This is a genomic window from Rhodococcus sp. OK611 (assembly GCF_003050885.1).
Lineage (GTDB): Bacteria > Actinomycetota > Actinomycetes > Mycobacteriales > Mycobacteriaceae > Rhodococcus_G > Rhodococcus_G oryzae.
On record NZ_QAOZ01000023.1, the window covers coordinates 1 to 55,497 of the forward strand.

Here is a 55,497-nt window from a genome sequence, read left to right on the forward strand (position 1 = left end):
ACGCCCGGACCCATTCCGAACCCGGAAGCTAAGCCCTCCAGCGCCGATGGTACTGCACTCGACAGGGTGTGGGAGAGTAGGACACCGCCGAACATAAATTGCGAATGCCTCGCATCACAGACTCGAAAGAGACTGCGATGCGAGGCATTTCGCATATCCGGGGTCTGTTGAGCACAACTAGGATCGTGTTGTGGGTGACGACCTGGTGGAAGCGATGGATCTCAATCTTGCGTCTCATGCGGCGCACCTGCATCCGACGGTCGCCGGCGCGACGGTATACGAATCCGGTGACATCCTGATCGCGGACAGCGGACTGGACGATGACACCTTCAACATCGTGTGCCGGGCGCGCTTGGCACCGCACACGGCGCAGGCACGGCTCGAGGAGATTCTGGCCACGGTGCGCGCGGCCGGTCGTCCGTTCTCGTGGTGGGTGGCACCGACCTCGACGCCCTCGAACCTGGGAGAGATGCTGCGAGCGCGGGGCGTTCGGCCGTCGGAGACCGAGCTGGCGATGACCGCGCTGATGACGGAGATCCCGTCGCCCGCGCCAAGTGCGGTCCTGACAGTCGTGACTGTGACCAATCGCGAGCAGTTGCGTGACTACGCGGACCTGATGGCCAGGAACTGGACGCCGCCCTCATCGGCGGTGTTCGACTACTTCGACGCCGCGGGGTCGGCGATCCTGAGTGGCGAATGCGCCAGCACCTTCGTCGTCGGTTATAGCGCTGGAGAACCGGTGGCGGGGGCGGAGATTCATCTGGCAGCCGGTGTTGCCGGCCTCTACGGCGTGGTGACCCTCGAGGACCATCGCAGGCGGGGATATGGCACGGCGGTGACCCTTGCGGCGATCGACCACGCGAGGACGGAAGGCGTGGATCGCGTCGTGTTGCAGGCATCCGTAGACGGTGCCCCCGTTTATGAGCGGATCGGATTCACCCCCGTCGGCACGTATACCGAATACGCGCTGCGACGGGGGTGAACCGAGTGTCGGGCCGGTGTCTCAGGCCCGGATCCGTTCGGTGAGCGCGCGCCGGGCGTAGGCGCGCACGTCGGCGTCCGAGTCGTCGATCGCGATGCGCAGCACCTGTTGTGCCGCAGGGTCTTCCGTCCAGGTGGTGAGGGTGAGCACGGCGGCCTTTCGGACGTCGAGGTGTACGTCGCCGAGGGCCGTCTCGAGTGCGGGCACCGCGTTCTCAGGGAGTGCGCCGGCGAGGGCACGGGCCGCGCCCTGCCGGATCTGCCAGGCCGACTCCGTCAGCCCGGCGACGGCCAGCGCCACATCGTTCCCGGTGGGGCGAAGCGAGGCGAAGGCCGCAAGCGCGGCCGCCCGGACGAGGGGGTCCCGGTCGACAGCGAGGGTGCGGACCGCCTCGAGACCCCCGAGGCTGATGGTCGCGAGGCCCTGGGCGCAGGCGATCCGCACCTCACGATTCTCGTCCGCGGATGCGGTCGCCACCGTCTCCCAATCGTTCAGGGCTACCAGAGCGCGCACCGCCTCGATGCGGACCCGATGGTCGACGTCGGCGAGTGCCGCCCGGTATTGCGCGGCCGTCCCGGTGCGCAACGCCCGCAGGAGGTCGACCACGGTGGACCGGACGACAGGGTCGCCGGAGCCCAGGTGGAGCGCCAGCCCCTCCGCCGAGGGCAGCACCTCGACCAGTTCGCGGAGTCCCTCCGCGGCCACCCGGCGCACGGACGCGTCCTCGTCGCCGAGCGCTGCGACAAGCAGGGCGTCGAAGCCGTCGGGGGTGGCCTCGGTCAGCGTGGCGATGGCAGTGGAGCGCACCTGCGGGTCCGCATCGATCAGATAAGGGCGCAACTGCGCCGCGGTCGGACTGTCGAGTCCGAGGATCTCCACGATCCGGGGGGAGCGGGGCTGGACCTCTGAGGGGGTGGCGCTCACCCGAGAGGGGGACTCGACCGGCGCGCGCCCGCCCACCAGCGGCGGCTGCGTCACCGGCACGACCCGCTGATCACGCGGGGGAAGATCGTCCAGTCCCGGCACCGATACGAAGTACGGTGCCACCGGTCGCTTGAGGAACTCCATCCCGCCCCCGGCGCCCTTGCGCAGGTTCAGGTGGTACCCCCACTCGGAGTCGTTCTGGCCGGGCAGGTCCGCCCGCTCGTGGTACAGGCCCCACCGGCTCTCGGTGCGGGTGAGCGAGCTGCGCGACGCCATTTCCGCGCAGTCCCGGATGAACGACACCTCCGCGCACCGCATCAGCTCGTGCGGGCTGGTCGCCCCCATTCCCTGGATCTCCGCGGTCATCCGCTCGAAGGTCTCGACCGCGATGGACAGCTTGGTGGCGGTCTTCGGGGGCGCCACATAGTCATTGACGAACCGCCGCAGCTTGTACTCGACCTGCGGTTGCGGCGGTCCGTCCGGGTGCAGGAGCGGCCGGTAGATCAGCTCGTGCGCCTCGCGCAGCTGATCGGCGGGCAGGTCGGTCGGCGCGTCCACGGCAGGCAGGGTGCCGGTGGCGTGGGTCCCCGCCAGGTCCCCGTACACGAAGGCGCCGATCATGTAGTTGTGCGGCACGCACGCCAGGTCGCCCGCCGCATACAGCCCGGGCACGGTCGTCGCGCCGTGCTCGTCCACCCACACGCCCGACGCCGAATGCCCACTGCACAGACCGATCTCGGAGATGTGCATCTCGATGTCGTGGGTGCGGTAGTCGTGGCCACGATTCACGTGAAACGTTCCGCGCGTGGGCCGTTCGGTGGTGTGCAGGATGGACTCGAGCGTGTCCAGGGTCTCGGTCGGCAGGTGACTGACCTTGAGATAGATGGGGCCGCGTGCGGATTCGATCTCCTGTTTGACCTCGCTCATCATCTGTCCGGACCAGTAGTCGGAATCGACGAAGCGTTCGCCCTGCGCGTTGACCTGGTAGCCGCCGAACGGGTTCGCGACGTACGCGCAGGCCGGCCCGTTGTAGTCCTTGATCAGCGGGTTGATCTGGAAGCATTCGATGCCGCTGAGCTCGGCCCCCGCGTGGTACGCCATCGAATAGCCGTCGCCGGCGTTGGTCGGGTTCTCGTAGGTGCCGTACAGGTATCCCGACGCGGGCAGCCCGAGCCGTCCGCACGGGCCGGTCGCCAGGATGACCGCCTTCGCCCCGACCGCGACGAACTCCCCGGTCCTGGTGTTCAGTGCCGCCGCACCGACCGCCCGCCCCCGATCCGTCAGGACCCGCACCGGCATCAGGCGGTTCTCGATCCGGATCTTCTCGCGCATCTTCCGCTGCCTCAGCACCCGGTACAGCGCCTTTTTCACGTCCTTGCCCTCGGGCATCGGCAGCACGTAGGAACCGGAGCGGTGCACCCGGCGGACCGCGTACTCGCCGTACTCGTCCTTCTCGAACTTGACGCCGTACTTCTCGAGCCTTTGCACCATCGCGAAGCCGCGGGTCGCGGTCTGGTAGACCGTGCGCTGGTTCACGATTCCGTCGTTGGCGCGGGTGATCTCCGCGACGTAGTCCTCCGGCTCGGCCTTGCCGGGGATGACGGCGTTGTTGACGCCGTCCATTCCCATGGCCAGCGCGCCGGAATGCCGGACGTGTGCCTTCTCGAGCAGCAGCACGTCGGCGCCGTTCTCGGCGGCGGTCAGCGCGGCCATCGTGCCCGCGGTGCCGCCGCCGATGACCAGTACGTCGCAATCGAGGCGGATGGTGTCGGCCAGGTCTGGGATGTCCATCAGTTCTCCGGGGTGTTCGTCGGGCCGACGCTCGGGTGGCCCAGCGCGGCCAGGACTTTCGCGCGGGCGGCTCGGGTGTCGGGGTGGTCGAGGGCGTCGCGGTCCCGCGGCCGCGGCACGTCGACGATGGTGCGCAGCGGGGCGCCCGCGCGCCCGAGTACCGCGACCCGGTCGCCGAGCAGGACCGCCTCGTCGACGTCGTGGGTCACGAAGACCACCGTCGTCGGGTGCGTGCGCCAGGTCTCGACGAGCAGGCGTTGCATGGTCGCGCGGGTCTGGGTGTCGAGTGCCCCGAACGGTTCGTCCATCATCACGGCCCGGGGCGCACCGGCAAGGCCGCGCGCCAACTGCACCCGCTGACGCATACCGCCGGAGAGGTTCTTGGGCAGGAAGTCCGCGAAGCCGGCGAGCCCGACCTCCTCGATCCACCGCTCCGCGTCGCGCCTGCGCCCCGATCTCGGCTGTCCGCGAAGCGCAAGCGCGAGTTCGATATTGGACCGGACCGTGCGCCACGGCAGGAGCGCGTTGTCCTGGAACACCACGGCGCGATCCCGCGAGGTGGTGGTGACGGCGGCTCCATCGGCGAGGATGTGGCCGGAGTCCGGCGCCAGCAGGCCCGCCAGGGCGCGGAGCACCGTCGACTTCCCGCAGCCCGAGGGCCCGGTCAGGACCAGGATCTCGCCGGGCAGGGCGGTCAGGGACAGGGAACGGACGACGGGGGTGCCGGTGTAGGACAGCGTGACGTCGTCCAGGGCCAGCGACATGCCCGCCGCGACCTTCTCTTCGCTTGTTGCCGTGGTCATCTGGTGTTCTCCCCTCGGGGCAGCCACCGGGTGACGCGGCGGCCGAGCAGTTCGACCGCCGCGGATGTCGAGAACCCGAGGATGCCGATGGTGATCATGCCGACGAACACGCCCGGGTAGTCGACGATCGTGTATGCCTGCCAGGTGCGGTAGCCGACCCCGAGTCGGCCCGAGATCATCTCGGCGGAGATCACGCAGATCCACGCGACCCCGATGCCGACCGACAGCCCGCCGAACACCCCGGGCAGGATCCCGGGGATCACCACGCGGCCGAGGACGTCCCAGCGGCTGCCGCCAAGGGTGCGCACGGAGTCCTCCCAGATGGTCGGGAGCGCCCGCACCGCGTGCCGGGTGCTGACCATGATCGGGAAGAAGGCGGCGATGAAGGTGATGAAGACGATGCCTGCCTCGTCGCTGGGGAACAGCAGGATCGCCACCGGCACGATGGCGATCGCCGGGATGGGCCGCGCCAGTTCGGCCAGTGGGCCGACGGTGTCGGCGAACAGGCGGGAGCGTCCGAGCGCGACACCGACGGCCACCCCCGCCAGCGTGGCGAGGCCGAACCCGGACACGATCCGGATCAGCGACTGACCGAGGTCCAGGTAGAAGAGGTCGGTCCGCAGCTGTTCGCCGTACGCCGTCACGATCTCGGTCACGGTCGGCAACGTGTCGAACCGCAGCCACAGCCGAACGCCGTTGGCCGTCAGCAACTGCCAGGCCAGCACCGCGGCGATCACCGACGTGATCCGGATGGCCCGGGACCGCCACCGGGCGGGCCAGTCGGTCCGGTTCACTGCGCCGGGGTCAGGCGTCGCGTCCTCCGCAGGCACGACCGACTCCCGCGCGGACGCGCGCGTGCCGGGGGCGGTCACGGACGCGGTCACTGCCGGACCTCCTCGACGGCGCGGTCGTAGGTGATCGGGGCGCTCGCGGGGTTCTTGTGCAGGTAGTGCTCCGCCGCGGCGGCCGTGGTGAAGGGCAGGAAGCGAGCCCCGTCGCGCACCCACACCGCCTTGTCCGCGAACCAGCGGGTGCCCAGTTCCGCGTCGGGCACGTAGGCGGCCCGGATGCCCCTGCCCTCGGCGCGCGCCTTCTTGACCGAGCGCAGGAGGCAGGTGGGGTCGGCCGCGGGCTGCGTCTGCGTCGCGCCGTCGAACCACAGCTCGCTCGCCTGCGCGGGATCGGCGACGGGGACTCCGCACGCGGGGTCGGTGCCGGTCAGGGCCGTGGGGTTGGCGGTGACGGCGACCGCGGCGTCGTAGGACTCGATGCCCTCGGTCGCGTAGGCGGCACGCAGCGGCGCGTCGTCGACGAATCCGTCGATGTTCAGGTCGGCGAAGTCGCCGATCGACTTCAGGTAGGGCACATCGGTTTTCAGGGCGTCGACCAGGCGGGGCTTGAGCGTCGGGTCGAACGAGGTGCCGCCGGGGCCGTTGTAGAGGTAGACCACCTCCTGTGGCAGTCCGCTCTGCTCGGCGACGATCCGTGACGCCTCGAGGGGCTCGCCGCGGATGAATCGGGTGGCGTCGAGCTGCGCGAGCAGGAAGGCGTCGAGCACCTCGGGGTGCTGCTCGGCGTACGACTCGCGCACCACCACCCCGTGCAGGGTCGGCTGGTTCAGCTCCGCGCCGTCGTAGAGGAGTTTCGCCTTGTCCTGGAACACCAGCAGGCCAGGCCACGCCACGAACTGCGACAGCGCGGCCACCTGCCCGGACTCGAGCGCGGACGAGCCGACCTGTGGCTGCTGGTTGAGCACCTCGACTCCGGTGGCGGGGTCGAGTCCGGCGCGGTCGAGGGCCTGCACGAGGGTGCCGTGGCCTGCGGAGCCGACGCTCGCGGACACCTTCTGTCCGGCCAGGTCGGCGAGACCGGTCGCAGGCGAATCCGGAGGCACCACAACCATGTTCAGCGCGCCCTTGGGGTTGTAGCCGGTGACCGAGACGATCTCGGTCTTCGCGCGCGGGTTGGCCTGGGTTCGGGACCCATTGATGAGCATCGGATAGTCGCCCATCGAACCGATGTCGATCTTCTCGGCGACCATCTGGGCGGTGATGGGTGCGCCGGTGTCATAGTCCTGCCATTGCACGGAGTACGCGGTGCCGGTCCGCTCGGTCACTGCGGCCAGGCGCTTCTCGAGGTAGCCCTGTGCCTTGAGGAGGGTGCCTGCGGTGACCGTGTTGATCGTCTTGGACTGGTAGCCGATGACGACGGGCACGGCATCCGTGCCGCCTGCGCCGCCGCCGGAGTCGCTGTCGAGGGAGCAGCCGGCGAGCACGGCCGTGGTGAGGGCAGCGGCCATCGCCGCCGCGGGGATGCGGCGTTTCATGTTCGGGTCCTTGGTGGTCGGGTTGTCCGGTGCCTGGCGGCTAGCGGAGCAGGAAGGGCATGTTGACGGTGACTGCGCCGGTGGGACAGCGGGCCGCGCATGGGCCGCAGTACCAGCACTCGTCGACGTGCATGAAGGCCTTGCCGTTGTCCGGGTTGATCGCCAGCGAGTCCAGCGGGCAGATCTCGACGCAGAGGGTGCACCCCTCGATGCAGAGCGACTCATCGATGGTGACGGGGACGTCGGCGCGTTGGTTGACCAGTGCCATCAGGTCAGCTCCCATGGTTGGTTCGTGCGGAAGAGGTTGCCCCGCATGGTGATGCGGTCACCTCGTATGCGGATGTACTCGAGGTCGACGGGCCTGCCGTCGTCGAGGGTGGTGAGTCGTTCGAGGAGCAGCAGCGCGGCGCCCTCGGGGGCCTGCAGTGCGGCCGCGGTGTGTGCGTCGGCGTTGACGGATTCGATGGCCAGCTCGGCCGATCCGAGTGGCCTGCCGGAGACCTCCTCGATCAGGGCGAAGATGTCGTTGCCCGCGAGGTCGCGGCGCAGCAGTTCCTCGCCGAGGTCCGGGACGAGGTAGGTCAGGTCCAGGCTGAGCGGCAGGTCGCCGAGGTAGCGGAGCCGCTCGATGTAGACCGCGGGCTCGCCCCGGTCCAGCTCGAGGCGGCGCGCGACGGCGGGCGGAGGCACGAGGCGCAGGGCCGCGCGTACCTCGTTGCGCACCTCGCCGTGCTCGCGGAGCGTCTCCTTCAGGCCGAGCAGGGTGTCGATGCCGTGGTCGAACTTGCGTCCCGACACCTGGGTGCCGACGCGCGGCGCGCGCTCGATCAGGCCCTCGTCCTTGAGCAGCGAAAGGGCCGCCCGCACGGTGTTCCTGGAGACCGCGAATTCGACGGCGAGGGCGTGCTCCGGCGGCAGGGTGCCCGCGAACGCGCCGGCCAGGGTCTGCTGGCGCAGCACGTCCGCTACCTGGCGGGCCCGATCGGCGCGGGAGCGGCGGCTCGGCGGCGGCTCGGTGGCTGCGCTCATCTGCTTCCCTCCTTCGGGGCCGGTGACCTGGACGAATGCCGACAGTAGCGGCGGTTTAGCGGGTCCCCGGCCGCTCACTTCGCGGCCGCCGGGGTGGTGAGGCGATTGCGCCACCCGCGGTGCGGGCGTACCTGGGCAAACGACGGGCCGGCGGACGATTGCGCCGCCGCGAGGGGGCACGGCGGAGTTCGGATCACGCTGATCCGAATGTTCGGATTCGCCGGCCGGGCCCGGGCCCGAGTCGGACGGCGTCTTGGCGGGTTTATAGTTGCGTTGTGCAACAACGATCGACCGCGGCCGTCGCCCAGGTACACGAGGAGCTCGTGCACCTGGTCCGCCAGCTGATGACGGGGGAGCGTCCCGCCGAGGGGCTGCCCACCTTCGCCCAGCACTCGGTGCTCTCCTATGTCGAGCGCAATCCGGGATGCCGGGCGACGGAGATCTCCGAGGCGTTCGGGGTGCACCGGTCGACCGTGTCGCGGCAGCTGCGCGGATGCGTCGACGCCGGGTGGGTCCAGGCCGAGCCCGGACCGATCCGCAGCGGGCATCCGCTCAGCCTCACGGATGCCGGCCGCGACGTCCTCACCGGCGCCGACCGGCGCCGCCGTGACGAGGTGGGGGAGCGGGTCCGGGACTGGTCGGCCGCGGACATCGCCGACCTCGCCCGCATGCTGCACCGGTTCCGCACCAGTACCGCAGACCATGACACCGACCAGAGCATCGGAGCAGACCCCCGTGCGTGAATTCACCACCACCGCCCAGTTCACCATCGCGGACGACGACGCCCTCGTCCGTTCCGTCTACCGGCACGCGCAGGAAGCGCCCGAGCGGGTGTTGTTCAGCCGACCGATCGGCGGCGACTGGGTCGACGTCACCGCGGCGGAGTTCGCCGATCTGGTGGTCGGTGTCGCGAAGGGCCTGATCGCGGGCGGGGTGGCCCGCGGTGATCGGGTGATCCTGCTGTCCGCCACCCGGTTCGAATGGACGCTGTTCGACTTCGCGATCTGGGCGGCGGGCGCCGCGTCGGTGCCGATCTACGACTCGTCGTCACCCGACCAGATCCGTTGGATCGCAGAGGATTCGGGAGCGGTGACGGCGATCGTCGAATCCGATCGGCACGCGTCGGCCTTCGACGGTTCCGGACTGGGTGTCCGCCAGATCGACGACAACGCGGTGGGCGCGTTGATCGCGGCGGGCGAGCACCTCGACGATGCCGAGGTGCACGACCGGGTCGCGGCGATCCGGGCCGACGACCTGGCGTCGCTCGTGTACACCTCCGGCACCACGGGCAGGCCCAAGGGCTGCATCCTGACCCACCGCAACTTCCTGTCCGAGGTTCGCGGCATCCTCAGCGCCAGCGTCGGCGAGGTGGCCAAGCCCGGCAACCGGATGCTCACCTTCCTGCCGCTTGCCCATGTCCTGGCCCGCGCCGTGTCACTGGCGATGTTCGAAGCCGGTGGAGCGCAAGCGCATTGGTCGAACTTCAGCACCGTCGTCGGGCAGTTCGCCCGGTACCAGCCGCACACCATCCTCGGCGTGCCGCGGGTGTTCGAGAAGGTCCGCGACTCGGCCGCGCACAGCGCCGCGCAGGGCGGCGCCGTCAAGAAGGCGATCTTCGGCTTCGCCGAGAAGACCGCCGTCCGCTACAGCGAGGCGCTCGATGCGGGTGGTCCGTCCCCGGTGCTCCGCGCGCAGCACTGGGTCGCGGATCGGCTCGTCTACTCGAAGCTCCGGGCCGCGCTCGGCGGGGAGTGCTGGTGGGCCATCTCCGGTGGCGGCGCGCTGATGCCCAGCCTCGGGCACTTCTTCCGTGGTGTCGGCGTGCCGATCTACGAGGGCTACGGACTCACCGAGACCACCGCGGCGCACTGCGTCAACGTCCCGGGTGCACACAAGATGGGCACCGTCGGACAGCCGATGGGTGGCAACGGCGTTCGCATCGCGGCCGACGGGGAGATCGAACTGTGCGGCGGGGTGGTGTTCGGCGGGTACTGGCACAACGAGCAGGCCACCGCCGACACCTTCGACGAGGGCTGGCTGCGGACCGGCGACCTCGGCGAGCTGGACGGGGACGGCTTCCTCACCATCACCGGACGGAAGAAGGACCTCCTGATCACTGCGGGCGGCAAGAACGTCTCGCCGGGACCGCTCGAGGACCGGATGCGCTCGCACGCCCTGATCTCGCAGGCCGTGGTCGTCGGGGACGCACGCCCCTTCATCGCCGCGCTGCTCACCGTGGACCCGGACGTGTTCGCGCTGTGGAAGACCGAGAACGGCAAGCCCGCCTCGGCGTCCGTCGCGGACCTGAGCGAGGACCGGGACCTGCAGGCCGCGTTGCAGCTGGTGGTCGACGACGCGAACAGCACCGTCTCGCATTCCGAGGCGATCAAGAAGTTCGCGATCCTGCACCGCGACCTCACCGAGGCGGACGGCGAGATGACCGCGACCCTGAAGATCAAGCGCAAGGTGGTCACCGAGCGCTTCGCCGACGAGATCGACGCGCTGTACCGCTGACCCGGTCGCGCTTCACTGAGAACATCCCTCTATCGGTCGGTGCTGGTGTCCTGGCGAACCGTAGTTGCCGGGCACCGCCCGTGGGGAAGCTACGTTTTCGGAAATCGAGCAGGTCCTCCCGGCGGGTCGCCCTTGCGCCAGGGCCCGGTCGGGTGCAGTGTCGAGACCGGCACTCGCATCCGGGAGGACACATGACCAGCCCCGACCTCGGTTCCATTCTGCTTGCGAGCCCGGACCCCGATCGCCTTCGGGACTGGTATTGCCGGGCGTTCGACGCCACACCTACCCCGGACGGCGACGTCCGATTCGGCGGCGTCAGCGTCCTGTTCGACCAGCGCGACGATGTCGCGGAGAAGAACCCCGAGCCCGGCCGCACGATCCTCAACTTCCATGTCGACGATGCGGCAGCGGTCGCGGCCCGCCTGGACGAGATGGATGCAGACTGGCTGGTGCCGCTCGAGGAACGCTCCGAGGGGATGCTCTTCGGGACGCTGATCGACCCGGACGGGAACTACTTCCAGATCATCGAGCTCGGTGCGCGATACCTGGCCGCCCGGGTACCCGCCCCGTCGGCCACGCTGAACTCGGCGCCGTACAGCGGCTTCGCGGTCGACGACCTCGAGGCGGCCGCGGCCTTCTACCGCGACACCCTCGGCCTGACCGTCACCGAGCAGTTCGGCCTGCTCGCGCTGCAGGTCGGCGGGGGTAAGACGGTGCTGGTGTACCCGAAGCAGGCCCACATCCCGGCGACGTACACCATCCTGAACTTCCCGGTCGAGGACATCGATGCGGCGGTCGACGCACTGCGCGAGCGGGGCGTGACCTTCGAGCGGTACCCGGGGATGGAGGCCGACGAGCGGGGCATCTTCCGGGGCGGTGGACCCTACATCGCATGGTTCACCGATCCGGCAGGCAACATCCTCTCGGTGCTGCAAGAACGGTGATCTCCCGTGCTGTGGGTCACGGCGCGTCCACATGCACGTAAGGTGGAGGTCAGAGACCGAGTCGTGTCCGCGTCGCCCGTCGCCCCACTGCTCTCACATTTGCACGGGCTGAGCGGCACGGACGGATACCATGGAGAACACTGCCAGCCTGGGCATTCAGGCATTCATCTCGGAGGTCGCCCAGCGCGGTGGCCGCGCGGTCCGCCTCACCCACTCGCGGCGCAACCCGGTTCAGGTGTGGGGCGTCGGCGACGACAGTTGCGTGGTCCGGGTGCGAACCAAGCTCGACGGCGACTGGCAGGCACGCAAGCAGGACGGTGCGCTGGACACCGATGACACCGGATCCCAGTTCTGGGTGTTCGTCGACCTGGCCACCTCCCCGGAGGAGTACTTCGTCGTCCCGTCCGAGGAGGTCGCCGCCGACATCCACAGCGAGGTCGATCTGTGGGTGAAGGAGGTTCCGGGGCGCACCCGGACCGGTAGCCACGCCATCGCCGTCGAACGGGTGGAGCACGGCCGCGCGCGTTGGGACCTCCTCGGGCTGTCCGACGTCAAGGACCCCAGTCGCAAGCCCGTCGGTGCGGTGGCCGAGCCGAGCCGGCCGAAGCTGGTGCCGATCACCCGCACGAAGAAGTCCGCGGTCGTCGAGGAGGTCGTCGACCTGAGGCTGCAGGTGGTCGCGGACTTCGAGGGCTACCGGCTCGTCGGCATGTACGACGAGCAGACGGGTCGGCTCGAGATCACCCGCGGGCCGATGGAGGGCCGCCGCTTCGACAATCCGACGGTCGCGGCCAATGCCGTCGCCAGTCACATCAGCGGCGACGTCGAGACCAGGGACGGGTGGACGTTCTGGCAGATCGAGGGCGCCGACCGCGCGCCGCTGGGGTCCCGCCGCGCCGGATAGCCGTCGCGGACCGTCCCAGCCGCCGCGGACGCCGAATGTGCACCTGCCGGCGGTCGCTCTCGGGCGATGCCCCGGCAGGTGCACACTCGGCGATGCAGCGCTGGTGCCCCGGGTGGGTCGATCAGTTCCAGTTGTCGATCTTGACGTCGTGCGGATCCGGCGCGCCCGTCCCGGTTTCGATCAGCGACTTCAGGCTCATCAGGAAGAGCGCCCACTTGGTGCTGCAGTGGTGCATGAACTCCACCGGCTCCTTCCAACCCTGGTGGTTGAAGAGGATGACAGTGTAGTCGTCGACCTGATCGAGGTCCCAGATCACATGGGTGCCGACCCATTCCTCCGGTCCGTCGATCACTTCCCACTGGACGCGCTTGCCGGGAACGAGTTCGTCGACCTTCATGTCGAATCCGCCTGCTCCGAAACGAAATTGGAGCACACCGCCGACGTCGTTGCCTTCGCCCTTGGTGTCGGTCGTCCACCAGGCGGCGAGCCGCTCGGCTGTGGTCAAGGCCGCGTAGACCTCGGCCGTCGATGCCTTGATACCGACCCTGTGCAGGATGTCTACCATTTTCGGTCCCTCTTTCCGGTGTTGGTTTTCGAATGACCTGTCGGAATTCAGTGCTGTGTGTCGCGCTGGTCTTTCGTGCGCTGAATCGCCTCGGCGATGCGCTTGATCCGCTGGAGCCTGGCGTCCCACGCCGCCCCGACCGAGGACAACTGCGCGACCGCGCGAGCGAGTTGCGCCTCGTCCACCCGATACCTCCTCTCTCGCCCGGCGGGCGTGGCGTGCACCAGGCCCACCCGGTCGAGCACACCGAGATGTTTCGCGATGGCCTGCCGTGTCACGGGCAGCTGCTCGCTGAGGCTGGTGGCCGTGCCGTCGCCGGCCGCCAGGAGCAGGTCGAGCATCCGCCGACGGGTCGGATCCCCGACCGCGGACCACAGGTCGTCGTCGACGGCGGTGCTCACGGGGTGGACACCAGCCGCGCGAGGTACTCCCCGAGCTTGGGCAGGAATCGGTCCCAGCCGGTGCTGTGGTCGAGGTACTGCTCCTCCAACTTCGCGGCCTCCCAGCCCATCTCCCGGAACCCGGTCTCGGTGAACCGGATCTTGGTGCCCGTGCCGGACGGGGTGAGCTCGAAGGTGATCAGCAGCGAGTCGGCGGAGTCGACGACCTTGTCCTCGGGGAAGCACCAGCGGAACGAGAACAAACGGGGCGGCTCGGCGTTCACCACCTTGATCGGGACGACCTTGGCGCGGTCGCCCCAGACGAGCTCACCGACCGCTCCGGGAGTCGCTTCGATCTCGGTGTGGTCGGTCCACCACTCCGAGATGTGCTCGGGGCTGCTGACCACCTCGAAGGCCACCTCGGGCGAGGCGTCGACGTAGATCTCTCGTTCGATGCTGCCGAACTCCATGTTCTGCACCCTTCCTCGATATGCAACGTTTGGTTGCACATCACGCTAGCCGAGGGTTCGGCATCGCGCAACCATTGGTTGCATATTGGCGGAAGCGGTGCTGCGCCGAGTGTGCAGCTGCCGTCGCCCGCACTCGGGCGATGCCCCGGCAGCTGCACACTCGGCGGGGCGCGGGGCTAGCTGAACTCCGCGCGGAACGCCGCGACCAGTTCGGGGAGGAGGGCAGCGGCCGCGTCGGGATCGGCGTCGAGGGCCTGCAGGGCGACGCTCACATCGGTGACACCCAGCCGTGCCTGCGCCGCGGCGTTCGCGACGGTGGCGGGCAGGTCGACCGCGCCGCTGCCGGTCCGCTCGACGGTCAGCCGCCCACGAACCTGGAGCTCGGCCGGGTCGCGGCCCGCGTCGGCGAAAGCGTCGCGCAGCCGCTCGATTCCCGCGCCGAGGTCGTCGTCGGTGGCGCCCATGATGGGAATCCAGCCGTCGCCCCAGGTGGTCAGGCGGCGGACCACCGCCTTCGACAGGGTGCCGGACACCCAGATCGGGATGCGTCGACCCGCCGCAGGCCGGGGCGAGCAGTGGGCGTCGTCGAAGGTGATGCCGGGGCGGGCGACCGCGGCGGGTGCGCCCTCCCACAATGCCCGGCACACCGCCAGGGTGTCGTCGAGCAGCGGGCCGCGCTTGGCGAAGTCCAGCCCGACCGCCTCGTATTCCTTTGCCTGCCAGCCGGTCCCGACGCCCAGGTCGACCCGGCCGCCCGACAGCAGATCAAGTGTCGCGGCCGTCTTCGCCAGGACCGCCCCGCCGCGTAGCGCGGCGATCACGATCCCGGTGCCGAGCCGGATCCGCTCGGTCTGCCCGGCCACCAGCGCGAGCACCGTCATCGGCTCCAGCCATGGCGCGTCGGGGTTGGTGGGGAAGGCGCCCCAGGAGTAGGCGGACGTGTCCGGGCCCATCACGACGTGGTCGGTGAGGATCAGCCGATCGACCCCGGCGGTGTCCGCGGCGCGGCAGACCTTGAGCAGGTGCCCGAAATCGTCTGCGGCGAGCAGGTTCCCGAAGTTGGGGACGTTGAGACTGAGCGTTGGCATGGTGATCCTTCGGAACTGGTCAGGGATTGAGGGGGCGGTTGGTCCAGCCGCCGGATGCGCGCGGCACCCAGCCGCCCGCGCCGTGCGTGCCGCCGTCGACGTGGATGGTGCCGCCGGTCACGAAGCGGGACAGGTCCGACGCCAGGAACAGGGCGGCGCCCGCCACGTCCTCCGGCTGCCCGGGGCCGCCGAGCGGGGACCACGTCGGCCACAGCGGCGCCTGCTCCTCGGGCACCAGCTCGGCGTAGGGGACCTGCACCGACTCGATGAGATCGGGGGCGATGGCGTTGACCCGAATCCCCGCCGGGCCGACCTCGGCGGCGAGCGAACGGGTGAACTGCATCAGCGCGGCCTTGTATGCCGAGTAGACGGTGTGCCCGGGCATCGAGCGATGCGCCTCGACGGTGGTGAGGTTGATGACCGATCCGTCGCCGCGCTCGGCCATGCCGGGCAGCAGGGAGTGCGTGAGCCGCAGCACGTGACCGAGGTTGACCTCGTGCAGCTGCTCCCACAGCTCGGGCTCGTTCTCGGCGAACGGGCGCGGCGGGCGCAGGTAGTGGCCGACGTTGTTCACCAGGATGTCCGGCCGGTGCTCGAGCAGCGCCGCGGGTACCGGGGCCGTGCGGACGTCGGCCTCGACGGCCTCGATCGTTCCGCCCGCGGCCGGGTCGAACCCGAGATCGGTGACCGGATCGAGGTCGGCGACCAGGACGTGGGCGCCGTGGGCGGCGAACGACCGCGCGACCGCCGCGCCGATGCCCGCCGCACCGCCGGTGACGACCGCGCGCCGGCCCGACAGCAGGGCGCCGGGGGTGAATGCGGCTCGTGATGGCATGGCTCCATCACAGACCACCGCCGTCGACGTCGCAGTCGTTCTTCCCGATCAACGGGAGCGGGGTTCGCGCCGGGTGTGGCGTGCCTCCCAGTGCCCCCGGCGGTTCCAGCAGGTGGTCGCACATCCTTGGTACGTTGGCTGGGATCCCGCTGCGAGGAGGCTGCCGTGCCCACCGGACTGGATGTGACCGCGACCCCGGCCGAGACGCTGACCGTGTCCGCCCGGGACGGCGACGCGCGCGGCTACGCGACGGGCACGGTGTTCGCCTGGAAGGGGATCCCGTATGCCGCCGCAGGCGCCGCGCGGCGGTTCCGGTCCGCGGTGGCGCCGTCCCCGTGGCTGGGCGAGCGCGACTGCCGGGACTTCGGCCCCATCGCCCCGCAAGCCAAGACGGTTCAGGTGCCGATGGAACCGGGCTCGGTGGTGGACGAGGACTGCCTCTCGCTCAACGTGTGGGCGCCCCGGCCGGACGGGACGCCGCGCCCGGTGATGGTCTGGATCCACGGCGGTGCGTACTGCGTCGGCTCGTCGTCGCAGAGCGTCTACGACGGTAGGCGGCTGGCCGAGCTGGGCGATGTCGTGGTGGTCACGGTCAACTACCGGACCGGCGTGCTCGGGTTCCTCGACCTCTCGACCTTCTCTACCGACGAGCATCCCTTCGAGACCAACATCGGGCTCCGCGACATGATCGCTGCGTTCGAATGGGTACGTGAGTGCATCGCCGCGTTCGGCGGGGACCCGGACAACGTGACCGCGTTCGGGGAGTCCTCGGGGGCCGGGTCGATCACGACGCTGATGACCTCACCGCGAGCGGAGGGTCTCTTCCACAAGGCCATCGTGCAAAGTGCGCCCGCCACATCGGTTTACGGCGCCGAGCGGGCGGCGTCGGTGGCCAGGCGCTTCCTCGAGATCGTCGGCGTCAGCGAGGACGAGGCCGGCCGGCTGTGCGAGCTGCCGATCGAAAAGCTGACCGCGGCGGGTGACGTGCTGCTCGACGAGGTGACGACCTCGGTGCCGGGCACGCTGTCGATGGCCCCCGTGGTCGACGGCGACCTGGTGCCGCGGTACCCGGTCGCCGCATTCCAGAAGGGTTTCGCGCACCGCATCCCCCTGATCATCGGCACCAACAAGGACGAGGCGTCGATCTTCCGGCTGACCAGGTCGCCGATCATGCCCGTCACCGCGGACACCGTGAACCAGATGTTCACCGCGATCGCCGCCGACCACCCGAAGCTGCCCGCGATCCGCGTCGCGGAGATCATCTCGGCCTACCCGGACTGGTCGAAGACCAGCGGTGCCCTCGCGGTGTCGCGGGACGCGGCCTTCCGGATGCCGTGCCTGTGGATCGCCGACGCGCACAGCAAGCACTCGCCCACCTGGGTGTACCGGTTCGACCACGCCACCCCGATGCTGTGGGCGGCCCGGGTCGGCGCCGGGCACGCCACCGAACTGCCCTATGTGTTCGGCAATTTCGGCACGCTCAATCATGACCCGACCTTCTGGCTCGGCGGGCGCAAGGCCGCGCTCGAGGTATCCGGCCGGGTGCAGCGGCGGTGGCTGGCGTTCGCGCAGCACGGCGTGCCCGCGGCGCTCGACGCGTCCAAGCACTGGGCGCCGTACCGCGAGGACACCAGGGCGACGCTGCTCATCGACAAGACCGACACCCTGGCGAGCGACCCCGACAAGGAGCTGCGGGCCGCGTGGGGCGACAAGGTGATGGGGTTCCGGTGACCGGGACCGCTGTAGCGTCATGCGTATGAGCAAGCTGGATGAGGTCGGCGAACGGGAATCGTGGCGCTGCTGGTTGTGCGACGAACCCGTCGACCCGAACATGTCGGTGAACGACCCGCGCGGTCCGAGCATCGACAGCATCAACACCGCCAAGAAGGGCAAGGGCGGGCCGGAGCGGCTCGCGCACCGCGCCTGCAACACCAAGAAGGGCGCGATCAAGCCGGTTGTGCCGTGGTCGGACGCGCTGTTCGTCATCGATCCGGCGCCGATCATCGGCGTGGTCGAGCAGCTCACCCGCAAGCCAGGACGGGTCGCCGTCGCGCGGTGCCCCTCGAAGTCCGACGCCGAGGACGCGTCCGCCTGGTTGCTGGACCGGCTGTCCCGGCTGGCGCCCGAGCTGACGCTCGACACCAAGATCGAGCCTGGCGGCGGCGGCTTCCTGCTGGTCGTCTCGCGCTGACCGCTGCCGTGCGTCAGCCCTGTGCTGCGCCCACGGTGTGGAGTGCCGCCACGAGCGGCGCGAGTTCCGGTATGGCGCAGGCCTCGTCGAGCGCCTCGCGCAGCTTCGCGTCGTGGGTGGGTCGCGCCCGCTCCAGCAGGGCCCGGCCTGCCTCGGTGACCTCGGTGTAGATGCCCCGACGGTCGTCCTGGCACAGATACCGGGTCAGTAGTCCCCGGCTCTCGAGCCGGTTCACCAGCCGGGTGGTCGCGCTGCTGCTCAGCGCGGCCGCCCTGGCGAGCTGCGACATCCGCATGTGCCAATCGTCCTGACGGCTCAGTGCGTCGAGCACCGTGTATTCGACCACCGAGAGATCGTGTTCGCGCTGGAGCGCGCGTTCGAGCTCGGTGTCGAGCAGTCCGTGCAGCGCCGCGAGGGTGCGCCACCCCTGCGCTCGGATTTCGACGGCGTCGTCGGCGATCCCCACGAGATACCTCCCAATCGGTTGCCCCACCATACATGGCTTGCGCCATTAGCAGGCGCGTGCAACTATCTATGGGGCGCGTGCAACTACTGCCTACGCCATCTATCTGCTTGAGCAATCGAACTATGGAGGGCATTCGCATGCCGTTGGGACTACTCGCCCTGGCCATGGGGGGCTTCGGAATCGGCCTCACCGAATTCGTGATCATGGGGCTGTTGCCCGAGGTCGCCGCGGATTTCGGGGTCTGCGAGTCCGTCGCGGGTCATCTGATCTCGGGCTACGCGCTGTCGGTCGCGATCGGTGCCATCGCGCTGACCGCTGCGGTGGGGCGATTCGACCGCAAACGGGTGCTCATGTCGCTGATGGTGCTGTTCGTCGTCGGCAATCTGCTCTCCGCGGTCGCGCCCACCTACGAGGTGCTCATGGCCGGCCGCGTCGTCGCGGCGCTGTGCCACGGCGCATTCTTCGGGATCGGAGCGGTCGTCGCTGCCGATCTGGTGGCGCCCGGTAAGCGCGCAGGCGCCATCGCCACGATGTTCACGGGTCTGACCATCGCGAACGTCCTTGGCGTGCCGTTCGGCACCCTGCTCGGACAGCAGTTCGGGTGGCGCTCCACGTTCTGGGCCATCACGGTGATCGGTGTGGTGGCGCTGGCCGGCATCGCCGCGCTGGTCCCACCCGTACCCCGTTCGGACGCAGCGGATTCGGCGGGGCTCGGTGGCGAGCTGCGTGCGTTCCGCTCGCCGCAGGTGTGGTTCTCGATCGCGATCACCGTCCTCGGTTTCGGCGGCATGTTCGGCGCCTTCACCTACATCGCCTTCACACTCACCGAGGTCAGCGGGTTCGCCTCGACCACGGTGCCGTGGTTGCTGATCCTGTTCGGCGTCGGCCTGTTCGTGGGCAACTACGTCGGCGGCAAGGCGGCGGACCGGGCGCTGACCGCGTCGCTGGTGACGCTCCTCGCCGGGCTGACCGTGGTGCTGATCGTGTACGCGCTGACCGCCCAGAGCAAGACGATGACGGTGGTGTCCCTGATCCTCATGGGAGCCTTCGGTTTTGCGACGGTCCCCGGATTCCAGATGCGGATCATGAACTACGCGGCGCAAGCGCCCACCATGGCGTCGGGCGCGAACATCGCCGCCTTCAACGTCGGTAACGCACTCGGCGCGTGGCTCGGTGGGTTCGCGATCGCCGCCGGGTTCGGGTTCGTCTCACCGATCTGGATCGGTGCGGCCGTCACCGCGGCGGGGCTGGGCGTGCTGCTGATCGCGACCCGCGTCGACCGGGGCGCAGGCGTCGCGGGGGAGGAGCGTGTTCCGGTCGCCGCGTGAGGATCGGGGCGTCAGCCCACCTGGAACGGGCGCACCTCGATCGGGAGGGTGGTCGCGGCCGCCAGCTTGCGGCCCCAGCCGAGCGCGGTGTCGAGGTCCGGCGCCTCGATGATCGTGAATCCGCCGAGATGATTCTCAGCCTGCGCGAACGGGCCGTCGGTGACGAGCACCTCGCCGCTCTTCGGTCGCAGGACCGTCGCCTGCTCCGGCGGGTGCAGGCCCCCTGCGAACACCCACGCGCCCGCGGCCTTGAGTTCCTGGTTGAAGGCGTCGATGTCCTCGATGATCCCCTCCAGGATCTCCGGCGCGGGGACCGGTCCGTCGGGCTGGTAGACACTGAGCAGGTACTGCGTCATGGCATTCCTCTCTCACTCCCTGGTGCGTCGAGTGTCGACCGGATCGGCCACCGGTGCATCCAGATCGCGTAATGCCGGCAGCGTGAAGCAGACGGCGGCGATCACCAGGACCGGGATGGACAGTGCGAAAAAGGTGATTCGCAGGCCGACCGCATCGATCAGCGGGCCTGCGAGCAGGTAGCCGAGCGGGCCCGCGGCGTACGCGGTGGACGTCATGACGCCGACGACACGGCCGCGCATGTGCTCGGGGCTGCGGGTCTGCATCGCGTAGTTCGCGATCGGCCCGACCGGCCCGAACACCAGGCCGACCAGCAGCGCCAGCGTGAGCGTGACCCACAGCGCAGGCAGGAACGCCATGCCGACCATGCACCCGCCGAGCGCGGTCACCGCCAGCAGCATCAGGGTCCGGCGCTTGACGTGGGCGGCGAGTGCACCGTACGTCAGGGCCCCGATGACGCCGCCGATGCTCATCGCCATCAACACCCAGCCGAGCTGCGCGGGCTCGCCGCGCTCGGTGAAGTAGACCGGGAACAGCACGCTCTCCACCGGCATGTACAGCGCGACGATCGCCATGTCGACCAGCGCGAGGGTGCGCAGCAACCGGTTGTGCCACACGAACTTCAGGCCCTCGAGCGTGCCGCTCCACATCGATTCCGGCCTGGTCTCGTGATCGGGGGCGCCCGCGCCCTCGAGCCGGAGGAAGGCGATGGTGAGGATCGAGAGCGCGAAGCAGACGGAGGTCACCCACAGGGTGTTCACCGCGCCCACCGTGGCGATCAGCACGCCGCCGATGCCGGGGCCGATCAGGTACGCGACGTTGTAGTTGGCCTCGTACAGGCTGTTCACCCGGTCCAACGACCACCTGGCCTCCTTCGTCGCGGCAGGCAGCATGGATTCGCGGGCCGAGATGCCTGCCGGGTCGAAGGCGGCGCCGAGTGCGGCGAGCGCCGCGATGCCACCAACCGACAGCCCGACCGTCGCGGACATCACCGGGATCAGCGCCACCGACACCGCGGACAGGAAGTCGGAGACCAGCGAGGTGCGGCGGCGGCCGAACCGGTCGACCACCGTGCCGGAGAACAGGCTCGAGAGCAGCAGCGGCAGGGTGGCGGCGCCCGCGACGACGGCGGCGTCGGTGGCCCGGCCGGTCTTGGCGAGCACCAGCCACGGCAGCGCGACGATGGTGATGCCATTGCCGGTGGCCGAGAGCAGGGTCGCGAGGTTGATCAGGGCCAGCGGCGTGTACCGGCGTGCGGCCGTGGCCGTCGTCGCAGTCATGTCGGGGTTCTCTCAGGCTGGAGGAGACATGTCCCGAGGCTAGCGAACCCGCCACCGCCGCGCGATCGATTATTGCTCGCGCGGCGGTGTGGTCAGGAGGCCAGGATCCTGGCCTTCTCCGCGTTGAACTCGTCCTCGGTGAGAACTCCTTGGTCCTTGAGTTCGGCGAGTTGTTTCAGGGCGGTGATGCGATCGACGCCGCCCGAGGGTGGTGCGGCAGCGGGCGGCGGCGGGGGCGGAGGCGGCGCGGCCTGCGGGGGCGCCTGTTGGGTCTCCTGTTCGGCGTTCCATCGCCGACCCTGCCGACGGGAAACGCGATTCGAGACCGCGGTCGCGGTCCCGGCCACGACGGCGGTACGCGCGACGCCACGGAGTAGTCCAGGCATGGTGTGCTCCTTCTCTTCAGCTGTCGGCGTCGAGTGAGTCGAGTGCCGCCATGATGCCTTGTAGGGGGATGCGGCCCGAGGCCACCAGTTGCGCGCCGCCACGGCGCAGCGCCGCGGCGAACGGGGCTGCCCACAGGTTCTCGTAGACGAGAATCGCTCCGGAACAGCCGGGTTCGAGGATCGCGCCTGCCTCCTCGACGTCGCTTGGATTCACCAGTCCCGACGACGCCTCGGCGAACAGCGTCACGTCGATGCCGCCCTCCAAGCCGAGGTCGTCGATCGCGATCCCGGCCAGCGATCCGTCGGTGTCCTTGCGGACGAACACGAGGTCGAGCACGCGAATGATGCCGTTGTCGACCAGGTCGCGGAGCATCGGCAATGCCGAGCCGTCCGGCTGCCGGTCGGCGGGGAACTCCACCACGAGGTAGTCGATGGGCCCGACTTCGTCGAATTCGTTGTTCACTACAGGACCTCTCTCGTTGAAGATGGCCGTGGTCAGAACGGTGTTCGAGTGGTGCACGATCGGGGGTGCGGTGGCTTGCTGTCGGCCCCGCATGCTGCTCTCGGCGAATGGATTCGGACCAGGGGGCAACCGCGGCATCACGGCCCTTCCCCGACGCATGCCAGCATCTCACCTGGAGGGCCACGCGGCCAGGAAACCGGGCCATCGCGCGGCTCGGCGTTGTCGGCGCTGGCCCAGAGCCGCTGGTGCGTCCGTTCCGCCGGCCTCGGTCGCGGGCCGCGACAGTGCCGTGGGAGTTCGCGGCTGCGTGGTCACCCAGCCCGCGATGTCCCGACGGGCCGCCTTCTCGACGAGCAGGGGAACGAAGTCGCGCACCTTGCCGTCGGCGAAACGCTGGTGGATCGTGCGTACGGTGTGCTCGATGTCGATCGGCGATATGGACGGGTAGCGAGCGGTCAGACGCGCGATGACCTGTTCGACTTGAAGCAGTTCGTCATCGCCGGTCATGGACTCATGGTCTGCCCGATTCTCCACCGCGGTCAAGACTCGAAAAGGACTCGAGACAGGCACGGTTCACTCCGCGGACGCTTCCCTGGCTCGCGGGATTCGATCTTCGAATCCGCGATGTAAGCGGTGCGGGAAGCGGACACTGGGGACATAGCACCATTCGGTTGCGAGGAAGGGGACCGTCATGTCTGAGAAGTCGCCGGCCGAACAGGGAATCGCGGCGGGTACGTCGATGGGGGCGGCCGTCATCCTGGTGACCGTTGGCATCATCCAGTTCTTCCAGGGGATCGCCGCGGTGGCCGAGAACGAGGTCTTCGTCGTCGGCATCGACTACACCTACAAGTTCGACCTCACCACGTGGGGCTGGATCCACATCGTGCTCGGCGTGGTGGTGGCGGCGATCGGTGTCGCGCTGTTCACGGGGGCCGGTTGGGCGCGGATCGCGGCGATCGTGATCGCGGCGATCTCGATCATCGCCAACTTCATGTGGTTGCCGTACTACCCGTGGTGGTCGGTGCTGATCATCGCCCTCGACGTGGTGGTGATCTGGGCGGTGTCCACCTGGAAGCCGCAAGCAGTCTGACCCGGAAACACGGTCTGACCGGAAACACGGTCTGACCGGAAACACAGTGGAAAGCAGGACAATTCGGTGACAAGTCCGACAGCAGGGCCGCGCACCTCGGTGCCGCGGCCCTGCTGTCGGCGAACCTGGTGAAGTCCTGGACGAGCACCGCACACAAGGACGGCCGAGGGAGAACCCGGTGGGCAAATCCAAGGACAAGAAGTCCGAGAAGCGCTCCGAGCAGACCGGTCGGCAGCCTGCCGAGGCCGGCGAGTTGATCGATTCGTCGGCCGAGGAGCACGCCCCGCCGATGACGAACAAGGAATACCGCCGCCATCTGAAGGTGCTCGACGCCGAGCTGGTCGCGCTGCAGGAGTGGGTCAAGTCGACCGGGGCGAAGGTCTGCATCGTCTTCGAGGGCCGCGATACCGCAGGCAAGGGCGGGGTGATCAGGGCGATCACCGAGCGGGTGAGCCCGCGGGTGTTCAGGGTGGTCGCCCTGCCCGCCCCGACCGAGCGGGAGAAGTCGCAGATGTACTTCCAGCGGTACGTGCCGCATCTGCCCGCCGCCGGGGAGGTCGTCATCTTCGACCGCAGTTGGTACAACCGGGCAGGCGTCGAACGGGTCATGGGTTTCTGCACGGAGGACGAGGCCAGGAAGTTCCTCGAGCTCATCCCCGTGGTCGAGCGCGTGATCGTCGAGTCGGGGGTCATCCTGCTCAAGTACTGGCTCGAGGTGAGCGAGGAACAACAGACGCTGCGCCTGCAGAGTCGCATCGAGGATCCGCGGAAGATCTGGAAGCTCTCCCCGTTGGATCTGAAGTCCTACAGCCGCTGGTATGACTACTCGCGGGCCCGTGACGAGATGTTCCGGTTCACCGATTCCGGCTTGGCGCCCTGGTTTGTCGCGCTCAACGACGACAAGAAGCGGGGGCGGCTCAACATCATCAGTCACCTGCTCAGCCAGATCCCGTACACCCCGCTCGAGCGTCCCGACGTCACCCTGCCGAAGCGGCAGGACCCCGGCGGATACCGCGCACCGGCTCTGCCGTTGCACTGGATTCCCACTCCTTACTGACGTTTCCGAGTACCCGGCGAGGAGCAGCGGTCATGGCCACCACGGAACCAACACCGGACCGGGTGCACACACGCACCACCGCCGAATCCGAAGCGACCTGGTTCGCCCAGGACGCGGACGCCGTCGTCGCGGCGCTCGACACCGACCCGACGTCGGGCCTGACGGACGGCGAGGTCGACGCGCGGCGGCGGCGGTACGGCGGCAACGAGATCGCGGCCGAACCCGCACCCTCGACGTGGTCGATCGCCCTGCTGCAGCTGAAGGATCCGATGAATCTGATGCTGGTCGCGGTGGCCGTCGTCAGCGTGATCATCGGCGAGGTGCCGACGGCGCTCGTGGTGGCGGCTCTCGTGGTGCTCAACATCGTGCTGGGCACGCAGCAGGAACTGAAGGCGCGCGCCAGCGTGGACGCGCTCGCGAAGATGCAGACGCCGCAGGCCCGGGTGATCCGCGGCGGGACGCTGACCGAGCTCGACGCGACCGAACTCGTCCCTGGCGACATCGTCGCGCTCGAGGCGGGCGACATCGTCCCCGCCGACGGCCGGCTGTTGCGGTCGGCCACCCTCGAGACCCAGGAGGCGGCGCTGACCGGTGAGAGCGCACCGATCGCGAAGGATCCCGGGACGCTCGACACCGCCGACGTCGCCCTCGGCGACCGCAACAACATGGTGTTCCAGAACACCTCGGTCACCCGCGGCACCGCCACCATGGTGGTCACCGAGACCGGCATGCGCACCCAGATGGGCCTGATCGCGTCGATGCTCTCGGCCGTCGCACCGAGCAAATCCCCCTTGCAGCGCGAGCTGAACGCGCTGACCAAGGTGCTGTCCGTCATCGCATGGACGGCCGTGGCGATCATCGTGATCCTCGGTGTGCTGCGCGGGCAGAGCCTGACGACGCTCCTGCTGCTGGGCATCTCGATGGCCGTCTCGGCCATCCCGACCGGTATGCCGACGTTCGTCCAGGCGATGCTGGCCTACGGGGCGCGCCAGCTCGCCGACGCGAAGGCGATCGTGAAGAACCTCAACGACGTCGAGACCCTCGGCGCGACGAGCGTGATCAACTCCGACAAGACCGGCACCCTGACCATGAACCAGATGACGGTGCGCTCGTTGTACTTTCACGGCCGGTGGTTCACGGTGGACGGCGAGGGCTACGGCAAGGCCGGGACGATCGCCCAGGTCGCGGGCGAGGCGGTGCCGGACTTCACCCTGCTCGCCTACGGGCTGTGCCTGGACAGCGACGCGACCGTCTCCGACTCCGGGGAGGTGGTCGGCGATCCGACCGAGGCCGCGCTGGTGGTGCTCGCGGCCAAGATCGGGGTCGACGCCCCGCTCACCCGGCGGACGTACCCGCGCGTCGCCGAGGTGCCGTTCGATTCCGCCTACAAGTTCATGGCGACCTTCCACCATCTTCCGGTTCGCGGCAGTACCCGGTTCGCGGAGCTGGTCAAGGGCGGACCCGACGTGGTCCTGGCCCGCTGCGCGACCGCGTTCGTCCCCGGCGGGGAGACGGTGCCGCTGGCCGAGGTTCGGGACGAACTCGTGGCCGCCAACCGCGCCATGTCGGAGAAAGGGCTTCGCGTGCTGGCCTTCGCCACCCGGCTGCTCGACGGCCAGGAGGCGGCCGTGACCGCGGACCCGATGTCGTTCGTCGAGGACCTCACGTTCGTCGGCATGGTGGGGATCATCGACCCGCTCCGGCCGGAGGCGATCGACGCCGTGCGCACCGCCCACTCCGCGGGCATCGACGTCCGGATGATCACCGGCGACCATGCCATCACCGCATCCGCGATCGGCGCCGAGCTGGGACTCGGGCCGGGCGCGATCGGCGGCGCCGAACTCCAGGCCATGACGGACGAGGAACTCGCGGCGGCCCTGCCGGAACTCCACGTCTTCGGCCGCGTCACGCCGCAGGACAAGCTGCGCCTAGCCGACATCATGCAGCGGGGCGGCGCGATCGTGGCGATGACCGGCGACGCCGTCAATGACGCCGCCGCGCTGAAGAAGGCCGACATCGGGGTGGCGATGGGGTCGGGGAGCGAGGTCACCAAGCAGGCCGGGCGGATGGTGCTGACCGACGACAACTTCGGGACGCTGGTCACCGCGATCCGGTTGGGTCGCGGCATCTACGAGAAGATCGTGTCGTACGTCCGCTATCAGATGGCCAAGCTGTTCGCGATGGTGCTGTTGTTCCTCGTCGCGAGCGTGTTCGACATCAACGACGGCATCGCCCTCACCCCACTGATGGTGCTGTTCCAGAACTTCTTCATCACCCTGTTCCCGGTCGCCGTCATCATGCTCGACCCGCTGCCTGCGGACCTGATGAGCAAACCGCCCCGGGATCCGAAACTCCCTATCGCACACCGGAAGGCGTTCATCCAGTGGCTGGCATACGGGGTCCTGCAGTTCGCCGTCACCCTGGCGGCGATGCTCGTCGCCCCCGGCCCGATGAGTCCGACCGAGGCGAGCGTGCCGATGACGATGGCGTTCGTGGTGCTGTCGATCGGGTCGGTCCTCAGTGGCCTGGTCATGAGGCGCGATCCCGAATCCGGTCTCGCCGCTCCCGTGCTCGGTGCGCTGAAGATCCTCTCCATCCCGATCATCGCCACCGTGTTCGCGGTCGAGCTCGGCTTCCTCCAGGATCTGCTCATGACGACGTCCCTGACGGGTGGACAGTGGCTCGCCTGCATGGGTTGGGCGCTGATCATCCCGGTCGTGATCGAGACCGAGAAGGTGATCCGGCGTCGCAGGCGTCGACTCTCGGGGCCACCGGAACTCCTGTCCGCCGCCGTCGCGGTCGACCCGGCGCGGGCACGCACAGCCTGACCACGTCACCGCGATCGGCCGAGCACGGCGGGCGGAGTTTGGTGCTTCAATTGATGCATGTGTAGGTGGATGGCCTACTCGGGAGAGCCGATCCTCGCGGAGGACCTGCTGTTCCGGCCTGAACACTCCCTGATCGACCAGAGCCTGCACTCCCGCCTCGGCGCCACGACCACGAACGGCGACGGCTTCGGCATCGGCTGGTACGGCGAGGGCACCGAACCGGCGGTGTTCAAGAGCATCGAACCGGCCTGGAACGACTCGAATCTGCGCGAGATCGCCGGCCACGTGCGCACCCCGCTGCTCTTCGCGCACGTGAGGGCCTCGACCGGGACCGCGGTGCAGCGCAGCAACTGCCATCCGTTCCGGCACGGGCGCTGGTTGTGGATGCACAACGGCGCCCTCGGAGGATTCCGCGAGACCCGGCGCGACCTGATCACCGCGATCGACCCGGCACTGTTTCCCGATCTCGAGGGTTCGACCGACTCCGAGACGCTGTTCTTCCTCGCGCTGACCTTCGGCCTCACCGACGACCCCTTCGACGCCGTCGCCCGGGCCGTCGGTCTCGTCGAGGATGTCGGCCGGGCCCACGGGGTCGACGATCCGGTCCAGATGACGGTCGCGACGACGGACGGCGAATCCACCTGGATTTTCCGCTACTCGACCGCGAGGCAGTCGAGGTCGCTGTTCTTCTCGACCGAGATCTCCAGGCTGCGGGATCTGCACCCGGAGGTGCCCGTCCTCCATCAGTTGGGCGGGGAGACCCGGTTCGTGGTCTCCGAACCGTTGCGTGACCTGCCGGGCGCGTGGAACGAGGTGATGGAGTCCTCGGCCGGGGTGGTCAGGCAGGGACAGGACGAGCTCCGCGCGTTCCGTCCGATCGCACCCGCCTGAGACAAACGCCCGTGGAACCGGGGCCGTGCGCGCCCGGCATCGGGTGCCGGGCGCGACGGTCCTACTCCCGGGAGGAGATGGCCGCGACCGGATCCGCGCGGAGCCTCGCGCGGGTCGGTATCGCGATCGCGATCAGTCCCAGCGTCACCGTCGCGGCGATGATCGCGGCGTAGGTGACGGGGGAGATGGCGGGGATCGGCTGCCCGGAGACCCCGAGGCTGACCCCCACCAGCGGCGGCAGTGCGATCAGCGTGCCCACCACCGACGCGATCGTCACCACCATCACCGCCTCGGCGCGCATCATCGCGCGCACCTGCCTGCGGCTCGATCCGACCAGGCGCAGCAGCGCGAACTCCCGGCCCCGCTCGGCCGTCGCCATCACGAGGGTGTTCACCACCGCCACCGCCAGGTAGGCCAGCAGCACCGACAGCGCGATCAGGCTCGTCCAGGACTGCGCGCTGCGCTCGGATTCGCCCGCCGCGCCGAGCCCGTCCCGGTCGGTGACGGTGTAGCCCGCCGCGGCCAAAGCGGCGCCGACCTCGGATTGTCTGCCGGGCTCGGCCCGCACCAGGATGCTGTCGTCCAGCCCGCTCGTGGTGTGGGCGCGCACCACCTCGTTCGCGAAGGTGACATCGCCGAATCCGAGTCCGCGCCCGTAGGTGGCGACGACGGTCGGGCTGACCGCGGTGCCGTCGCCGAGGTGCAGCGTGGCAGTCTCTCCGACGCCGACTCCCAGCGTCTGGGCGGTGTCGCTGCTCAGCGCCACCGTGTCCCGCCCGGCCAGCGCGTCGAGGCTGCCGGACTCGACCTGGAGATCCATGGTCGCGACCGTCGCGGCCGGGTCGATGCCCTGCGCCGCGTACCGCTCGGTGGTGGTGGACTCGCCGTCGAAGCGCGGGACGTACACCTGGCTGCGGGCAACGGGATTCGCCGCCTCGACGCCGGGTGTCCGGCCGATCGCGTCGACGACGGCGGGGGACAGCCCCGACCCGGTGCCGGTGACGAGGAAGTCCGCTACGACGCCCTCCCTCGACTGGGTGGCGGCCTCCGCCGCGACGGTGGTCTGGACGAAGATCTGTACCGATCCGATCGCGATCGCCAGGGCGAGTGGGGTGATGGCGGCGGCGAGGCGGCGGGCGTTGCCGCGGGTGTTCGCGGCCGCCAGGAACAAGGCCGGCGATCCCGATCGGCGGAGCGGCCCACCGAACGCGGCCACCGCGCCGCTGACCAGACGCGGTCCCAGCAGTCCCACCGAGATCATCAGCAGGACAGCGGCGCCCCCGGCGCCCGCCAGCGCCGCCTGACCCGGGACAACGGCGGGCAGCAGCGAGATCACCAGGCCCGAAGCGCCGAGGACCTGCCCGGTGACCATCCGCCCGCGGCCGAGCCTGGCCGGGGTCGCCGACGCCTCCGCCAGCGCGTCGACCGGATTGATCCTGGCGGGCCTGCGCGCGGCGACGGCCGCCGCCGCACGGGCGGTGATCAGGCTCAGTGCCACGGCCGCGACGGCGGGCAGCGGGCTGAAGGCCAGCGCGAAGTCGGCGGGCAGCAGTCCGGCCGCCGCGAAGCGAGACCGGAGGTAGTCGGCGAGGACGAAACCAGGGACGGTGCCCGCGACCGCGGCGACGCCCGCGACCAGCATCACCTCACGCCCGACGAGCCGGTGGATCTGACCCGGAGTCGCACCGACCGCGCGGAGCAGTGCGAACTCGCGCCTGCGCTGGGCGATCGACAGCGACAGGGTGCTGGCCACCACGAACATCGCGATCATCACTGCGGTCCCGGCGAACGAGATGCCGATCATCACCAGCTCGGTACGCGCACTGCCCGCGTCGAGGAACTCCGCGTCGCCGCGGGCCCGTCCGGTGTAGGTCTCGACCTCGGGCACTCGTTCGCGGATCCGTTCGGCCAGCGCGTTCGCCGAGACGCCGTCGGCCGCCGTGACCCCGATGACGTCGACGTTGCCCGGACGCGGTGACAGCGAGGAGACCTGGCCGTCGGACAGGAACACGTGCGCGGCCCGGTCCGGGGTTGGGTTCGCGCCCGCCACCCCGACCACGGTGTAGTCGTCGGCGATGCCGCCGTGCGCCAACGAGATCCGGTCGCCGATGCGGGCGGGCTCGGCGTCGTCCACCACGACCTCACCCGGACCGTTCGGTGCCCGTCCCTCCCGGATCTCGTACGGGGTCAGCGCGGCCGAGCCCCAGCCGTGCGCCTGCACCGGCCTGCCCGACCACGCGAGCGGAACGCTGATGTCGGGGACCGCGCGCGCCACCCCGGGAACCGACGCCAGCTCGTCCGCGACGCCCGCGGTCAGCGGGGCCCGCTCCGCGAACGGCTGGTCGACGTCCTCCTTGACCACGAGCGACTGCCTGCCGCCGACGATGACGTCCGCGCCGGCGTAGCGCTGCGGCTCGATGCCGCCGCGGATCCCGGACTCGATGAGGACCCCGAGCCCGGTGACGAGCATCGAGGCGAACAGCACCGCGACGAACATGCCGACGAAACCGCCTCGGTGTGCGCGGATGTTCGCGCCTGCAAGCGATCTCATCGGGTCACCACTCCCCGAGGTGGGTCATGTGGTCGGCGACCTGCTGGGCGCTCGGCCGGTCCAGGTGACCGACGAAGGCGCCGTCGGCGAGGAACAGCACCCGGTCCGCGTACGAGGCGGCGATCGGATCGTGGGTGACCATGACCACGGTCTGCCCGAGTTCCTCGGCGGTGCGGTGGAGCAGTTCGAGGACCTGGCGGCCGGTCCGCGAATCCAGCGCGCCGGTCGGCTCGTCGGCGAACACGGCATCGGGCCGGGTCACCAGGGCGCGCGCGATCGCGACCCGCTGTTGCTGGCCGCCGGACAGCTCCGCGGGCCTTCGCCCGCGCAGATCTGCCAGGCCGACCGCGCCGGTGACGAAGTCGAGCCAGCCTGGGTCGGTGCCGCGGCCCGCGAGCAGCAGCGGCAGGGTGATGTTCTGCTCCACCGAGAGCGCGGGCAGCAGGTTGTACGCCTGGAAGACGAAGCCGACGTGATCGCGCCGGAACACGGTCAGCGCCTTGGACTTGAGCCGGGAGATGTCGGTGTCGCCGAGCCACACGGACCCCGAGGTCGGCTGATCGAGGCCGGCGGCGCAGTGCAGGAAGGTGCTCTTGCCGGAGCCCGATGGGCCCATCACGGCGGTGAAGGCCCCTCGGGGCAGGGTGAGGTCGATGCCCCGCAGCGCGGTCACCGCGGCGGGACCGGACCCGTACCTCTTGGTGACCTGCTGGAGTCGGAGGGCGGCGACGGGCGGGCTCAGAACCTGTGTGCTCATGGATGACGACGCTATGGACGGCAGCGTCGGCGGACGATCCCGCGCGCTACCGAATCCATGGTGTGGCTGGCTATACCGACACCTCCGCCGGGGTGCGGCATGCTGGGGGCATGGCGAGGACCGGGCGGCTGCGGAGCTGGTGGCGCGCGCTGCGCTACCTGGTGGCGGAGGGCGTCGCGGGCATGGTGTCGATGGCGCTGCTGGTCGTCGGGCTGGTGCTGGTGGTGTTCCTGCTGTTCGGGCCTGGCTGGCTGCTGGCGCCCCGGGCGGTGGGGCTGTTGCGGTGGTGGACGGGGCTGGCCCGGCGTCGGGCCGGGTGGTACTCGGGGGAGGAACTGTCCGAGCGATACCTGCCGATCCCGGCCGACCCGACGTTCGAGGACCTGCGGCGGCTGGTGACCGCGGCCTCGACCCGGCGCGACGCCGCCTGGGTCGGGGTGCACGCGCTGATCGCTCCCGCCGCGGGCCTGTTCGCGCTCGCGTTCCCCGCCGCGGCCGTCAATTCGCTGCTGATCCCGGCGTATTGGCAGATGATGCCTGCCGACGAGCCGGTGACCAACCTCTATCCGGTGACCTCGTGGTGGGGGGCCGCGGCGATGCCGCTGGTCGGTGTCGCTTACGGCGCGCTGTCGCTGTGGCTGACCCCGCTGATGGCGCGCGGGATGTGCTGGTTGGCCGCGCGGCTGCTGGCGCCGACCCGGGAATCGCGGCTGGTGGAGCGGGTGAGCGCGCTGACCGCGAGCCGCGCGGCCGCCCTCGACGCGCACGCCGCCGAGCTCCGCCGGATCGAACGGGACCTGCACGACGGTGCCCAGAACCGGCTCGTCGGGGTGGTGATGATGCTCGGCATCGCGGAACGGTCGCTGCGGACGAACCCGGAACAGGCCCTGCCGCAGCTGCTTCGGGCCCAGGACGCGGCCGCCGACGCGCTCGCGGGCCTGCGCACCATCGTGCACGACATCTACCCGCCGATCCTCGACGAGCTCGGGCTCGAGGGTGCGGTCTCGGCGCTGGCGGGCCGGAGCGCGGTGCCGTGCGTGCTGGACGTGGGCGGGCTGCGCCGCGCGCCTGCCGCGGTGGAATCGGCTGCGTACTTCGTGGTGGCCGAGGGACTGACCAATGTCGTAAAGCACGGCGGAGCGAGCGGGGTGACCGTCCGCCTGCATACGGCGGACCGGGGTTCCGGTGAGGTGCTGCGGATCACGATCACCGACGACGGGCACGGGGGAGCGGTCGAGCGGGCCGGCGGCGGGCTGAGCGGGATCCGGCGACGGGCCGAGGCCTTCGAGGGGACGATGGAACTGGCCAGTCCGGAGGGCGGCCCGACGTCGCTGACGGTGGAACTGCCGTGTGGGGCGTGAGGGGCCGCGATGCCATCCGGTCGGCGTCTTGCGCGAGAACGGCCGTGGGCTACCGTCGGTTCACCATGAGACTGGAGGCGCCGTGCGGATCGTGATCGCTGAGGATGACGCACTCCTTCGGGAGGGCCTCGCGCTGTTGCTGCGCGGGGAGGGCTTCGAGGTCGTCGCCGCGGTGGACAACGCCGAGTCCTTCCTGGAGGTGCTGGACTCCGCGGACGCCGCGGTGCTGGACGTCCGGATGCCACCGACCTTCACCAACGAGGGGCTCAAGGCGGCCGAGGAGGCGCGACGGCGCAGGCCGGGGTTCCCTGTGCTGGTGCTCTCCGCGTACGTGGAGGACCGGTACGCGGGTCGGCTGCTCGCCGAGGGCGCGAACGGGATGGGGTACCTGCTCAAGGAACGCGTCGGCCGTGTCGCCGAGTTCACCGACGCGCTGCGCCGGGTCGCGGCGGGCGGCACGGTGATGGATCCCGAGGTGATCTCGCAGCTGATGAGCCGCAGGCGGTCGGACGACCCGATCCGCTCACTGACCCCGCGCGAGTCCGAGGTGCTCGGCCTGATGGCCGAGGGCCTGGACAACGGCACCATCGCAGGCCGGCTCGTGGTCAGCGAGACCGCGGTGAGCAAGCACATCGGCAACATCTTCGCCAAGCTCGGGTTGTCCGCGTCCGACAGCGGGCATCGACGGGTGTTGGCGGTGCTGGCCTACTTGCGCGGCTGAGCGGTTGCGGCTTCGCCGCCCGTGAGTCCTTCTGGTCCCCCTGCGGGCCAGAAGGACTCACGGGCGGGTCTGCCGTTCGGGGGCGATATCAGGGTAAATCCGGATGCGCCGAACGGTTCTCGCACCATAGGGTCGGGGTATGAAATCTGCTGCGATCGCGGTCGGTATCTCGGTCCTCCTGCTCGCCGGATGCTCGGACACCTCGGATCCGGTGGTGGTCAACAGCTTTCCCAACCGTGCGGCGGTACAGGCCGACCTGGACGAACTGGTCCGCTCGACCGTCGGCGGCGCGGTGGCCACCCTGTCCGTTCCCGGCGAGACGGTGGAGCTGCGCAGCGGGGTGGGCGACCGGGTCACCGCCGAGCAGATCCCGGACGGCGCACAGGTCCGGATCGGCAGCGTCACCAAGACATTCGTGGCTGCGATCGTGATGCAGTTGGTCGACGAGGGGAAGATCGAGCTCGATGCCCCCATCGATCGCTACCTGCCCGGCGCGCTGGTCGCGGAGGGCGTCGACCCGGGCGCGATCACGGTCCGGCAGCTGCTCCAGCACACCAGCGGGCTGCCCGAGTACTCCGATGACCCGCGCATCACACAGACCTATCTCGGCAGCGGCGAACGGTTCACCCGCCAGGATCTGCTCGCCATGGCGATGGCGCACCCCGCGCAGTTCCGCGCGGGCGAGCGGATGAAATACACCAACACCAACTACCTCGTGAACGGAATGCTGGTCGAGAAGGTCACCGGGAACACGGTCGAGGACGAGCTCGCGAGCCGGATCACCGGGCCGCTGGGCCTGACCGACACCTACCTGCCCGGAACGGGGGAGAAGCAGATCCGCGGACGCCACCCGTCCGGCTACGAGGCGGACGGGGACACCATCGTCGAGATGACGGCGACCGAGCCGTCCGGCCCGTGGGCAGCCGGCGCGATGGTCTCGAGCGGGGCGGACCTGACCGCCTTCCTGCGGGCGCTCGTGGAGGGCCGGCTCACCTCGGAGGCGTCCTGGGGTGCGATGACCAGCACCGTCCCGATGGATCAGCCCGGCATGTCCTACGGGCTCGGGTTGATGTCGGCGACACTGTCGTGCGGCAAGGTCTTCTGGGGGCACTCCGGCGACATCCCGGGGTTCCACACGCTCTCCGGCGCGACCGAGGACGGCCGGGCCGCGGCGATCACCGTCACCCAGGCGCCGCCGCAGGAGGTCGACACCCTCGCCCTGCTCAGCCATGCCCTCTGCTGATTCGCACGACTGCGCGTCAGTGCATGACGGCGGCGATCTCGCGGGCGGTGACCCTGGCCAGCTCGACGAAGAAGGGCACCCGTTCGGGGATCATCAGCTCGGTCGGCCCGCGCAGTCCCAGCGCGAACCGGGCGAGGCCGTCCACGCCGACAACCGGGACGCCGATCGTCCGGTAGCCGACGGCCAGCTCCTCGTCGTTGAAGGCATAGCCCCGCTCGCGGGTCAGGGCCAGCTCCTTGCCCAGCTCCTGCGGCCCGGGAACCGAACGCGCCGTGCCCGTTTCGTAGGGCAGCCGACCCAGCTCGTCGTCGGTGACCAGGGACCAGGCCAGCAGCGCCTTGCCCAGTGCGCTGGCGTGCAGCGGCAGCCGGACGCCCTGTAGCTGGTGGCCGTCGGCCTCCCGCCACCGGCTGGTGCCGAGCAGCACGGCGTCGTTGCCGTAGCGCGTCGCGATCGACGCGCTCGCGCCGGTGGTGGTGGCGAGCTGCTCGAGGTGCGGCTCGGCGAGATAGATGCGGTGCTGCCGGTAGGCGATCTGGCCGTACTCCGCCAGTGCGCCGCCGAGGCGATACCGGCTCGAGTCCGTGTCCTTGTCGAGGAAACCGGCGTCGACGAGCGCGGCGAGCAGCCGGTGCGTGGTGCTGACCGCGAGCCCCTGGAGGCGGGCCACCTCGGACACCCCGAGCTCGTCGCCGCCGCGGAAGCAGCCGAGCACCGAGAGGGCACGGGCGACGGTCTGCACGGATCCGGTCGCCGGGGGCGTGAGGTCTGAGGAGGTCTCCACGTCGCGACGCTAACACGCGCGGCCGGTGTGGACGCTTTCCACTATTCGGAAAATCTGCGATCTGAAACGGCGAGGAATGACCGAATCCCGCAGTGGGCGTCTGTCAATACTTCCAATCAGCAGAAAACTATACCTAGTCGATGGGGTTTGGCTCGCCTAGTTTTCGGGGCGTAGATCGATCAGCCTCTCGAACAGGAGCCCCCCGATGTCCCGCAACCGCCGACTTCCCCGAGCGCGCCTCGCGCTCGCGCTTCTCCCCGTCGTCGCCCTGGTTGCCGCCTGCGGGTCGGATTCCGAGGGCACCGCAGACGCCGCCGGCTCCGCCGAGCCCACCTTTGTCCTCAAGGTGACCGACCCGGGCAACGCCGGACCGCTCGCGGTCGGCAAGCGGGACGGCTCGTTCGACGAGGCGCTGGCCCCCCTCGGCGCGAAGGTCGAGTGGGTCAAGGCACCGCCCGCGTTCAGCGCGAACCTCAAGCTGTTCAACGCCGGTCAGCTCGACGTCTCCGGCGGTGCTTACAGCCCGGTGGTCGGCGCGCTGTCCAAGGACGTCGCGGTGCGGATCATCGCCGTCGCGGACCCGGTCGACCAGGACCAGAGCGGCATCATCGCGTCCCCTGGCTCGGGGGTGAAGGAGGTCAAGGACCTCGTCGGCAAGCGCATCGCGGTGAACCCCGCGGGCAAGGGCGAGTACATCACCCTGAAGGCGTTGCGCCGGGCCAACATCCCGTTCGACCAGGTCGAGCGGGTGCCACTGCAGCCGTCCGACGCGGCGTCGGCCTTCTCCACCGGACAGGTGGACGCGTGGGCGTCGTTCAACGACCCGTACCAGGAGGCCAAGGCCCGCGACGGCGTGGTCGAGATCGCCACCGAGGCCAGCATCGACTCCAAGGACAACACGATCGTCGCGTTCCGCACCGCGGTCCTCGAGGAGCGCCCCGACGTCGCGGCCAAGTACCTCGAGACCCTGCAGGCGCTGACCGAGCGGCAGCGCAGCAACCCGGAGGACTACCAGAACGTCTTCGAGAAGGCGGGCCCGCGGGCGCTGTCCGGGGACCGGCTCGAACGGGCGGTCGATCTCGGCCGCCGGGCCTCGGTCCCGCACTACCCGACCGCGGCCGACGAGGCGGACCTGCAGGAGGTCGCCGACCTGTTCTTCCAGAACGGGGTGACCACCCGCGCGCTCACCGCCGGGGATGTCTTCTACCCCTTGCAGTCCAAGGTGGACGCGACCGCTCAGGTCCAGTCGGCCCCGACGAAGACCGGGAACTGACATGGCGTTGCTGAGCCCGCCGAGGGCGCGGGAGGAACGCGGCGGGCCCACCACACTGGAGCTCGAGGCGCCGCGGTACCGCGCAGGTCGCGCCCGGCCCGCCTGGGTGTCGATCCCGTTGCGGTTCCTGGTGCCCGCGCTGATCGTCGCGGCCTGGTGGATCGGGTCGGCCACCGGTGCGATCCCCGAGGAGATCCTCGCCGGACCGCCCGCGGTGTGGCGCGCCTTCACCGAGCTCTACCAGACCGGGCAGCTGGTCGACTTCTCCATCGCCTCCTTCAAGCGGGCCGCGGTCGGCGTGTTCTTCGGCGTCCTGATCGGCCTGGCGTTGGGGGTGCTCTCCGGACTGTCCAGCCTCGGTGAGGAACTCATCGACTCCACGATGCAGATCAACCGGGCCATCCCGTTCCTGGCGCTGGTGCCGCTGTTCATCGCCTGGTTCGGCATCGACGAGACCTTCAAGGTGCTGCTTATCGCGGTGGCCACCGTCGGCCCGATGTACGCCTACACGTACCTCGGCGTCCGCAATGTGGACCGCAAGATGGTCGAGGCCGCCCAGAGCTTCGGCCTGCGGGGGTGGCGGCTCGTGTTCGGCGCGATCCTGCCCGCCGCGCTGCCAGGGGTGCTGATGGCGCTGCGAATCTGCCTGTCCATCAGCATCACCGGTCTCATCGCCGCCGAACAGGTCGGCACCAGGGAGGGCATCGGCTACCTGGTGACGCTGGCGCAGGAGTACAACCGCACCGACTACATGGTGCTGTGCGTGGTGCTCTACGCGGTGCTCGGCCTGATCTTCGACGGCATCGTCCGCGTCATCGAGAAGTTCGCGATGCCGTGGCGGGGACAGGTGGCGGTCCGATGAGCGCCAACGACACCGCGTTGCCGCCGCTGGCTGTGCGGGAACGCACCGCGACGGCGGCCCGCGACCGGCGGGCGGGCGAGCCCGTCGCCGTCTCGCTGCGCGGGGTCCGCAAGGCGTTCGGTGACAAGACCGTGCTCGACGGCGTCGACCTGGAGATCCACCGCGGCGAGTTCGTGGTGCTCCTCGGTCCGAGCGGCACCGGCAAGACGACGCTGCTGCGGCTGCTCACCGGCCTCGAAAGGTCGGACGCCGGAGAGATTCTGGTTCCCCGGCAGCGCACCACCGTCTACCAGGAGCCGCGGCTGATCCCTTCCAAGCGGGTGCTGGCCAATGTCACCGTCGGGCAGCGCCGGACCGCACAGAACCGGGACCGCGCGGCCCGCTCGCTGGCCGAGGTGAACCTGGAGGCCAAGGCGCGGCAGTGGCCGGCCACCCTGTCCGGCGGCGAGGCGCAGCGCGTCGCGCTGGCCAGGGCACTGGTCCGCGAGCCCGAGCTGCTGTTGCTCGACGAGCCGTTCGCCGCGCTCGACGCGCTGACGCGGCTGCAGATGCAGGACCTGGTCGGCGATCTGGTGGCCCGGCACCGTCCCGCGGTGCTGCTGGTCACGCACGACGTCGACGAGGCCGTCCGCCTGGCCGACCGGGTGCTGATCCTCAACGAGGGCCGATTCGCCGTGGACGTCGACATCGACCTCGCCCGGCCCCGCGACCGCACCGACCCCGAGTCCCTCCGCTACCGCGCCGCGTTCCTCACCGAGCTCGGTGTCGGCCGCACCGCTTCCCCCACAACCACTTAGGAGCCCGAGATGACCGCAGTAGTCGACACCGCCCTCGACACCCTCTGGTACACCCGCTGCCCCGTGCCCACCGCGAGCGGCCTCGCGCACAGCCTCGGCTGGCTGGGGGAGACCGCGGCGGAGGCGGGCGTCGGCCTGGGCGTCCTGCAGGACGCCGGCCCGGAGCTGGCCGTCCGCCACTTCGACCATCAGCTGCTCGGCCTGGTCCGCGAGGGCGGCAACGCGCCCGCGATCGCGGCCCGCGCGCAGGGCTCGCCGACCCGGCTGATCGGGCTGACCTGGATCGACGAATCTCAGGCCATCCTCGTCGGGCCGGACTCCACGGTCGCCGGCGCCGCCGACCTGGCGGGCTTGCGGATCGGGATCCCTGCCTGGGCGCAGGACCAGGCGCGCAGCTTCCCGCGCGCGATGGCGCTGCACGGCTTCGCGAACGCGCTCCGCCTGGCCGGACTCACCCTCGCCGATGTCGTCGCGGTCGAGGTGGAGGTCGAGCGGAACCCGCAGGTGCGCAGCGCTGTTCGCGACGGGCGGCGCAGCACCACCTGGGGTGTCGACGAGCTGCTGCGCGGCGAGGTGGACGCCATCTACGTCAAGGGCGCCCGCGCGCAGGAGGTGGCCCGCGAGCACGGCCTGCGGGTCGCGGTGGACCTCGACGCCACCGACGCGAAGCGGCTGCGGGTCAACAACGGCACCCCGCGCCCCATCACCGTGCACGCCGACCTGCTCGAGTCCCGACCCGAGCTGGTGGTCGGCTTCCTCGCCCAGAGCCTGCGTGCCGCGGACTGGGCGGCCGACAACCTGCACCGCGTCCGCGAGGTGCTCGCGCGCGAAACCCTGTCCGGTCCCGAGGGAGTCGCCGCCGCGTACAAGGAGGGCTTCCACAAGGACCTGCACCCCTCGCTGTCGGACGAGCGGGTCGAGCTGATCGGGATCCAGAAGCAGTTCCTGTACACGCACGGGTTCCTGGCCGCCGACTTCGACCTCGAATCCTGGGTGGCCCGCGAGCCCCTGGAGCAGGCGCTGGAGCTGCTGGCCGCCGGAAAGGTGCCGTCATGACCGAGTTCCTGTGGCGGCTGCCCTCTCAGGGGGACGGCAGGCACGCGTCGCCCGGCTCGCGCAACCGCGGCGGCTTCGGCGGACCGCAGGTGCCCACCGTCGCGACCGATGTGCGGCCCGGCAACTTCGGGCCCTTCGACGACCTCGCGCAGGTGGTGCTCGCGGCCGAACTCTCCGGGCTCGACGGGGTGCTCGCGCCCTACGACCCGCTCGGCGAGGAGTCGTGGATCGTCGCAGGCGGCGCCCTGCGCGACACCCGGCACTCGAGGGTTATCGTCGAGTTCCACCCTTCCTTCGGCACCCCCGTGTACGCGGCGAAGGTGTCCGCGACGCTGCAGCGACTCTCCAGGGGCCGGCTGTCCTGGCGGCTGCGGGTGGAGACCGACGAGGCCGACGCTCGCGCCCGCGGGGACCGGGTCACCGGCGTGGACCGGTACACCCGGGCCGCCGAGTTCCTCACCGTCGCGCGCGGGGTGTGGAACGAGACCCCGGTCGCAGGAGCCGGATTCAACGGCACCGGATTCGACTTCGACGGCGAGTACTTCGACGTGATCGACGGCGGGTTCCGCGGCATCCTGGCCGGGCTGCCCTTCCCGACCGTCTACCTGTCCGGGGACTCGGAGCAGGCGCTCGAGCTGTCCGCGCGGCACGGCGACGTGCACCTGTTCACCGAGACCGTCGACGGGATCGCGGCATCGGTGCGCGAGCTGCGGAGCCGGTCGCAGGCACTGGGCCGCACGGTGCGCGCCGGGCTGGAGCTGCCGATCATCGCCCGCGAAACCGAGGAGGAGGCCTGGGCCCGCGCCGAGCGGCAGTGGCACGAGGTCCACGACGACGGTGTCGGCGCGCGTTCGCTCGACCTCGGTGGCGGGCGCTGGGCCGGCTTCACCGAGATCGGCTACGACCAGCCGATCGGCCTGGTCGGCAGCTATGAGCAGGTGGCGCAGCGACTCTCGGAGTACGTCGACGCAGGCGTCGACAGCTTCGTGCTCGACGGCCGCCCGCACATCGAGGAACTGCACCGCACCGGCGAACACCTGCTGCACCTGGTCGACCCGGCCGGACGCACCTTGGCGAGTCAGGAGGCCACCGCATGAGCATCGACTTCTACTGGCGCATCGGGATGGAGGGCGACCACGCGTCGCTGCGCACCCCGCGCCGATACAACCGCGGCGAGGCGAACGGCCACGGCCCCGGCAACATCGCGCCCGCGATCCGTGGCGGCGAACTCGACGGCTACGGCTACATCGACCACATGGCGGCGGTGGCCAAGGCGTCGGAGTCGGCCGGGTTCCTCGGCGGCCTGCTGCCCTCGTTCCCGGTCACCGAGGACCCGTGGGCGGTGGCGGCGGCGCTGGCCCGCGAGACCACCACCTACCGGTTCATGGTCGCCTTCCAGCCCGGGTTCCTGCATCCCGTGCAAGCGGCGCGGATGTCGGCGAGCCTGCAGCGGGCCACCGGCGGCCGGCTCGTCTACAACATCATCAGCGGCGGCGGGGGACCGGCGCAGCTGTGGTGGGGCGACAAGGTGAACCACGACGACCGGTACGCGCGCACCAGCGAGTTCCTCGACGTGCTGCGCGGGGTCTGGGACGGCGAGCCATACGACCATGACGGCCGGTTCTTCCAGACCGAGGGGGCCGCGCTGCCGCCCGGGCTGGCCGGCCAGCCGTTCCCGGAGGTCTACTTCTCGGGTTCGTCGGCCGCCGCGGTCGGGGCCGCCGGGCTGCACAGCGACTACTACCTGTCCTGGCTCGAACCCTTCGGCGACCTGCGCGCCAAGTTCGACGGCGTCCGCACCCACGCCGAGAAGCTGGGCCGCACACCGAAGTTCGCGGTCCGGATCGACGTCGTCGCCCGGCACACCGAGGAGGCCGCCTGGGCCGAGGTGGAGAAGGGCTGGGCGTTCGTCGACCGCGCGGCCGCCAACCGGGCCGCCCAGGGTGACTCCGTCGGCGCGGCCAGGATCAAGGGCTGGGTGCCGGAGACCATCACCGGCTACCGCGATCTCGAGGTGCAACCGAACGTCTGGGCCGGGTTCAGCCTGATCCGCGGCGGCCCCGCCTTCGGCCTCGTCGGCAGCTACGAGCAGGTCGCGCAGCGGCTCGACGAGCTGCGCGAGCTCGGCGTCGATGCCTTCATCCTCGCGGGCAACCCGCACCTCGAGGAGGCCTACCGCGTCGGCGAGGAGGTCCTCCCGCTGCTCCAGGCGGCTCCGCCGCCCGTGCGCGCTTCACGAGTCCAGGGACTCGACAACCACGCACGGCTCCTCACCCCCTGACCAATTTCGAACTTCACCAGGAGAAACCCATGACCACCACCGAATCCCGTATCAGCGAGACCGTCGCCGCCTTCGTCGCGAGCGCCACCCGCGACGCCGAGAAGGCGTTCCGCGTCTTCCGCGAGACCGGCACCGTCTCCGCCAACGGCACCGTCAACTTCGTCGAGCGGGTGCCCGGCGAGGAGATCGCCGTCGCCCTCAACGAGCCCGGGCCCTGGGCCGACGACCGCACCATCGAGCCCGTCGTCGCGACCTTCGACGGCGAGGTGCTCTCCGGCCGCGGCTCCGCCGGCTTCGTCACCGGCTACGCCAAGGTGTTCCGCGAGCACCAGGAGATCACCTCGATCGTGCACGTGCACACCCCGTGGCTCGGCGGCTTCGCGCAGACCCACAAGAGCCTGCCGATCCGGTACGCGGCCTCGCAGCGGCTCACCCTGTCCCGCGAGATCCCGCCGCACATCGACCGCAGCATCGGCGCGGGCGAGTTCATCCTCGGCGAGCTGGTCCGCGACCCCGACCTGGTCGCGATCTTCGAGGCCAACGGCGGCGTCAACGTGATCGGCCGCGCGGGCCTGCTCGAGCTGGCCAAGTTCGTGGTGCTGCTCGAGGAGGGCGCCCAGTACCAGGCCATCGGCGAGTCCGTCGGCGGCACGGTCGAATTCGACAAGACCAACCTCGTCGCCCAGTGGTCCCGCAGCGGGCTGGTCGACGAGGCCCGCCGCCGCGGACTCGTCTAGGCGGCTCCGCCGCCCGTGCGCGGTTGACTAGTCCCCACACTCGTCAACCGCGCACAGGCGCGTCGCGCCTTCCCAACCCACTTTTCGAGGAGAACTTTCACATGACCGTTCGTGTCGGCTACTTCCCGCACAACAACTCCCTGTTCGTCCTGCGTCACCGCGGCATCCTCGAAAAGGCGCTGCCCGAGGTGGAATGGGTTGACCTGCGCGCCCTTCCGGAGGCCGAGGCCGTGAATCCCAAGACCGGTCTGCCGAGCCTGCACTCCGACTGGCTGTTCACCGAGGGTGGCTACGACGTCATCGGGACCGGCTTCACCCCGCCGCTGACCGCCCTCGCCAAGGGCCACGACGTGGTCTACATCGGCATCTCCGGCCCCCGCGTGGAGAACGGCCGGCTGGTGGCCCTCGCGAGCTCGGGCATCGAGACGGCCGCGGACCTGAGTGGCAAGAGGGTGGGGATCGCGCACGGCTCCTGGCAGACCACGCTGCTGTTGTTCGCGCTGGAGACCGCCGGGCTCAGCTGGGCAGACGTCGAACCGGTCGACACCGGCGTGAACGACGGCGCCGAGGCGCTGTTGCGCGGCGACTTGGACGCCTGGGTCGGCGCCTACCCGGGCCTCGAGGCGCTCGAGAAGTCCCACGAGCTGAAGACCCTGGTGGACACCGAGTCGCTGTTCAGCCACCCGTCGCTGTGGTTCACCCGCCGGGACTTCGCGGAGAACAACCGTGAGGCGCTCGAGGCGGTCATCGCGGCCCTCCAGGAATCCGACGCGTGGATCGAGGCCAACCCGCGCGAGGCCGCGCAGTACTTCGTCGACGATGCGCTCGCCCGCGGCGATCGGGCCGACCTGGACCGCTGGGAGCGCGCGCTGCGCGGCCGCCCGTTCGGCCTGAACCGGGTCAGCGAGGCGTTCCTCGACGAGCAGCAGCGGGCGGGGGAGTTGTTGGCCGCCAACGGGCTGCTGTCGAGGCCGGTCGACGTGCGCGCCGCGGTGGTGCCGTGGATCGGTGAGGCGGTGGAGGCGGCCCGGTCAGTCGCGAGCGTCTAGCAACGGCCTGGGTGTCCGCTCGCCTGCTCCGATGGTCGGGCGAGCGGGCGTGCCCGGGCTTCTAGGTTGCCCCTCGTGCCTGGAACCGGTCGAGTCGCCGCTCGATCACGGTTCCCGCCGGCCAGTGCGCCGCGATCGCAAGCATGTCGCCCGCCAGCTCGCCTGCGAGGTTCGGCGGCCACCCGGCCTGCGCGAGCCCGGATCGGAGTGCCTCGACGTAGTCGTCTCCTGTGAACCCTGCGAGTTCGGCCACTCGGGCAGTGGTGGTGGCGCGGTGCGAGTTGAGGCCGCTGAATGCCCGTCCGCAACCGCAGCCGCCGTCGGGATCGGCTTCGTCCCTGGCACATACGAGGCCAATCCACACGAGTTCGCCTTCGACGCAGAAATCGAAGTCGTTGTCTCGCTGCCCCTGAGTTCGAGCCGTTGCCACCAGTCCCCGCATCGTGATGCCCCCTCCGGTCGGTTGCGCGCAGTGTGGCAGTCACGTCCGACACTGTGAGACGGGATCGCGAGTTTGACGGCATTTGGCCGGCGTCCTGGCACGATGGACGTCATGGACGAGGTGAAGTACGCCGAGGACCTGATGGTCGGCGACGTCATCGATCTCGGCTCGCATACCGTCGGCGAGGCCGAGATGGTGGACTTCTCGACCGTGTGGGATCCACAGGACTCCCATCTCGACGCGGCGGCGGCCGCCGCCGGCTACTTCGGCGGGCTCATCGCCAGCGGGATCCACACCACCGCCGTCTACCAGCGGCTCGCGGTGCTCGGCGCCTATCGGTACTGGAGCGTGATCGGCGCGCGCGGGCTGCGCGACGTCCGGTTCCTGCGCCCCGTGCGTCCCGGTGACGTCCTGACCGGACTTCTGGTGATCGACGAGGTCGAACTGGACGATCGCGGCCGCGGGTTGGTGACCACGACCGGGCAGCTGGCGGACGCGCAGGGCCGGGCGGTGTTCAGCCTGCTCACCGAGCTGTACCTGCACCGTCGGCCCTGACGCCGTTCCTATCCGCGCAGGCACCGGAAGAACGCCCGCACGTCGCCCACCAGCAGCTCCGGCACCTCCATCGCCGCGAAGTGCCCGCCTTCGTCGAACTCGCTCCAGTGAACCAGCGTCGGGTGCGCCTTCTCCGAGACGCTGCGGACCGGACGGACGATGTCGTGCGCGAACACCGCCATCCCGAGCGGCGCGACGCCGGTCGGTCCGTCGCCGCGCGGTCCGCCGGACTCGAACGTCAGCCGCGCCGAGGATCCGGCGGTGCCGAAGAACCAGTGCAGCGAGACGTCGGTCAGCAGCACGTCGTCCGGCAGCGGGTGCGCCGGGTCGGTCCACTCCCTGACCTTGTCGGCGATCCAGGCCAGCTGCCCGGACGGTGAGTCGGTGAGGGAGTAGGCGATGGTCTGCGGGCGGGTGGCCTGCATCTGCATGTAGCCGGGCCTGTTGGCGAGGAAGTTCCGGATGACCTCGACCCGCGCGGCGTCGCCGTCGGAGAGCCCCTCGGTCGCGACGGGTCCGTGCGGCAGGTAGTTGACGTGCACGCCGATCACGTTCTCGGGCGCCGCGATTGCGAGCTGCTGGGAGACTCCGGAGCCCCAGTCTCCGCCCTGTGCGCCGTATCGCTCGTATCCCAGCCGGTTCATCAGCTCGGCGAAGGCGCGGGCGACGCGGGCGGTGTCCCAGCCGCGGTCGCGGGTCGGGCCGGACGGCCCGAAGCCTGGGATCGACGGGATCACCAGGTGGAAGGCGTCCGCGGGATCGCCGCCGTGCGCGCGGGGGTCGGACAGCGGGCCGATGACGTCGAGGAATTCTATGAACGAGCCCGGCCAGCCGTGGGTGAGGATCAGCGGCGTCGCGTCCGGCTCGGGGGAACGGACGTGCAGGAAATGCATAGTGGCGCCGTCGATCTCGGTGGCGAACTGCGGGTGGCGGTTCAGGGCGGCCTCGTGTGCGCGCCAGTCGTATCCGTCGCGCCAGTAGTCGGCCAGTTCCCGCATCCGGCCGAGCGGGATGCCGTAGTCCCAGCCGGCCTCGTCGAGCTCGTCGGGCCAGCGGGTGCGGGCCAACCGGTCGCGCAGGTCGTCGAGCGCGGACTGCGGGATGTCGATCCGGGACGGGCTGATGGTCGTGTCGGGCATCGGAACCTCCTGCGTTGATCGTTGGCGACGCCAACGATAACAGAACTTGTTGGTAGCGCCAACGGTTACTAGGATGGTGCGCATGGAGTCCATCGATGACGGCCCGCCGACCGCGCTGCGACGCTCGCCGACCTGGCTGATGGGGCAGGCGGGCATTCACGCCCAGCGGCTGCTCAATGAGCGGATGGCCGAGGTTGGGGCGCACCGCTGGCACTACTCGGTGCTGTCCGCGCTCGCCGAGAACGGTCCGCTCAGTCAGGCCTCGCTCGGCCGTCTCTGTCGCCTCGATCGCAGCGATATCGCCGCCGTGGTCGGCGAATTGGAGGGCGGCGGGTATCTCGTGCGCGAACCGGATCCGGTGGACCGGCGCCGCAACGTCGTCACGATCACCCCCGAGGGGAGTCGGCACCAGCGGCGGTTGGAGGCCCTGGCGGTCGAGGCGCAGGAGGATCTGCTCGCGCCGCTCGGCGCGGGGGAGCGTGAGACGTTGATCGCGCTCGTCGAGCGGCTGGTCGAACATCAGTCCGGGCGGCGGGGAGCCGGCTGGGCCTAGGTATGGGAACGAATTGTGTTCTCGCGCAACGCTAATAGGTGCTTACGACGGTGGTGAATTGAGGTTAACTTCAGTATTGACGGCGGGTATATGGGTGGTTACTATCCAGTAAGTTTGTGACGGCGGCCACCCGGGCGATCGAGCGTCACCGGAGAATCCATGGGGGGTTCGAGTAGCGATGCGCACACGGATGGCTCGACGAGGGTCGCTCGCGCGGACCGGAACGCTGGCCCTGGTCGGCGCCCTGGCGATCGGCCTCGCCGTCGCGCCGGGCGGCGTCGCGTCCGCCGACCCGAGCGGGGGAGCGGACGGCGCGAAGTGGCAGGCCACCGCCGACGCCGCGCCGGAGTACCCGGTCGTCGCGATCGACTGGGACGTGCCGATCACGATGAGCGACGGGACCGTGCTCAAGGGCAACGTCTACCGCCCCGCGGACGCGTCCGGCAAGCCGATCGACACCAAGATGCCGTCGATCCTGAACGTGACGCCGTACACCAAGCTGATCAGCAACCTGGTCGACTCGATGATGGCCGTGCCCGGACTCGAGGACACCCTCGTCGACCTGGTCAGCTCCTACGACCTCGCCGGCACCCCGCTCGACGGCGTCGGCGAGACCGCGAAGGTGCTCACCGGCGGCGGCATGCGCGTCTTCGCCGTGAACCGGGACCTCATCCGCAGCGGCTACACGCAGGTGGTCGTCGACACCCGCGGCACCGGGTTCTCCCAGGGAGATTGGCAGACACTCGGCCCGCGTGAGCAGCAGGATTCCGTCGAGATCATCGACTGGATGAGCAAGCAGTCGTGGTCGAACGGCAAGGTCGGCATGGGAGGCGTGTCCTATTCCGGGATCAACTCCCTCCAGGCCGCCGGCTACCGCCCGCCCGCGCTGAAGGCGATCTTCCCCATGGAGCCGGGGAACGACCTGCTCCGCGACATCGTCGGAACCGGAGGCGGACTCGGCGTCGGCTTCATGCCGCTGTGGCTCGCGCTCGTCAACGGGACCAAGCTCATTCCCGACGTGCAGTCCCTCGTGCAGGGGCGGTTCGACCAGCAGTGGCTGCAGGACCGGTTGCGCGACCCGCTCACCCTGATCGCCGAACTCCGCGAGGCGATGACAGCCCCGACGGTCAACGATCTCGATCCCACCACGCTGGGCGTCGCGCAGGACGGCACCTTCTATCAGGAGCGGAAGGCCAACGTGGAGAACATCGCGGTGCCCACCATGCTCTACGGCGCCTGGCACGACATCTTCGCCAACAGCGAGCCCCGCGTCTACAACGCGATCCCGCTCCCCGCCGGGCAGAAGCAGCTGATCATGAGCGACAACTACCACGTCACCTTCGGCGGCGGATTCGGCGAGGCGGGCGCCCCGCCGCGGCTCGACGTCCTCGAGCGGGCCTGGTTCGACAAGTGGCTCAAGGGGATCGACAACGGCATCGACCGTTACGGCCCGGTCACGCTGTACCAGCAGGGCAACGGCTGGACGACCACCGACCAGTTCCCCCGTGCGGGCGTCGAGTACCAGCGGATGTACCTCTCGGACGCGCCGAGCGGGACCGCGGGCCACGCCGCGCGCGACGGCAGCCTCGTCGCGGCGACGCCCCAGAGTTCGGCGCGTCTGACGGCCGCCCCCGGGCTGCGCGGGTTCTGCTCCCGCGACGGCGCGCAGGGGACCGCGGGCATGACCGTGATCCTGGGCTCGGTGTGCAGCAAGGACTCCCGGTTCCAGGAGGCCGAGGGGCTCGCGTTCACCAGCGCCCCGGTCGCGGAGCCGACCGAACTGTCCGGGCCGGTGAACCTGCACCTGGAGACGGTCCTCGACGCACCCGACGGCTTCTGGGCGGTCACCCTCAATGACGTTGCGCCCGACGGCACCTCGACCACGCTCACCAACGGCGCCCTCACCGCGTCGCTGCGCGAGGTCGACGAGGCGCAGAGCCAGCGGTCGGCGAACGGGGACTACGCCGAGCCGCACCACAAGCTGACGGTGTCCGCGCGCAAGCCCGTCATCCCGGGCCAGGTGACGCCGGTGGACATCAACCTGGTGCCCACTGACGCGCTGCTCAAGCCGGGGCACCGGCTGCGGGTGGACGTCTATGCCGCCAGCGTCCCCCGGTACCTGCCGCTCGGCCCGATGATGGCCGACGGCCAGAACCGGCCGCAGCACGTGCAGCTGTCGCCAGAGCGGCCCAGCTTCCTGAACCTGCCGCTGGTCGGGGCGAGCGCCTGGTAGCGGCGCGGGGCTACTTCTGCCCCGCCATGATGAGCTTGGCGGTGGTCTCGAGCCGGTCGGCGATCTGCTCGTAGGACTCGTAGCCCATGCCCGCGCGGACCAGCGCCCCGGACCACGCGATCTCGAGCGCGTCGAGCACCTCCGGGGCGTGCCCCGGGCCGAGGGCGGCGATCAGCCGGCCCCGGATGTCCATGCCGATCCGCAGGCGCAGGTGCTCGACGTCGGGGTCGTTGCCCAGGATCGCCGTGGTGCTCGCCGCCGCCAGGGCGGGCTCGTCGGAGACGAGCAGCGCGACATCGCGCAGCACCCGGCAGACCCGGGCGACCGGATCGAGGTCGGTGGGCACCTCCCGCGGGACCGCGTTCAGGCGCCGCCAGAACACCTCCGCGACGAGGTGGCTCTTCGACGAGAAGTAGGTGTACGCGGTCGCCGCGGCGACGCCCGCCTCCGCCGCAACCATGCGGACGGTGAGGCCCGAGAATCCCTGCTCACGCAGCACCGCGACCGCGGCCGTGGTCAGCTTGTCGACGGTCTCGGCCTGCTGCTCGGTCAGGCGCCGGCGAGTGGATTCGAACTTGGCTTCACTAGACACATGTCCAGACGCTACTGGAAGCGGGGGGACTCGGGCAAAGGGTCGGGCTCGGCTCGATCACCAGCCCGCGGGCAGGGCCGTGAAGTCCGGCTGGCGGCCCTCCGCGAACGCGGTGAGGGCCTCGATGTTGGCGGGGCCGCCCATCAGGTCGCGGAAGCAGGCGTTCTCCCGCTCGCGTGCGGCGTCGATCTCGGCCCGCAGCGGCTCGGTCATCGTGCGCTTGACCGCGATCAGGCTGGAGATCGGCTTGGCGGCAAGCACTTCGGCGTGCCTGCGGGCCTCGCCCATCAGCTCGTCCGGCTCGCAGACCCGCCAGACCAGTCCCATCTCCTTCGCCTGCGCGGCGTCGATCCACTCCGAGGACATCAGCAGCCAGGCCGCGTTCTGCCTGCCGACCAGCTGGGGCATCAGGTAGCTCGAGGCCGCCTCGGGTGCGACGCCGAGGCCGGTGAACGGGCACTTGAGCTTGGCGGTGGTCGACATGAAGGCCAGGTCCGCGAAGCCGAGCACCGTCGCGCCGATGCCGAGCCCGATCCCGTTGACCGCGCAGATCAGCGGCTTGGGGAACTCGACAAGCGCGTCGAGCAGCCCGGGGAACCCGTGCTTGCCCGGCCGGAAGTCGGGATCGGTGGTGCGGGCGTGCATCTCGCGCAGGTCCGTGCCCGCGCTGAACGCGCGCCCGCTGCCGGTGAGCAGCAGCACCGCGACGTCGGGGTCCTCGGCGGCCGCGCGCAGGGCCTCGGTGGTGGCGTCGTAGAGCGCCTCGTCGAACGCGTTCAGCGCGTCGGGCCGGTTGAGGGTGATCGTCCGGACGCGCTTGTCGTCGGTGATGAGGAGGCTCATCGTTGCATGCTAGAACGTGTTGCAGTTTTGGGGAAGGGTGTCGGTGCCGACGCCGGTCGGGCGGTGCTGTCCGGGCGTCCCTCCGTACATCGTTAGCATTGGCACCAAGTAGCGGCCGGCCGAGAGGCGCGGCCCGGTTCGGACACCCGAGAAGGCGGTCGACGTCGTGAAGAAGTACCTCCCCAGCTGGCACGACGACGAGGTCCGTGCGCTCTCCGAGCTCGCGGCCGGATTCTTCGAGCGGGAGGTGGTGGCGCACAACGACAAGTGGGACGCCCAGCACCGCATCGACCGCGAGGTGTGGCTCAAGGCAGGTGAGCTCGGCCTGCTGTGCTGCTCCATCCCGGAGGAGTACGGCGGCGGTGGCGGCACCTTCGCGCACGACCTCGCCGTCTTCGAGGCCCAGGGCTACGCCGGCGATCTCGCCCTCGGGATCTCCGTGCACAGCGGCATCGTCCCGCACTACATCGCCGAGTACGGCTCCGAGGAGCAGAAGAAGACGTGGCTGCCGGGCATGGCGACCGGGGAGATCCTCACCGCCATCGGCATGACCGAGCCCGGCGCCGGCTCGGACCTCAAGGCCATCAAGACCACCGCCATTCGCGACGGCGACGACTACATCGTCAACGGCTCCAAGACGTTCATCACCAACGGCGCCTCCGCCGACATGATCGTGCTTGTCGTCAAGACCGACCCGAAGGCGGGCGCCAAGGGCGTGTCCCTGCTGATCGTCGACCTGCGCGACTGCCCGGGATTCGTCGTCGGGCGGGTGCTGGACAAGGTGGGCCAGCACGGCGCCGACACCTCCGAGCTCTCGTTCACCGACGTGCGGGTGCCGGTGTCGAACCTGCTCGGCGACGCCGAGGGGCAGGGCTTCGGTCAGCTGATGGCGCAGCTGGTGCAGGAACGGCTGATCATCGGCGCGCAGGCGTCGGGCGCGATGAACCGGGCCGTGCAGGAGACCGTCGCGTACACGAAGTCGCGGCAGGCGTTCGGGCACAGCCTCTTCGAGTTCCAGAACACCGCCTTCGAGCTGGCCGAGTGCCAGACCATCGCGCGCACCTGCGAGGTGTTCCTCGACCACTGCATCCAGTCGCACCTGCGCGGTGAGCTGGACCCGTCCGAGGCGGCGATGGTCAAGTACTGGCTCACCGAGCAGCAGTGTGCGGTGATCGACCGGTGCGTCCAGCTCTACGGCGGCTACGGCTACATGCGCGAGTACCTGATCGCCCGGATGTACGAGGACGCCCGCGTCCAGAAGATCTACGCCGGGGCCAACGAGGTGATGAAGGGAATCATCGCGAAGTCGCTGTAGGCGCTGCCGGACGCCCGAGATCGGCGCCCGGCCCGCTCAGTTCTACTGCCGGAGTAGGTCGGCCGCCCTTTCTCCGATCACCACGCACGGCGCGTGGGTGTGGCCGCGGATGATGGTCGGCATGATCGACGCGTCCGCCACGCGCAGTCGATCCACCCCGCGCACCCGCAACTGGGGATCGACGACGCTGGCCGCGTCGCTGCCCATCCGGCAGGTTCCGGTGGGGTGATAGAGGGTGTGCGAGTTGCGCTCGAGGGCGATCTCGAGCACCTCCTCCAGCGGTGGGCGGGAGGTCAGGGCGGGCCGGACCATCTCCCCGAGCCGCGACTTCAGCGCGGGCGCCGAGGCCAGCGAGTCGCACACCCGCAGGCCCTCGAGCATCGCGCGGCGGTCGACGCCGCCCGCGTCGCTGAGGTAGCGCGGATCGATGATCGGCTTGTCTGCGTGCGCCGCCGACCGCAGCGTGATCTCGCCGCGGCTCTCCGGCTTGAGCAGGATCGTCCCGAGGATCACGGCGTGCTCGGTGCCGGGCACCAGGCCCTCGTCGAAGAACGGGGCGGGCGCGAAGATCATTTCCAGGTCAGGCAGCGCGAGATCCTCACGGCTGCGGGTGAACCCGTACGCCTCGCCGACATTCGAGGTGAGCATCCCGCGGCGCCGGGCCAGGTAGTTGGCGAGCTCGGGGAGCTTCTCGGCGGCGAAGAGGGTATCCGCTTCGACGCGGTAGCCGAGCATCGACACCAGGTGGTCGGACAGGTTGCGGCCCACCTCGGGGAGGTGGTGACGCACGGCGATGCCGTGCGCGCAGCTGCTGCTCGTCGCCGATGCCGGACAGCATCAGCAGCTGCGGGGTGTTGATCGTGCCGCCGGCGAGCACCACCTCCTTGCGGGCGCGGACCGTGCGGACCGCGCCGCCCTGCACGTACTCGACCCCGACGGCGGCCGATCCCTCGAACAGCACCCGGGTCGCGGCGGCCTCGGTGAGCACAGTCAGGTTGGCGCGCTTGCGCGCGGGCGCGAGGTAGGCGTCGGCCGTGCTCCAGCGGGCGCCGCGCTTCTGGGTGACCATCGTCTGCAAGAAGCCCTCGGGCTGAGCGGTGTTCGCGCGCTCCACCGGGAATCCCGTCTCCCGCGCCGCCTCCAGGTAGGCGCCGGTGAGCGGTCGGGGGGAGCGCTGCCGGCTCACCGTCAGCGGGCCGGTGGTGCCGGCGTCGTCGGTGGCGGCGCCTTCCACGTTCTCGATCCGGCGGAAGTACTCCACCACCTTGCCGAAGGACCAGGAGTCGTCGGCGAGTTCGGCCCACTCGTCGTAGTCGGCGGCGAAGCCGCGCACCCACATCATGGCGTTCATCGACGAGGAACCGCCGAGCGTCTTCCTTCGCGGCCAGTAGATGCTGCGGCCGCCGAGTCCGGGCTGCGGCTCGGTCAGGTAGTCCCAGTCGACCTCGCTGCGGAACAGCTTGGAGAAGGCCGCGGGAATGTGGATGTACTTGTCCTTGTCCGGCGGACCTGCCTCGAGGAGGACGACCTCGGTGCGCGGGTCGGAGCTGAGCCGGCCGGCCAGCGCGGCGCCGGACGATCCCGCGCCGACGATGACGTAGTCGGCGACTGACGATGACTGGACATGCGTTCATCTCCACATCGGGAAGTGTTGGGGGGAGGCGGCTCTCGCCGCGGGTGCGGAACCGTCGGTCTTAGCCGCGCAGCGCCGAGGCGAAGATTGCGGGCAGCTTCGTCCACGATGGCTTGCCCGCGAACTCGGTCAGCCGCCGCCCGGTGCCTGCCGCGGTCCGGTTGGTGACGAACCACGGCGGCTTCGGTGAGATCGACCACTCCCGGTGCATCAGCGACCGCGGGGACGGCCGGAACGGCCCGCGCACCACGGTGCGCTCGGGCCGGTCGATCAGCAGCGCGTTGTGCACCACGCCGATGCCGCTCTGCACGTCGCTGAGGGTGTGGCCGGGGAACGCGCCCCAGGTCGCCGCGGGGGTGAGGTACCCGACCCCGGTCCATGCGTTGATCGCGATCGTGCCGTACCGCAGCGATTCGAGCAGCGCGTCGAAGCGCGCCCCCATCGAGTCGATGGTGCCGGGCTCTGCGATGATGTTGACCCCGAGCGTCCCGACGAACTGCTCGTTGACCACGTCGGCGGCGCGGGTCGCGAACTGCTCGCCGTCGTGCGGCAGCTCGATCACCCCGAGCACCGGCCCGAAGTACTCGGTCTGCAGCAGCGGGGCGAACTCGTCGGGCTGCAGGCCCGACACCAGCACCCGGCCGCCCTTCTGGCCCAGGCGCTCTGCCTTCGGGTAGGACCGCTCGGCCGAGGCGACCCGGTCGTCGCTGCCCGGGTAGTACGCCGGCCGGGCGGGGGCGCGGTCGACGGCGGCGCGCAGCGCGGCGACGAACTCGTCGCGTTGCGGCCACCGCGAGGACAGCACGACCACCTGCGAGGCGATGCAGTTGTAGCCGCCGTTGTGCAGGCGCTGCGTGGCGATGTGCTCGGCCTGGAACTCGATGTCGGCGCGGCTCCAGGTGCCGGGCAGCACGATGGTCGGCGACACCCCGCCCAGCTCGCTGGTCATGCCCTTGTCGAGGACCGGCTCGCCGGCCGCCTTGCGGCGCGCGCCCTCCTCGCCGGTGCCGAAGACGATCGCGTCGTGGGTGAGCGCGCTGCCCGTCATGTGCACGTGGTCGACCAGCCCATGCCGGGTCAGGTAGGTGCCGACGTCGGCGCCGCCGGTCAGGATGCGGACCGCGCCGATCGCGATGAACGGCTCGAGCACCTTCGTGAACACCGGCAGCATCCGGTCCATGATCGGGTTGAGCTTGAGCGCGACGACGCGGTTGTGCGCGAACAGTTCGTACAGGGTGTCGAGCGGCGCGATCGAGGTGATGTTGCCCGCGCCAAGGACCACCCCGACGCCCTGTGTCCGGGTCGGATCGAGCTGGGCGAGGCCCGCCTCGCGCTGTGCCGTCGCACGATCGACGCCCGGCTGCAGCCACACGTCGGCGCTGAACCCGCTCAGCAGCAGCTTGTCGAAGACGTTCATCGGCAGGGCCCGCACGGTGGTGCGGCCGCCGGGGGCGGTGCCGAAGGTGGCGTCGGTCAGCGGACTGGCGCCGGATTCCAGCTTCTCGAGGCTGTCCGACAGCACCGTCGCGGCGGTGGCCACCGAGTACGGCCCTGAGATCCACTCCTCGCCGACCAGGGGGGAGTCGGGGTCGAGTCGCTTGATCTGCACAGCCGCCGCCACCCATTCGGCCGCGTACTCCACGGTGAGGTCGCGGACCTGGTCGAGCAGTTGGCGCCGGTGGCCAAGGGACAGGCCCGCCCAGGCCTTCTCGCCCTCGACGAGGTCGGCCAGGGCCTGATCGATGGCCGGGTGGGTGCTGGCGGGGTCGTGATCAGACACGGGACAACTCCGTTCGATTCGAGTCGGGCGGGGCCGGACTCGTCGGATCTTCTATGTGTGATCCTCGTCCCATCCGGTGCCGTGCGCCATAGGCGGAGGGCGTCGATGTCGACCAGCCGGTTGTGCGACCGCACAAATTGCTATGGCGTGGATCACTCACCGGCGGCTACCCTGGGGCGATGGTCGTCAGCCCCGAAATCGCTCCACCCACACCAGCCGAGCTGCTGCACGACATGCGCGCCTCGGTGGACGCGCTCGCCGACGAATTGGTCGCTCGCATCGTGGCCGCCGAGCAGGACTACGCCGACGCCTCACTGCTGACGCCGGAGCAACTGCGGTCCGCGTGCTGGGACAACCTCTCCTCGATGCTCGCGAACCTCGACGGCACCGCGCCGATCCGGCTCGAGTCGGCCCGCGCGGCCGGGCGGATGAAGGCGGAACGGGGAGTGTCGCTGGCCGCGCTGCTGCACGCCTTCCGGCTCGGCGGGCGGCTGATCTGGGAGGAGCTGATGGCGCGGTCGGACGGGCGCGCCAGCCGCTGGCTGCTGGACATGGCCGAGCAGGTCTGGGCGCTGGTCGACGTCTATTCCGACGCCGCGGCCGACGCCTACCGGGAGGCGGCCGACACGAGGGCCAGGGAGGACGCCGAGGCGAGGCGGCGGCTGGCCCGGACCCTGTTCGCGAACCACGCCCTCAACCCGGCTGGCGTCGCGGATGCGGTGCGGGCGTTCCGGATCCCCGAGCGGGGTGCCTTTCTTATTGTGTCCGTGCGGGATTCGACGACCTGTCCGTCTGCGGACGCGCTGCGATCCAGGCTGGGTGGGGTCGGCGTCGACTCGGTGTGGGACACCGAGGTCGACGGTCGCCTCGGCCTGCTGTGGGCACCCGCGGAGGCGGCGCTGGACGCGGCGCTCGCCGCGCTGGGCGAGATCGGCGGCGGACCCGTCGGGGTGAGCCGCGGGTTCGCCCGACCGGGCGGCATCGGGGCGGCGGTGGAGCAGGCCCGGCAGGCCAGGAGCTGCGCGCCCGACGGTGCGGGCGCCCCGACGCG

At 70.2% G+C, this 55,497-nt stretch carries 52 protein-coding genes, 1 rRNA gene and 2 pseudogenes (1 of these 55 only partly in view); 29 read left to right on the forward strand and 26 right to left on the reverse strand.

Annotation, left to right across the window (positions count from 1 at the left end; all coding sequences use genetic code 11):
* Positions 1–93 (forward strand): 5S ribosomal RNA (gene rrf / locus C8K38_RS24660); the annotation flags it as partial.
* Positions 94–190: 97 nt separating this feature from the next.
* A complete protein-coding gene (locus C8K38_RS24665) occupies positions 191–982 on the forward strand; it encodes a GNAT family N-acetyltransferase (protein ID WP_257017800.1) in 792 nt (263 codons plus the stop codon).
* A 21-nt stretch (positions 983–1,003) separates the two neighbouring features.
* Here C8K38_RS24665 and C8K38_RS24670 read toward each other — a convergent pair whose 3' ends face one another.
* The 6 genes from C8K38_RS24670 to C8K38_RS24695 all read right to left on the reverse strand — a co-directional run bounded on the left by C8K38_RS24670 (position 1,004) and on the right by C8K38_RS24695 (position 7,855).
* A complete protein-coding gene (locus tag C8K38_RS24670) occupies positions 1,004–3,697 on the reverse strand; it encodes a fumarate reductase/succinate dehydrogenase flavoprotein subunit (protein WP_097214009.1) in 2,694 nt (897 codons plus the stop codon).
* Positions 3,697–4,500 carry an ABC transporter ATP-binding protein gene (locus C8K38_RS24675; RefSeq protein ID WP_097214010.1) on the reverse strand — a complete coding sequence of 268 codons (804 nt, stop codon included), beginning with the start codon at positions 4,498–4,500 and terminating at the stop codon, positions 3,697–3,699. The genes C8K38_RS24670 and C8K38_RS24675 overlap by 1 nt, the downstream gene beginning before the upstream one ends.
* Complete coding sequence (locus tag C8K38_RS24680; RefSeq protein ID WP_257017816.1) at positions 4,497–5,294, reverse strand: ABC transporter permease; 798 nt, start codon at positions 5,292–5,294, stop codon at positions 4,497–4,499. The genes C8K38_RS24675 and C8K38_RS24680 overlap by 4 nt, the downstream gene beginning before the upstream one ends.
* A gap of 86 nt (positions 5,295–5,380) precedes the next feature.
* Positions 5,381–6,826 carry an ABC transporter substrate-binding protein gene (locus C8K38_RS24685; RefSeq protein WP_097214011.1) on the reverse strand — a complete coding sequence of 482 codons (1,446 nt, stop codon included), beginning with the start codon at positions 6,824–6,826 and terminating at the stop codon, positions 5,381–5,383.
* 40 nt (positions 6,827–6,866) lie between these two features.
* A complete protein-coding gene (locus tag C8K38_RS24690; protein ID WP_027502301.1) occupies positions 6,867–7,094 on the reverse strand; it encodes a 4Fe-4S dicluster domain-containing protein in 228 nt (75 codons plus the stop codon).
* Positions 7,094–7,855: a GntR family transcriptional regulator gene (locus C8K38_RS24695; RefSeq protein ID WP_097214012.1), complete on the reverse strand. Its 762-nt coding sequence runs from the start codon at positions 7,853–7,855 to the stop codon at positions 7,094–7,096. The genes C8K38_RS24690 and C8K38_RS24695 overlap by 1 nt, the downstream gene beginning before the upstream one ends.
* Positions 7,856–8,130: 275 nt before the next feature.
* Between C8K38_RS24695 and C8K38_RS24700 the strand changes: the two genes are divergently transcribed.
* From C8K38_RS24700 to C8K38_RS24715, 4 genes are all read left to right on the forward strand, one after another.
* On the forward strand, positions 8,131–8,598 hold the full coding sequence (locus tag C8K38_RS24700; protein ID WP_373560297.1) for a MarR family winged helix-turn-helix transcriptional regulator: 468 nt from the start codon (positions 8,131–8,133) through the stop codon (positions 8,596–8,598).
* Positions 8,591–10,369, forward strand: a complete 1,779-nt coding sequence (locus C8K38_RS24705; RefSeq protein ID WP_097214013.1) for an AMP-dependent synthetase/ligase — start codon at positions 8,591–8,593, stop codon at positions 10,367–10,369. Before C8K38_RS24700 ends, C8K38_RS24705 begins: the two co-directional genes overlap by 8 nt.
* A 191-nt stretch (positions 10,370–10,560) precedes the next feature.
* Complete coding sequence (locus tag C8K38_RS24710) at positions 10,561–11,313, forward strand: VOC family protein (protein ID WP_097214014.1); 753 nt, start codon at positions 10,561–10,563, stop codon at positions 11,311–11,313.
* Between the two features lie 130 nt (positions 11,314–11,443).
* Positions 11,444–12,217: a hypothetical protein gene (locus C8K38_RS24715; RefSeq protein WP_097214015.1), complete on the forward strand. Its 774-nt coding sequence runs from the start codon at positions 11,444–11,446 to the stop codon at positions 12,215–12,217.
* Between the two features lie 121 nt (positions 12,218–12,338).
* On the opposite strand, the gene C8K38_RS24720 is transcribed toward C8K38_RS24715, so the two are convergent.
* The 5 genes from C8K38_RS24720 to C8K38_RS24740 form a co-directional block, all read right to left on the reverse strand.
* The gene (locus C8K38_RS24720; RefSeq protein WP_097214016.1) at positions 12,339–12,782 is read right to left on the reverse strand and encodes an SRPBCC family protein; all 444 of its coding nucleotides are present in this window, start codon (positions 12,780–12,782) and stop codon (positions 12,339–12,341) included.
* A 47-nt stretch (positions 12,783–12,829) separates the two neighbouring features.
* On the reverse strand, positions 12,830–13,183 hold the full coding sequence (locus C8K38_RS24725) for an ArsR/SmtB family transcription factor (protein WP_077042369.1): 354 nt from the start codon (positions 13,181–13,183) through the stop codon (positions 12,830–12,832).
* On the reverse strand, positions 13,180–13,632 hold the full coding sequence (locus C8K38_RS24730; RefSeq protein ID WP_097214017.1) for an SRPBCC domain-containing protein: 453 nt from the start codon (positions 13,630–13,632) through the stop codon (positions 13,180–13,182). Before C8K38_RS24730 ends, C8K38_RS24725 begins: the two co-directional genes overlap by 4 nt.
* A 176-nt stretch (positions 13,633–13,808) precedes the next feature.
* Positions 13,809–14,720, reverse strand: a complete 912-nt coding sequence (locus tag C8K38_RS24735; RefSeq protein WP_097214018.1) for a TIGR03619 family F420-dependent LLM class oxidoreductase — start codon at positions 14,718–14,720, stop codon at positions 13,809–13,811.
* 19 nt (positions 14,721–14,739) lie between these two features.
* On the reverse strand, positions 14,740–15,555 hold the full coding sequence (locus tag C8K38_RS24740) for an SDR family NAD(P)-dependent oxidoreductase (RefSeq protein ID WP_097214019.1): 816 nt from the start codon (positions 15,553–15,555) through the stop codon (positions 14,740–14,742).
* A 165-nt stretch (positions 15,556–15,720) separates the two neighbouring features.
* Between C8K38_RS24740 and C8K38_RS24745 the strand changes: the two genes are divergently transcribed.
* Both C8K38_RS24745 and C8K38_RS24750 read left to right on the forward strand, forming a co-directional pair.
* Entirely contained in the window at positions 15,721–17,286 is a 1,566-nt protein-coding gene (locus C8K38_RS24745) for a carboxylesterase/lipase family protein (protein WP_373560298.1), read from the forward strand.
* A 25-nt stretch (positions 17,287–17,311) separates the two neighbouring features.
* Positions 17,312–17,746 (forward strand): hypothetical protein, encoded by a 435-nt coding sequence (locus C8K38_RS24750; protein ID WP_077042365.1) that lies wholly within the window; start codon positions 17,312–17,314, stop codon positions 17,744–17,746.
* 13 nt (positions 17,747–17,759) lie between these two features.
* Here C8K38_RS24750 and C8K38_RS24755 read toward each other — a convergent pair whose 3' ends face one another.
* Complete coding sequence (locus tag C8K38_RS24755; protein WP_097214020.1) at positions 17,760–18,212, reverse strand: MarR family winged helix-turn-helix transcriptional regulator; 453 nt, start codon at positions 18,210–18,212, stop codon at positions 17,760–17,762.
* Positions 18,213–18,349: 137 nt separating this feature from the next.
* Here C8K38_RS24755 and C8K38_RS24760 point away from each other — a divergent pair, with 137 nt between their 5' ends.
* Positions 18,350–19,540, forward strand: coding sequence for an MFS transporter (locus C8K38_RS24760; protein WP_097214091.1), 1,191 nt, complete (start codon positions 18,350–18,352; stop codon positions 19,538–19,540).
* An 11-nt stretch (positions 19,541–19,551) separates the two neighbouring features.
* Here the strand turns inward: C8K38_RS24760 and C8K38_RS24765 are convergent, their stop codons facing one another.
* The 5 genes and pseudogenes from C8K38_RS24765 to C8K38_RS24785 all read right to left on the reverse strand — a co-directional run.
* Entirely contained in the window at positions 19,552–19,896 is a 345-nt protein-coding gene (locus tag C8K38_RS24765) for a YciI family protein (RefSeq protein WP_097214021.1), read from the reverse strand.
* A 12-nt stretch (positions 19,897–19,908) separates the two neighbouring features.
* A complete protein-coding gene (locus C8K38_RS24770; RefSeq protein WP_097214022.1) occupies positions 19,909–21,174 on the reverse strand; it encodes an MFS transporter in 1,266 nt (421 codons plus the stop codon).
* Between the two features lie 92 nt (positions 21,175–21,266).
* Positions 21,267–21,560: an SHOCT domain-containing protein gene (locus tag C8K38_RS24775; protein WP_097214023.1), complete on the reverse strand. Its 294-nt coding sequence runs from the start codon at positions 21,558–21,560 to the stop codon at positions 21,267–21,269.
* Positions 21,561–21,576: 16 nt separating this feature from the next.
* Positions 21,577–22,023 (reverse strand): DUF6325 family protein, encoded by a 447-nt coding sequence (locus tag C8K38_RS24780; protein WP_257017801.1) that lies wholly within the window; start codon positions 22,021–22,023, stop codon positions 21,577–21,579.
* A 321-nt stretch (positions 22,024–22,344) separates the two neighbouring features.
* Positions 22,345–22,530 (reverse strand): annotated as a pseudogene (locus C8K38_RS24785) (three-helix bundle dimerization domain-containing protein); the annotation flags it as partial.
* A gap of 184 nt (positions 22,531–22,714) precedes the next feature.
* On the opposite strand from C8K38_RS24785, the gene C8K38_RS24790 reads away from it, so the two are divergent.
* The 4 genes from C8K38_RS24790 (at position 22,715) to C8K38_RS24805 (ending at position 27,889) form a co-directional block, all read left to right on the forward strand.
* Positions 22,715–23,113: a DUF7144 family membrane protein gene (locus C8K38_RS24790; RefSeq protein WP_097214024.1), complete on the forward strand. Its 399-nt coding sequence runs from the start codon at positions 22,715–22,717 to the stop codon at positions 23,111–23,113.
* Between the two features lie 253 nt (positions 23,114–23,366).
* Entirely contained in the window at positions 23,367–24,170 is an 804-nt protein-coding gene (gene ppk2 / locus C8K38_RS24795) for a polyphosphate kinase 2 (RefSeq protein WP_245221600.1), read from the forward strand.
* A 32-nt stretch (positions 24,171–24,202) separates the two neighbouring features.
* Positions 24,203–26,998 carry a cation-translocating P-type ATPase gene (locus C8K38_RS24800; RefSeq protein ID WP_097214025.1) on the forward strand — a complete coding sequence of 932 codons (2,796 nt, stop codon included), beginning with the start codon at positions 24,203–24,205 and terminating at the stop codon, positions 26,996–26,998.
* A 69-nt stretch (positions 26,999–27,067) separates the two neighbouring features.
* Complete coding sequence (locus C8K38_RS24805; RefSeq protein ID WP_097214026.1) at positions 27,068–27,889, forward strand: class II glutamine amidotransferase; 822 nt, start codon at positions 27,068–27,070, stop codon at positions 27,887–27,889.
* 61 nt (positions 27,890–27,950) lie between these two features.
* Here the strand turns inward: C8K38_RS24805 and C8K38_RS24810 are convergent, their stop codons facing one another.
* Together C8K38_RS24810 and C8K38_RS24815 are read right to left on the reverse strand one after the other, a co-directional pair.
* Positions 27,951–30,440 (reverse strand): FtsX-like permease family protein, encoded by a 2,490-nt coding sequence (locus C8K38_RS24810; RefSeq protein ID WP_097214027.1) that lies wholly within the window; start codon positions 30,438–30,440, stop codon positions 27,951–27,953.
* Between the two features lie 4 nt (positions 30,441–30,444).
* Positions 30,445–31,197 carry an ABC transporter ATP-binding protein gene (locus C8K38_RS24815; RefSeq protein WP_097214028.1) on the reverse strand — a complete coding sequence of 251 codons (753 nt, stop codon included), beginning with the start codon at positions 31,195–31,197 and terminating at the stop codon, positions 30,445–30,447.
* 110 nt (positions 31,198–31,307) lie between these two features.
* Here C8K38_RS24815 and C8K38_RS24820 point away from each other — a divergent pair, with 110 nt between their 5' ends.
* The 3 genes from C8K38_RS24820 (at position 31,308) to C8K38_RS24830 (ending at position 34,522) form a co-directional block, all read left to right on the forward strand.
* Complete coding sequence (locus C8K38_RS24820; RefSeq protein ID WP_097214029.1) at positions 31,308–32,558, forward strand: sensor histidine kinase; 1,251 nt, start codon at positions 31,308–31,310, stop codon at positions 32,556–32,558.
* Between the two features lie 82 nt (positions 32,559–32,640).
* On the forward strand, positions 32,641–33,279 hold the full coding sequence (locus C8K38_RS24825; protein WP_027502323.1) for a response regulator: 639 nt from the start codon (positions 32,641–32,643) through the stop codon (positions 33,277–33,279).
* 139 nt (positions 33,280–33,418) lie between these two features.
* A complete protein-coding gene (locus C8K38_RS24830) occupies positions 33,419–34,522 on the forward strand; it encodes a serine hydrolase domain-containing protein (protein ID WP_245221011.1) in 1,104 nt (367 codons plus the stop codon).
* Between the two features lie 16 nt (positions 34,523–34,538).
* Here the strand turns inward: C8K38_RS24830 and C8K38_RS24835 are convergent, their stop codons facing one another.
* Positions 34,539–35,306, reverse strand: coding sequence for an IclR family transcriptional regulator (locus C8K38_RS24835; protein WP_257017802.1), 768 nt, complete (start codon positions 35,304–35,306; stop codon positions 34,539–34,541).
* Positions 35,307–35,511: 205 nt separating this feature from the next.
* On the opposite strand from C8K38_RS24835, the gene C8K38_RS24840 reads away from it, so the two are divergent.
* The 8 genes from C8K38_RS24840 to C8K38_RS24875 all read left to right on the forward strand — a co-directional run bounded on the left by C8K38_RS24840 (position 35,512) and on the right by C8K38_RS24875 (position 43,361).
* A complete protein-coding gene (locus C8K38_RS24840; RefSeq protein ID WP_097214030.1) occupies positions 35,512–36,579 on the forward strand; it encodes an NrtA/SsuA/CpmA family ABC transporter substrate-binding protein in 1,068 nt (355 codons plus the stop codon).
* Between the two features lies 1 nt (position 36,580).
* The gene (locus C8K38_RS24845) at positions 36,581–37,441 is read left to right on the forward strand and encodes an ABC transporter permease (RefSeq protein ID WP_097214031.1); all 861 of its coding nucleotides are present in this window, start codon (positions 36,581–36,583) and stop codon (positions 37,439–37,441) included.
* Positions 37,438–38,238, forward strand: coding sequence for an ABC transporter ATP-binding protein (locus C8K38_RS24850; RefSeq protein ID WP_097214096.1), 801 nt, complete (start codon positions 37,438–37,440; stop codon positions 38,236–38,238). Before C8K38_RS24845 ends, C8K38_RS24850 begins: the two co-directional genes overlap by 4 nt.
* A 9-nt stretch (positions 38,239–38,247) precedes the next feature.
* Positions 38,248–39,294 (forward strand): ABC transporter substrate-binding protein, encoded by a 1,047-nt coding sequence (locus tag C8K38_RS24855; protein ID WP_097214032.1) that lies wholly within the window; start codon positions 38,248–38,250, stop codon positions 39,292–39,294.
* The gene (locus tag C8K38_RS24860; protein WP_097214033.1) at positions 39,291–40,391 is read left to right on the forward strand and encodes an LLM class flavin-dependent oxidoreductase; all 1,101 of its coding nucleotides are present in this window, start codon (positions 39,291–39,293) and stop codon (positions 40,389–40,391) included. Before C8K38_RS24855 ends, C8K38_RS24860 begins: the two co-directional genes overlap by 4 nt.
* Positions 40,388–41,575, forward strand: a complete 1,188-nt coding sequence (locus C8K38_RS24865; RefSeq protein WP_245221010.1) for an LLM class flavin-dependent oxidoreductase — start codon at positions 40,388–40,390, stop codon at positions 41,573–41,575. Before C8K38_RS24860 ends, C8K38_RS24865 begins: the two co-directional genes overlap by 4 nt.
* A 29-nt stretch (positions 41,576–41,604) precedes the next feature.
* Complete coding sequence (locus tag C8K38_RS24870) at positions 41,605–42,312, forward strand: class II aldolase/adducin family protein (RefSeq protein ID WP_097214034.1); 708 nt, start codon at positions 41,605–41,607, stop codon at positions 42,310–42,312.
* 101 nt (positions 42,313–42,413) lie between these two features.
* Positions 42,414–43,361, forward strand: coding sequence for an ABC transporter substrate-binding protein (locus C8K38_RS24875; RefSeq protein WP_097214035.1), 948 nt, complete (start codon positions 42,414–42,416; stop codon positions 43,359–43,361).
* A gap of 61 nt (positions 43,362–43,422) precedes the next feature.
* Here C8K38_RS24875 and C8K38_RS28185 read toward each other — a convergent pair whose 3' ends face one another.
* Positions 43,423–43,803, reverse strand: a complete 381-nt coding sequence (locus C8K38_RS28185; protein WP_097214036.1) for a DUF7715 family protein — start codon at positions 43,801–43,803, stop codon at positions 43,423–43,425.
* 102 nt (positions 43,804–43,905) lie between these two features.
* Here C8K38_RS28185 and C8K38_RS24885 point away from each other — a divergent pair, with 102 nt between their 5' ends.
* Entirely contained in the window at positions 43,906–44,358 is a 453-nt protein-coding gene (locus C8K38_RS24885) for a MaoC/PaaZ C-terminal domain-containing protein (RefSeq protein ID WP_097214037.1), read from the forward strand.
* A gap of 8 nt (positions 44,359–44,366) precedes the next feature.
* Here C8K38_RS24885 and C8K38_RS24890 read toward each other — a convergent pair whose 3' ends face one another.
* The gene (locus C8K38_RS24890) at positions 44,367–45,497 is read right to left on the reverse strand and encodes an epoxide hydrolase family protein (RefSeq protein ID WP_179800703.1); all 1,131 of its coding nucleotides are present in this window, start codon (positions 45,495–45,497) and stop codon (positions 44,367–44,369) included.
* Between the two features lie 82 nt (positions 45,498–45,579).
* Here C8K38_RS24890 and C8K38_RS24895 point away from each other — a divergent pair, with 82 nt between their 5' ends.
* Entirely contained in the window at positions 45,580–46,050 is a 471-nt protein-coding gene (locus tag C8K38_RS24895; protein WP_209927132.1) for a MarR family winged helix-turn-helix transcriptional regulator, read from the forward strand.
* 190 nt (positions 46,051–46,240) lie between these two features.
* On the forward strand, positions 46,241–48,283 hold the full coding sequence (locus tag C8K38_RS24900; RefSeq protein ID WP_097214039.1) for a CocE/NonD family hydrolase: 2,043 nt from the start codon (positions 46,241–46,243) through the stop codon (positions 48,281–48,283).
* A 10-nt stretch (positions 48,284–48,293) separates the two neighbouring features.
* Here the strand turns inward: C8K38_RS24900 and C8K38_RS24905 are convergent, their stop codons facing one another.
* Together C8K38_RS24905 and C8K38_RS24910 are read right to left on the reverse strand one after the other, a co-directional pair.
* Entirely contained in the window at positions 48,294–48,875 is a 582-nt protein-coding gene (locus C8K38_RS24905; RefSeq protein WP_097214040.1) for a TetR/AcrR family transcriptional regulator, read from the reverse strand.
* A gap of 57 nt (positions 48,876–48,932) precedes the next feature.
* A complete protein-coding gene (locus C8K38_RS24910) occupies positions 48,933–49,718 on the reverse strand; it encodes an enoyl-CoA hydratase/isomerase family protein (RefSeq protein ID WP_097214041.1) in 786 nt (261 codons plus the stop codon).
* A gap of 166 nt (positions 49,719–49,884) precedes the next feature.
* Here C8K38_RS24910 and C8K38_RS24915 point away from each other — a divergent pair, with 166 nt between their 5' ends.
* Positions 49,885–51,033, forward strand: coding sequence for an acyl-CoA dehydrogenase family protein (locus C8K38_RS24915; RefSeq protein ID WP_097214042.1), 1,149 nt, complete (start codon positions 49,885–49,887; stop codon positions 51,031–51,033).
* Between the two features lie 42 nt (positions 51,034–51,075).
* Here C8K38_RS24915 and C8K38_RS24920 read toward each other — a convergent pair.
* Together C8K38_RS24920 and C8K38_RS24925 are read right to left on the reverse strand one after the other, a co-directional pair.
* A pseudogene (locus C8K38_RS24920) lies at positions 51,076–52,627 on the reverse strand (GMC family oxidoreductase).
* A 100-nt stretch (positions 52,628–52,727) separates the two neighbouring features.
* The gene (locus tag C8K38_RS24925) at positions 52,728–54,446 is read right to left on the reverse strand and encodes an aldehyde dehydrogenase family protein (RefSeq protein ID WP_257017804.1); all 1,719 of its coding nucleotides are present in this window, start codon (positions 54,444–54,446) and stop codon (positions 52,728–52,730) included.
* A gap of 179 nt (positions 54,447–54,625) precedes the next feature.
* Between C8K38_RS24925 and C8K38_RS24930 the strand changes: the two genes are divergently transcribed.
* A protein-coding gene (locus C8K38_RS24930; protein ID WP_097214043.1) for a PucR family transcriptional regulator crosses the window boundary here: on the forward strand, positions 54,626–55,497 show its 5' portion. The gene runs 322 nt beyond the window's last position; the window shows 872 of its 1,194 coding nt (coding positions 1–872); its start codon is at positions 54,626–54,628; its stop codon lies off the right edge, out of view.

What these genes read in the sequence shown, in the direction of transcription:
- C8K38_RS24750 (WP_077042365.1), top strand. Translation starts at nt 17,312, where the DNA reads ATGAGCAAGCTGGATGAGGTCGGCGAACGGGAATCGTGGCGCTGCTGG.
- C8K38_RS24895 (WP_209927132.1), top strand. Translation starts at nt 45,580, where the DNA reads ATGGAGTCCATCGATGACGGCCCGCCGACCGCGCTGCGACGCTCGCCG.
- C8K38_RS24670 (WP_097214009.1), bottom strand. Translation starts at nt 3,697, where the DNA reads ATGGACATCCCAGACCTGGCCGACACCATCCGCCTCGATTGCGACGTA.
- C8K38_RS24740 (WP_097214019.1), bottom strand. Translation starts at nt 15,555, where the DNA reads ATGCCATCACGAGCCGCATTCACCCCCGGCGCCCTGCTGTCGGGCCGG.
- C8K38_RS24885 (WP_097214037.1), top strand. Translation starts at nt 43,906, where the DNA reads ATGGACGTCATGGACGAGGTGAAGTACGCCGAGGACCTGATGGTCGGC.
- C8K38_RS24865 (WP_245221010.1), top strand. Translation starts at nt 40,388, where the DNA reads ATGAGCATCGACTTCTACTGGCGCATCGGGATGGAGGGCGACCACGCG.
- C8K38_RS24715 (WP_097214015.1), top strand. Translation starts at nt 11,444, where the DNA reads ATGGAGAACACTGCCAGCCTGGGCATTCAGGCATTCATCTCGGAGGTC.
- C8K38_RS24855 (WP_097214032.1), top strand. Translation starts at nt 38,248, where the DNA reads ATGACCGCAGTAGTCGACACCGCCCTCGACACCCTCTGGTACACCCGC.
- C8K38_RS24820 (WP_097214029.1), top strand. Translation starts at nt 31,308, where the DNA reads ATGGCGAGGACCGGGCGGCTGCGGAGCTGGTGGCGCGCGCTGCGCTAC.
- C8K38_RS24690 (WP_027502301.1), bottom strand. Translation starts at nt 7,094, where the DNA reads ATGGCACTGGTCAACCAACGCGCCGACGTCCCCGTCACCATCGATGAG.
- C8K38_RS24695 (WP_097214012.1), bottom strand. Translation starts at nt 7,855, where the DNA reads ATGAGCGCAGCCACCGAGCCGCCGCCGAGCCGCCGCTCCCGCGCCGAT.
- C8K38_RS24870 (WP_097214034.1), top strand. Translation starts at nt 41,605, where the DNA reads ATGACCACCACCGAATCCCGTATCAGCGAGACCGTCGCCGCCTTCGTC.
- C8K38_RS24815 (WP_097214028.1), bottom strand. Translation starts at nt 31,197, where the DNA reads ATGAGCACACAGGTTCTGAGCCCGCCCGTCGCCGCCCTCCGACTCCAG.
- C8K38_RS24890 (WP_179800703.1), bottom strand. Translation starts at nt 45,497, where the DNA reads ATGCCCGACACGACCATCAGCCCGTCCCGGATCGACATCCCGCAGTCC.
- C8K38_RS24805 (WP_097214026.1), top strand. Translation starts at nt 27,068, where the DNA reads ATGGCCTACTCGGGAGAGCCGATCCTCGCGGAGGACCTGCTGTTCCGG.
- C8K38_RS24810 (WP_097214027.1), bottom strand. Translation starts at nt 30,440, where the DNA reads ATGAGATCGCTTGCAGGCGCGAACATCCGCGCACACCGAGGCGGTTTC.
- C8K38_RS24720 (WP_097214016.1), bottom strand. Translation starts at nt 12,782, where the DNA reads ATGGTAGACATCCTGCACAGGGTCGGTATCAAGGCATCGACGGCCGAG.
- C8K38_RS24760 (WP_097214091.1), top strand. Translation starts at nt 18,350, where the DNA reads ATGCCGTTGGGACTACTCGCCCTGGCCATGGGGGGCTTCGGAATCGGC.
- C8K38_RS24735 (WP_097214018.1), bottom strand. Translation starts at nt 14,720, where the DNA reads ATGCCAACGCTCAGTCTCAACGTCCCCAACTTCGGGAACCTGCTCGCC.
- C8K38_RS24675 (WP_097214010.1), bottom strand. Translation starts at nt 4,500, where the DNA reads ATGACCACGGCAACAAGCGAAGAGAAGGTCGCGGCGGGCATGTCGCTG.
- C8K38_RS24765 (WP_097214021.1), bottom strand. Translation starts at nt 19,896, where the DNA reads ATGACGCAGTACCTGCTCAGTGTCTACCAGCCCGACGGACCGGTCCCC.
- C8K38_RS24830 (WP_245221011.1), top strand. Translation starts at nt 33,419, where the DNA reads ATGAAATCTGCTGCGATCGCGGTCGGTATCTCGGTCCTCCTGCTCGCC.
- C8K38_RS24710 (WP_097214014.1), top strand. Translation starts at nt 10,561, where the DNA reads ATGACCAGCCCCGACCTCGGTTCCATTCTGCTTGCGAGCCCGGACCCC.
- C8K38_RS24900 (WP_097214039.1), top strand. Translation starts at nt 46,241, where the DNA reads ATGGCTCGACGAGGGTCGCTCGCGCGGACCGGAACGCTGGCCCTGGTC.
- C8K38_RS24845 (WP_097214031.1), top strand. Translation starts at nt 36,581, where the DNA reads ATGGCGTTGCTGAGCCCGCCGAGGGCGCGGGAGGAACGCGGCGGGCCC.
- C8K38_RS24730 (WP_097214017.1), bottom strand. Translation starts at nt 13,632, where the DNA reads ATGGAGTTCGGCAGCATCGAACGAGAGATCTACGTCGACGCCTCGCCC.
- C8K38_RS24850 (WP_097214096.1), top strand. Translation starts at nt 37,438, where the DNA reads ATGAGCGCCAACGACACCGCGTTGCCGCCGCTGGCTGTGCGGGAACGC.
- C8K38_RS24860 (WP_097214033.1), top strand. Translation starts at nt 39,291, where the DNA reads ATGACCGAGTTCCTGTGGCGGCTGCCCTCTCAGGGGGACGGCAGGCAC.
- C8K38_RS24800 (WP_097214025.1), top strand. Translation starts at nt 24,203, where the DNA reads ATGGCCACCACGGAACCAACACCGGACCGGGTGCACACACGCACCACC.
- C8K38_RS24875 (WP_097214035.1), top strand. Translation starts at nt 42,414, where the DNA reads ATGACCGTTCGTGTCGGCTACTTCCCGCACAACAACTCCCTGTTCGTC.
- C8K38_RS24775 (WP_097214023.1), bottom strand. Translation starts at nt 21,560, where the DNA reads ATGCCTGGACTACTCCGTGGCGTCGCGCGTACCGCCGTCGTGGCCGGG.
- C8K38_RS24840 (WP_097214030.1), top strand. Translation starts at nt 35,512, where the DNA reads ATGTCCCGCAACCGCCGACTTCCCCGAGCGCGCCTCGCGCTCGCGCTT.
- C8K38_RS28185 (WP_097214036.1), bottom strand. Translation starts at nt 43,803, where the DNA reads ATGCGGGGACTGGTGGCAACGGCTCGAACTCAGGGGCAGCGAGACAAC.
- C8K38_RS24770 (WP_097214022.1), bottom strand. Translation starts at nt 21,174, where the DNA reads ATGACTGCGACGACGGCCACGGCCGCACGCCGGTACACGCCGCTGGCC.
- C8K38_RS24910 (WP_097214041.1), bottom strand. Translation starts at nt 49,718, where the DNA reads ATGAGCCTCCTCATCACCGACGACAAGCGCGTCCGGACGATCACCCTC.
- C8K38_RS24790 (WP_097214024.1), top strand. Translation starts at nt 22,715, where the DNA reads ATGTCTGAGAAGTCGCCGGCCGAACAGGGAATCGCGGCGGGTACGTCG.
- C8K38_RS24685 (WP_097214011.1), bottom strand. Translation starts at nt 6,826, where the DNA reads ATGAAACGCCGCATCCCCGCGGCGGCGATGGCCGCTGCCCTCACCACG.